The organism is Sedimenticola thiotaurini, assembly GCF_001007875.1.
GTDB classification, from domain to species: Bacteria; Pseudomonadota; Gammaproteobacteria; order Chromatiales; family Chromatiaceae; genus Sedimenticola; species Sedimenticola thiotaurini.
Genome location: NZ_CP011412.1, coordinates 863,828 through 921,498, shown reverse-complemented (window position 1 = coordinate 921,498; position 57,671 = coordinate 863,828). Strand labels below are relative to the sequence as shown.

Annotated in this window: 54 protein-coding genes (2 of these 54 running past the window's edge); 41 read left to right on the top strand and 13 right to left on the bottom strand. The window is 55.2% G+C overall.

Annotated features, from left to right (window positions below):
• The 8 genes from recJ to AAY24_RS18400 all read left to right on the top strand — a co-directional run.
• A protein-coding gene (gene recJ, locus AAY24_RS04090) for a single-stranded-DNA-specific exonuclease RecJ (RefSeq protein ID WP_052761047.1) crosses the window boundary here: on the top strand, positions 1-1,168 show its 3' portion. 569 nt of this gene lie to the left of the window's left edge; the window shows 1,168 of its 1,737 coding nt (coding positions 570-1,737); the start codon falls outside the window, past its left edge; its stop codon occupies positions 1,166-1,168.
• A complete protein-coding gene (gene yjgA, locus AAY24_RS04085; protein ID WP_046858609.1) occupies positions 1,165-1,686 on the top strand; it encodes a ribosome biogenesis factor YjgA in 522 nt (173 codons plus the stop codon). The genes recJ and yjgA overlap by 4 nt, the downstream gene beginning before the upstream one ends.
• 165 nt (positions 1,687-1,851) lie before the next feature.
• Entirely contained in the window at positions 1,852-2,226 is a 375-nt protein-coding gene (gene sdhC / locus AAY24_RS04080) for a succinate dehydrogenase, cytochrome b556 subunit (RefSeq protein WP_046858608.1), read from the top strand.
• The gene (gene sdhD, locus AAY24_RS04075; protein WP_046858607.1) at positions 2,223-2,567 is read left to right on the top strand and encodes a succinate dehydrogenase, hydrophobic membrane anchor protein; all 345 of its coding nucleotides are present in this window, start codon (positions 2,223-2,225) and stop codon (positions 2,565-2,567) included. The genes sdhC and sdhD overlap by 4 nt, the downstream gene beginning before the upstream one ends.
• Positions 2,568-2,593: 26 nt before the next feature.
• A complete protein-coding gene (gene sdhA, locus AAY24_RS04070; RefSeq protein WP_046858606.1) occupies positions 2,594-4,357 on the top strand; it encodes a succinate dehydrogenase flavoprotein subunit in 1,764 nt (587 codons plus the stop codon).
• 10 nt (positions 4,358-4,367) lie between these two features.
• A complete protein-coding gene (locus tag AAY24_RS04065; protein WP_046858605.1) occupies positions 4,368-5,060 on the top strand; it encodes a succinate dehydrogenase iron-sulfur subunit in 693 nt (230 codons plus the stop codon).
• 75 nt (positions 5,061-5,135) lie between these two features.
• Positions 5,136-5,330 carry an FAD assembly factor SdhE gene (locus AAY24_RS04060; protein ID WP_046858604.1) on the top strand — a complete coding sequence of 65 codons (195 nt, stop codon included), beginning with the start codon at positions 5,136-5,138 and terminating at the stop codon, positions 5,328-5,330.
• Positions 5,331-5,482: 152 nt separating this feature from the next.
• Positions 5,483-5,956 carry a protein YgfX gene (locus tag AAY24_RS18400; RefSeq protein ID WP_052761046.1) on the top strand — a complete coding sequence of 158 codons (474 nt, stop codon included), beginning with the start codon at positions 5,483-5,485 and terminating at the stop codon, positions 5,954-5,956.
• Here AAY24_RS18400 and nadB read toward each other — a convergent pair.
• Positions 5,907-7,535: an L-aspartate oxidase gene (gene nadB / locus AAY24_RS04050; RefSeq protein ID WP_046858603.1), complete on the bottom strand. Its 1,629-nt coding sequence runs from the start codon at positions 7,533-7,535 to the stop codon at positions 5,907-5,909. The two genes, AAY24_RS18400 and nadB, sit on opposite strands and share 50 nt — an antisense overlap.
• A 195-nt stretch (positions 7,536-7,730) precedes the next feature.
• Here nadB and rpoE point away from each other — a divergent pair, with 195 nt between their 5' ends.
• The 14 genes from rpoE to AAY24_RS03985 all read left to right on the top strand — a co-directional run bounded on the left by rpoE (position 7,731) and on the right by AAY24_RS03985 (position 20,819).
• Positions 7,731-8,306, top strand: coding sequence for an RNA polymerase sigma factor RpoE (gene rpoE / locus AAY24_RS04045; RefSeq protein ID WP_046858602.1), 576 nt, complete (start codon positions 7,731-7,733; stop codon positions 8,304-8,306).
• A gap of 42 nt (positions 8,307-8,348) precedes the next feature.
• On the top strand, positions 8,349-8,927 hold the full coding sequence (locus tag AAY24_RS04040) for a sigma-E factor negative regulatory protein (protein ID WP_046858601.1): 579 nt from the start codon (positions 8,349-8,351) through the stop codon (positions 8,925-8,927).
• A gap of 14 nt (positions 8,928-8,941) precedes the next feature.
• Positions 8,942-9,901, top strand: a complete 960-nt coding sequence (locus AAY24_RS04035; RefSeq protein ID WP_199930487.1) for a MucB/RseB C-terminal domain-containing protein — start codon at positions 8,942-8,944, stop codon at positions 9,899-9,901.
• A 7-nt stretch (positions 9,902-9,908) separates the two neighbouring features.
• Positions 9,909-10,397, top strand: a complete 489-nt coding sequence (locus AAY24_RS18850; RefSeq protein WP_082117020.1) for a SoxR reducing system RseC family protein — start codon at positions 9,909-9,911, stop codon at positions 10,395-10,397.
• A gap of 20 nt (positions 10,398-10,417) precedes the next feature.
• Entirely contained in the window at positions 10,418-11,869 is a 1,452-nt protein-coding gene (locus tag AAY24_RS04030) for a DegQ family serine endoprotease (RefSeq protein ID WP_046858599.1), read from the top strand.
• Between the two features lie 6 nt (positions 11,870-11,875).
• Positions 11,876-12,130, top strand: a complete 255-nt coding sequence (locus AAY24_RS04025) for a glutaredoxin family protein (RefSeq protein ID WP_052761045.1) — start codon at positions 11,876-11,878, stop codon at positions 12,128-12,130.
• Positions 12,131-12,308: 178 nt separating this feature from the next.
• Positions 12,309-14,114, top strand: coding sequence for a translation elongation factor 4 (lepA, locus tag AAY24_RS04020; protein ID WP_046858597.1), 1,806 nt, complete (start codon positions 12,309-12,311; stop codon positions 14,112-14,114).
• Between the two features lie 73 nt (positions 14,115-14,187).
• Positions 14,188-15,006 (top strand): signal peptidase I, encoded by an 819-nt coding sequence (lepB, locus tag AAY24_RS04015; protein ID WP_046858596.1) that lies wholly within the window; start codon positions 14,188-14,190, stop codon positions 15,004-15,006.
• Between the two features lie 50 nt (positions 15,007-15,056).
• On the top strand, positions 15,057-15,434 hold the full coding sequence (locus AAY24_RS04010) for a DUF4845 domain-containing protein (RefSeq protein WP_046858595.1): 378 nt from the start codon (positions 15,057-15,059) through the stop codon (positions 15,432-15,434).
• A complete protein-coding gene (gene rnc / locus AAY24_RS04005; RefSeq protein WP_046858594.1) occupies positions 15,431-16,108 on the top strand; it encodes a ribonuclease III in 678 nt (225 codons plus the stop codon). The genes AAY24_RS04010 and rnc overlap by 4 nt, the downstream gene beginning before the upstream one ends.
• On the top strand, positions 16,101-17,000 hold the full coding sequence (gene era / locus AAY24_RS04000; RefSeq protein ID WP_046858593.1) for a GTPase Era: 900 nt from the start codon (positions 16,101-16,103) through the stop codon (positions 16,998-17,000). Before rnc ends, era begins: the two co-directional genes overlap by 8 nt.
• A 20-nt stretch (positions 17,001-17,020) precedes the next feature.
• The gene (gene recO, locus AAY24_RS03995; protein ID WP_234422238.1) at positions 17,021-17,713 is read left to right on the top strand and encodes a DNA repair protein RecO; all 693 of its coding nucleotides are present in this window, start codon (positions 17,021-17,023) and stop codon (positions 17,711-17,713) included.
• A 40-nt stretch (positions 17,714-17,753) separates the two neighbouring features.
• Positions 17,754-18,491, top strand: a complete 738-nt coding sequence (pdxJ, locus tag AAY24_RS03990; RefSeq protein WP_046858591.1) for a pyridoxine 5'-phosphate synthase — start codon at positions 17,754-17,756, stop codon at positions 18,489-18,491.
• A 180-nt stretch (positions 18,492-18,671) separates the two neighbouring features.
• Entirely contained in the window at positions 18,672-20,819 is a 2,148-nt protein-coding gene (locus AAY24_RS03985) for an EAL domain-containing protein (RefSeq protein ID WP_052761044.1), read from the top strand.
• A gap of 21 nt (positions 20,820-20,840) precedes the next feature.
• On the opposite strand, the gene AAY24_RS03980 is transcribed toward AAY24_RS03985, so the two are convergent.
• Positions 20,841-22,310, bottom strand: coding sequence for a cobyric acid synthase (locus tag AAY24_RS03980; protein ID WP_046858590.1), 1,470 nt, complete (start codon positions 22,308-22,310; stop codon positions 20,841-20,843).
• Between the two features lie 215 nt (positions 22,311-22,525).
• Here AAY24_RS03980 and AAY24_RS03975 point away from each other — a divergent pair, with 215 nt between their 5' ends.
• The 3 genes from AAY24_RS03975 to dsbB all read left to right on the top strand — a co-directional run bounded on the left by AAY24_RS03975 (position 22,526) and on the right by dsbB (position 25,830).
• A complete protein-coding gene (locus AAY24_RS03975; protein WP_046858589.1) occupies positions 22,526-23,629 on the top strand; it encodes a saccharopine dehydrogenase family protein in 1,104 nt (367 codons plus the stop codon).
• 18 nt (positions 23,630-23,647) lie between these two features.
• Entirely contained in the window at positions 23,648-25,192 is a 1,545-nt protein-coding gene (gene amaB / locus AAY24_RS03970) for an L-piperidine-6-carboxylate dehydrogenase (RefSeq protein ID WP_046858588.1), read from the top strand.
• A gap of 128 nt (positions 25,193-25,320) precedes the next feature.
• Positions 25,321-25,830 carry a disulfide bond formation protein DsbB gene (gene dsbB / locus AAY24_RS03965; RefSeq protein ID WP_046860993.1) on the top strand — a complete coding sequence of 170 codons (510 nt, stop codon included), beginning with the start codon at positions 25,321-25,323 and terminating at the stop codon, positions 25,828-25,830.
• A gap of 39 nt (positions 25,831-25,869) precedes the next feature.
• Here the strand turns inward: dsbB and AAY24_RS03960 are convergent, their stop codons facing one another.
• The 3 genes from AAY24_RS03960 to AAY24_RS03950 all read right to left on the bottom strand — a co-directional run bounded on the left by AAY24_RS03960 (position 25,870) and on the right by AAY24_RS03950 (position 31,684).
• A complete protein-coding gene (locus tag AAY24_RS03960) occupies positions 25,870-28,596 on the bottom strand; it encodes an ATP-binding protein (RefSeq protein ID WP_052761043.1) in 2,727 nt (908 codons plus the stop codon).
• Between the two features lie 68 nt (positions 28,597-28,664).
• Positions 28,665-29,522, bottom strand: coding sequence for an ABC transporter substrate-binding protein (locus tag AAY24_RS03955; protein ID WP_052761042.1), 858 nt, complete (start codon positions 29,520-29,522; stop codon positions 28,665-28,667).
• 230 nt (positions 29,523-29,752) lie between these two features.
• Complete coding sequence (locus AAY24_RS03950) at positions 29,753-31,684, bottom strand: TonB-dependent receptor plug domain-containing protein (protein ID WP_046858587.1); 1,932 nt, start codon at positions 31,682-31,684, stop codon at positions 29,753-29,755.
• 198 nt (positions 31,685-31,882) lie between these two features.
• Between AAY24_RS03950 and cysM the strand changes: the two genes are divergently transcribed.
• From cysM to AAY24_RS03920, 6 genes are all read left to right on the top strand, one after another.
• Complete coding sequence (gene cysM, locus AAY24_RS03945; RefSeq protein ID WP_046858586.1) at positions 31,883-32,776, top strand: cysteine synthase CysM; 894 nt, start codon at positions 31,883-31,885, stop codon at positions 32,774-32,776.
• Positions 32,703-34,853, top strand: a complete 2,151-nt coding sequence (locus AAY24_RS03940) for a translocation/assembly module TamB domain-containing protein (protein WP_199930486.1) — start codon at positions 32,703-32,705, stop codon at positions 34,851-34,853. The genes cysM and AAY24_RS03940 overlap by 74 nt, the downstream gene beginning before the upstream one ends.
• 35 nt (positions 34,854-34,888) lie before the next feature.
• Entirely contained in the window at positions 34,889-35,497 is a 609-nt protein-coding gene (locus tag AAY24_RS03935) for a YdbL family probable chaperone protein (protein ID WP_046858585.1), read from the top strand.
• A gap of 104 nt (positions 35,498-35,601) precedes the next feature.
• On the top strand, positions 35,602-36,933 hold the full coding sequence (rlmD, locus tag AAY24_RS03930) for a 23S rRNA (uracil(1939)-C(5))-methyltransferase RlmD (RefSeq protein WP_046858584.1): 1,332 nt from the start codon (positions 35,602-35,604) through the stop codon (positions 36,931-36,933).
• A gap of 13 nt (positions 36,934-36,946) precedes the next feature.
• Positions 36,947-37,414 carry a CYTH domain-containing protein gene (locus tag AAY24_RS03925; protein ID WP_046858583.1) on the top strand — a complete coding sequence of 156 codons (468 nt, stop codon included), beginning with the start codon at positions 36,947-36,949 and terminating at the stop codon, positions 37,412-37,414.
• The gene (locus tag AAY24_RS03920; protein ID WP_046858582.1) at positions 37,408-37,908 is read left to right on the top strand and encodes a L,D-transpeptidase; all 501 of its coding nucleotides are present in this window, start codon (positions 37,408-37,410) and stop codon (positions 37,906-37,908) included. Before AAY24_RS03925 ends, AAY24_RS03920 begins: the two co-directional genes overlap by 7 nt.
• Positions 37,909-37,920: 12 nt before the next feature.
• On the opposite strand, the gene AAY24_RS03915 is transcribed toward AAY24_RS03920, so the two are convergent.
• Positions 37,921-38,322, bottom strand: coding sequence for a flagellar basal body-associated FliL family protein (locus AAY24_RS03915; protein ID WP_052761040.1), 402 nt, complete (start codon positions 38,320-38,322; stop codon positions 37,921-37,923).
• A gap of 147 nt (positions 38,323-38,469) precedes the next feature.
• Between AAY24_RS03915 and nagZ the strand changes: the two genes are divergently transcribed.
• From nagZ to AAY24_RS03895, 4 genes are all read left to right on the top strand, one after another.
• Positions 38,470-39,516, top strand: coding sequence for a beta-N-acetylhexosaminidase (gene nagZ / locus AAY24_RS03910; protein ID WP_046858581.1), 1,047 nt, complete (start codon positions 38,470-38,472; stop codon positions 39,514-39,516).
• 124 nt (positions 39,517-39,640) lie between these two features.
• Positions 39,641-40,246 carry a peroxiredoxin gene (locus tag AAY24_RS03905; RefSeq protein ID WP_046858580.1) on the top strand — a complete coding sequence of 202 codons (606 nt, stop codon included), beginning with the start codon at positions 39,641-39,643 and terminating at the stop codon, positions 40,244-40,246.
• Positions 40,247-40,402: 156 nt separating this feature from the next.
• The gene (locus tag AAY24_RS03900; protein WP_046858579.1) at positions 40,403-41,149 is read left to right on the top strand and encodes an S-methyl-5'-thioinosine phosphorylase; all 747 of its coding nucleotides are present in this window, start codon (positions 40,403-40,405) and stop codon (positions 41,147-41,149) included.
• Between the two features lie 157 nt (positions 41,150-41,306).
• Complete coding sequence (locus AAY24_RS03895; RefSeq protein ID WP_046858578.1) at positions 41,307-42,929, top strand: hypothetical protein; 1,623 nt, start codon at positions 41,307-41,309, stop codon at positions 42,927-42,929.
• 105 nt (positions 42,930-43,034) lie between these two features.
• On the opposite strand, the gene AAY24_RS03890 is transcribed toward AAY24_RS03895, so the two are convergent.
• Together AAY24_RS03890 and AAY24_RS18395 are read right to left on the bottom strand one after the other, a co-directional pair.
• Positions 43,035-43,907 (bottom strand): c-type cytochrome, encoded by an 873-nt coding sequence (locus AAY24_RS03890; RefSeq protein WP_046858577.1) that lies wholly within the window; start codon positions 43,905-43,907, stop codon positions 43,035-43,037.
• A 3-nt stretch (positions 43,908-43,910) separates the two neighbouring features.
• Positions 43,911-44,369: a c-type cytochrome gene (locus AAY24_RS18395; RefSeq protein WP_199930485.1), complete on the bottom strand. Its 459-nt coding sequence runs from the start codon at positions 44,367-44,369 to the stop codon at positions 43,911-43,913.
• Positions 44,370-44,698: 329 nt separating this feature from the next.
• Between AAY24_RS18395 and imuA the strand changes: the two genes are divergently transcribed.
• The 3 genes from imuA to AAY24_RS03870 are packed head-to-tail and all read left to right on the top strand — an operon-like array spanning position 44,699 to position 49,839.
• Positions 44,699-45,337, top strand: a complete 639-nt coding sequence (gene imuA, locus AAY24_RS03880) for a translesion DNA synthesis-associated protein ImuA (RefSeq protein ID WP_063370442.1) — start codon at positions 44,699-44,701, stop codon at positions 45,335-45,337.
• Position 45,338: 1 nt separating this feature from the next.
• Complete coding sequence (locus tag AAY24_RS03875) at positions 45,339-46,760, top strand: Y-family DNA polymerase (RefSeq protein WP_052761037.1); 1,422 nt, start codon at positions 45,339-45,341, stop codon at positions 46,758-46,760.
• A gap of 1 nt (position 46,761) precedes the next feature.
• Positions 46,762-49,839 (top strand): error-prone DNA polymerase, encoded by a 3,078-nt coding sequence (locus tag AAY24_RS03870; RefSeq protein WP_046858576.1) that lies wholly within the window; start codon positions 46,762-46,764, stop codon positions 49,837-49,839.
• A 1-nt stretch (position 49,840) separates the two neighbouring features.
• Here AAY24_RS03870 and AAY24_RS03865 read toward each other — a convergent pair whose 3' ends face one another.
• Positions 49,841-50,479 (bottom strand): SOS response-associated peptidase, encoded by a 639-nt coding sequence (locus AAY24_RS03865; protein WP_046858575.1) that lies wholly within the window; start codon positions 50,477-50,479, stop codon positions 49,841-49,843.
• 389 nt (positions 50,480-50,868) lie between these two features.
• Between AAY24_RS03865 and AAY24_RS03860 the strand changes: the two genes are divergently transcribed.
• Both AAY24_RS03860 and nfsB read left to right on the top strand, forming a co-directional pair.
• Positions 50,869-51,423, top strand: coding sequence for a DUF3299 domain-containing protein (locus AAY24_RS03860; protein WP_052761036.1), 555 nt, complete (start codon positions 50,869-50,871; stop codon positions 51,421-51,423).
• Positions 51,424-52,185: 762 nt separating this feature from the next.
• Positions 52,186-52,839 carry an oxygen-insensitive NAD(P)H nitroreductase gene (gene nfsB, locus AAY24_RS03855; protein ID WP_046858574.1) on the top strand — a complete coding sequence of 218 codons (654 nt, stop codon included), beginning with the start codon at positions 52,186-52,188 and terminating at the stop codon, positions 52,837-52,839.
• A gap of 160 nt (positions 52,840-52,999) precedes the next feature.
• Here nfsB and AAY24_RS03850 read toward each other — a convergent pair whose 3' ends face one another.
• Genes AAY24_RS03850 through AAY24_RS03840 form a run of 3 tightly spaced genes read right to left on the bottom strand, consistent with a single transcriptional unit; the run spans position 53,000 to position 55,874 of the window.
• Entirely contained in the window at positions 53,000-53,830 is an 831-nt protein-coding gene (locus AAY24_RS03850; protein ID WP_046858573.1) for an SDR family NAD(P)-dependent oxidoreductase, read from the bottom strand.
• Positions 53,831-53,843: 13 nt separating this feature from the next.
• Complete coding sequence (locus AAY24_RS03845) at positions 53,844-54,815, bottom strand: LLM class oxidoreductase (protein ID WP_234422237.1); 972 nt, start codon at positions 54,813-54,815, stop codon at positions 53,844-53,846.
• Between the two features lie 24 nt (positions 54,816-54,839).
• Complete coding sequence (locus AAY24_RS03840) at positions 54,840-55,874, bottom strand: zinc-binding alcohol dehydrogenase family protein (protein ID WP_046858571.1); 1,035 nt, start codon at positions 55,872-55,874, stop codon at positions 54,840-54,842.
• A 183-nt stretch (positions 55,875-56,057) separates the two neighbouring features.
• Between AAY24_RS03840 and AAY24_RS03835 the strand changes: the two genes are divergently transcribed.
• On the top strand, positions 56,058-56,960 hold the full coding sequence (locus tag AAY24_RS03835) for a LysR family transcriptional regulator (RefSeq protein ID WP_335337209.1): 903 nt from the start codon (positions 56,058-56,060) through the stop codon (positions 56,958-56,960).
• A 46-nt stretch (positions 56,961-57,006) separates the two neighbouring features.
• Here the strand turns inward: AAY24_RS03835 and AAY24_RS03830 are convergent, their stop codons facing one another.
• Positions 57,007-57,671, bottom strand: the 3' portion of a protein-coding gene (locus AAY24_RS03830) for a M90 family metallopeptidase (protein ID WP_046858570.1). The gene runs 94 nt beyond the window's last position; the window shows 665 of its 759 coding nt (coding positions 95-759); its start codon lies off the right edge, out of view; the stop codon is at positions 57,007-57,009.

The window sequence follows — 57,671 nt, the reverse complement described above, 5'->3', positions numbered from 1 at the left end:
CCTGGCCGGGGTCGGGGTGGTGTTTTATGTGATGATGGCGTTGCGGGCCCGTCTGCGGGAACAGGGCTGGTTTCCAGCCCGTGGTCTGATGGAGCCTAACCTGGCCGATTATCTGGATCTGGTAGCCCTGGGAACCGTGGCCGATGTGGTTCAACTGGATTACAACAACCGGATACTGGTACAGCAGGGGTTGGCAAGAATACGTGCCGGACGCTGCTGTCCCTTGATCCGGGAGATACTGGTCAGGTCGGGCAGGGCGTTGGCCCGCGTGGCGGCGTCCGATCTCGGTTTTGTGGTCGCGCCGAGGCTTAATGCGGCCGGACGCCTGGATGATATGTCGGTGGGCATCGCGGCACTGCTGAGTGATTCAGACAGCCGAGCGGCTGAGACGGCGGATCTGCTGGATCGTCTCAACAGGGAACGTAAACAGATTGAGCAGGAGATGAAGGAGCAAGCCCTGGAATATCTTGACTCACTGGAACTGGATGAACAGCTCCCCTATGGGCTCTGTGTCTATCAGGAGGGTTGGCATCAGGGAGTAATCGGTATTCTTGCCTCCCGGGTCAAGGATCGCTACCAGCGACCGGTCATTGCATTCGCCGATGCGGACGGAGAGACGCTTAAGGGCTCAGCCCGATCAATCGACGGTTTACATATCCGGGACACACTGGAATCAATCGCGGTGGCCCGGCCGGAATTACTGAGTAAGTTCGGTGGACACGCCATGGCGGCGGGACTGACGCTGGACAAGTCCTGCTACCCGGAATTCTGTCGCTGCTTTAATGAAGCTGTGGAAACAGAGCTGAAGGGGCGGAGCCTGACCGGTAAGCTGTTATCAGATGGCGGGTTGAAAGCGTCGGAACTGAGCCTGGGTATGGCCGAACAGTTGAGCAGGGCTGGCCCCTGGGGACAAGGGTTTAGGGAACCACTGTTCGATGACCGGTTTGAAATCGTGCGGCAACGGGTTGTAGGTGAAAGGCATGCAAAAATGACGCTGCGAAGAGGGGACTTTGCCGACCACCTGGAAGCGATCGCCTTTAACCAGGTCGACGCTTTACCGGAAAAAACCGGGGTGTCGATCCAGGCCGCCTACCGGCTTTCAGTCAATGAGTTTCGCGGCGCACGAACCTTGCAGTTGATGATTGAATATTTTCAGGTGATTGAATGATGACTGACGAATATGAATCCGGAGGGTACGAGGAGACCGAAGAGCAGGTTTCCCGGAGTGAAATCAAGCGCCAGATGCTGGCGCTTCAGGCATTGGGCGAACGATTGGTGAAACTGAAGCCGGCACAGTGGGAGGCGTTTGGCTTCTCAGAGTCGATGATGGATGCCCTGCGGGAGTCACAGCGAATCAAAAGCCACAATGCCATGCGCCGTCATATACGGCGACTTGGCAAGTTGCTCAATCAGGAGGATACGGAACAAGTCGAATCCCTGTTCCAGCGGATGGACGATCAGGCGATGCAGGATAATCGACGCTTTCATCGAATTGAACAGTGGCGGGATCGGTTAATCAATGGCGATGATAAAACACTCTCTGAGCTATTGGATATTTGTCCTAATATAGACATCCAGCATGTCAGGCAATTAATTCGCGCCGCTAAAAAAGAGCGCGAGTTAACCAAGCCACCTACGGCACAACGAAAATTATTTAGATATCTTAAGGACTTAGACTTAAACTGAAAACTAATTAACGGAAATATTATCGCCAAGTAAATTTGATGGCTCTATAAAATATACCCTTTCAAAGCCCGGCCAAATCGCTATAATTGGCTTCTGTCCCGTCAGGTGTTCGCTTTCTGACGAAAATTCCAACGTAAATTAGGCTGAGACAACGAGAGAATCTGTATGACGATAAAAAACCGGCCTGTCTATCTCGACCTCACGCAATTCCGCTTCCCGATTGCCGCCATTATGTCGGTAGGACATCGGGCCAGCGGTGTGCTGATGATTCTGGCCATACCATTCCTGGCATATACCCTTGATCTCTCACTCTCCGGACCGGAAGGTTTTGCAGAGGCGAAGGCGATTATGGATAGTCTGTTTATCAAGCTGGTCCTGTTCGTCGTGCTCTGGGCGATGCTGCATCATTTACTGGCAGGTATTCGTTACCTGCTGCTTGATTTCCATATTGGTGTTGAGAAGGAGATAGAGACCAGGTCGGCGCAGGTCGTCATGGTAGCCGCTCCTGTTCTTGCTGTTTTGATCGGGTTAATACTATGAGTCGCCAAGCATCCGGATTGCGCGCATGGGCGCTGCAACGTATCAGTGCAGTTTATCTCGGACTGTACCTAATCTATATGCTCGGTCATCTGAGCTTCAATGCACCTGAATCCTATGAAGCGTGGCGCGCCTACGTGGCCGACCCCGGGGTCAGTATAGGCATGCTGCTGTTTGTCACTGCGCTGCTGATACACGCCTGGGTCGGTATCCGTGACGTGCTGATCGACTATGTGCAGCCGATAATGGCCCGAGTAAGCCTGCTCAGCCTGTTTGCACTTGGCTTCATTGGCTGCGGCCTCTGGTTTGCAAAGGTTGTATTCCTCGCCAGTGTGTCTGCCTGAACACCACATATTAATAAAGGTATATCATGACGCTAGCCAGAAGACGTTTTGATGCGCTGATCATCGGTGCCGGTGGTGCCGGCCTGAATGCAGCGCTACAGCTTGCCAACGCCAACCTGCGAGTTGCTGTTGTCTCAAAAGTATTTCCGACCCGTTCCCATACTGTTGCTGCCCAGGGTGGTGTGAATGCCGCTCTGGCCAATGTCTTTGAAGATAATTGGCACTGGCACATGTTTGACACGGTCAAGGGCTCGGATTATCTGGGTGACCAGGATGCGATCGAGTTCATGTGTCGTGAGGCGATCCCCACCGTTTACGAGCTGGAACACAACGGTGTGCCGTTCTCACGGCTCGATGACGGCAAGATCTACCAGCGTGCATTCGGTGGCCAGAGCCAGAATTTCGGTGGTGCCCAGGCGGCACGCACCTGCGCCGCTGCCGACCGTACCGGTCACGCTATCCTGCACACCCTTTATCAGCAGAACATTCGCGCCCGCACCCATTTTTTTGATGAGTACTTCGGTATCGATCTGATACGGGATGAAGAGGGGGCTATCCTCGGTGCGCTGACCCTGGAAATCGAGACCGGTGAGCCGTTGCTGATCGAGGCCAAAACCACGCTGCTGGCGACAGGCGGCGGTGGTCAGGTGTTCAGAACCACCTCGAATGCCCATATCAATACCGGTGATGGGATGGCTATGGCACTGCGCGCCGGCGTGCCATTGATGGACATGGAGTTTTTCCAGTTCCATCCGACCGGTATCGCCGGTCGTGGCATGCTGATTACCGAAGGCGTGCGTGGTGAGGGTGGTTACCTGATCAACAAGGATGGTGAGCGCTTCATGGAGCGTTATGCACCCAACGCAAAAGATCTGGCCAGCCGGGACGTGGTCTCCCGGGCTATCGTGACCGAGGTGAAAGAGGGACGTGGTTGTGGACCCAATGCCGACCATGTACTGCTGAAAGTGGACCACCTGGGTGAAGATATCATTGCCAAGCGTCTGCCCGGTATCCGCGAGAGCTCCAAGATCTTCGCCGGTGTGGATCCGGCAGTAGAACCGATCCCGGTATTCCCAACCGCTCACTACATGATGGGTGGTATTCCCACCGACCGTCTAGGCCACGTGGTGATACCTTCTTCGGATGGTTCTGAAGAGATTGTGCCCGGACTGTTCGCCGCCGGTGAGTGTGCTTGTGTCTCGGTGCATGGTGCCAATCGTCTGGGCGGAAACTCACTGCTGGATATCCTGGTGTTTGGCCGGGCTGCCGGTCAGCAGATTATCAATCACTTGAAAGAGAATCCCGAACACAGGGCGATGGATGAGTCGTCGGTCGAACAGGCGATGTCCAGACTCAGCCGCTGGGAGGAAACGGGTGAGGGCATACCAGTGCGCGAACTGCGTGACGAGTTCCGCAAGGTGATGGAAGATCATGCCGGCGTATTCCGTACTGACGAAATCATGTCGGAGGGTGTGGAGAAGGTGAAGGAGGTCCGGGAGAAACTGAAGGATGTCCGCCTGGGTGATCAGAGCAAGATCTTTAATACGGCAAGGATCGAAGCACTGGAGCTGGAAAACCTGATCGATATCGGCATGGCTATTGTGCTTTCTGCACTGGAGCGTAAAGAGAGTCGTGGTGCTCATTCCCGGCCTGACTACACCGAACGGGATGATGAGAACTGGATGAAACATTCGGTCTATTTCAAAGAAGGTGACCGTCTGGATTACAAGCCGGTTCAAACCAAACCGCTTACTGTCGAAACCTTCCCGCCGAAGCCACGTGTCTACTGAGGGTTGATAGATGAAATTTATTGTTTACCGTTATAACCCTGATGTCGACACTGCTCCACATATGCAGGAGTACGATGTCGAAGTTACCCGGGGCATGATGCTTCGTGATGCGCTGATGGAAATCAAGCGTCAGGATGAGAGTTTCGCCTTCCGTCACTCCTGTGGCGAAGGTGTATGCGGTTCCGATGCTGTGAACGCGAATGGCAGTAATCTGCTCGGGTGTACCACCCCGGTCAGTGATCTGAAGGAGCCGGTCAATGTGCGGCCATTGCCGGGTCGTCCGGTGATCCGGGATCTGGTTGTGGATATGTCCCAGTTCTACCAGCAATATCGTGCGGTTCAGCCCTACCTGATCCATAAGGACCCACTGCCTGAGAAGGAGATGCTGCAATCCCCTGAAGATCGGGACAAATTGGATGGTCTGTACGAGTGCATCATGTGCGGTTGCTGCTCAACCGCCTGTCCTTCATTCTGGTGGAATCCGGAGAAATTCTACGGCCCGCAGGCACTACTGCAGGCCTGGCGGTTCCTGGCGGATAGCCGGGATCAGGCCACTGAAGAGCGACTGGATGCGTTGGAAGGTCCCTACAAACTGTTCCGTTGCCATTCGATCATGAACTGCGTGGAGTATTGTCCGAAGTCGCTCAATCCCACCAAGGCAATTGGCAAGATCAAGGAACTGATGCTCAAGCACTCTATCTGAGCCAGCGTGAAAACACCGGTCCCTGAAACCGATCTCCCGTCCCTCGGGCAGCTACGCTGGCAATGCCGGCGTGGCATGCTCGAGTTGGACTACGTGTTAATCGATTTTCTTGATCAACACTTCACTACTCTCTCCTTGGAAGACCAGCGCTTGTTCGTCCGTCTGCTCGACTTTGAAGATCAGTTGCTGTTGGACTGGGTAATGGGCAATGTAGTCCCGTCTGATCCCGATATCCGGCGCTTGATCTCTTTGATGCGGACCAGCTCCTAGTCAGAACCTGCCTGTCGACGGTAAAATCGGTGCAACTCGGTGCGCCTGCTGCATCGTGCTGCTGAAACCGGGCCGCTCAAAAGGGTGAGGAGAGGTAGTTCTGAGCCCCTATTCTGGTATGCGCACTGTTTGGATTAAGCACAGGGAGTGTGATGAACAGGGAGCAATCACCACTACGTATTCAGCTTTGGCAATCAGAAACGCTGATTCGTTTTCAACACCTACTGCATGCGGTTGTGATCAGCTACTGCCTGGCCGCCGCCGTCTCCTACCCCCTGGAGATGCTGCTGCCGATTGGCTGGGTCACTCTCTCCTGGCTTCGATTTTGGCGTCAGGCCCGAACCCTGGAAAACACCCATACACGCCTTCTTTGGCGGCCGGATGGCAGTTGGCTGGTGGAACAGACGGGCAGGGCACCGCAGCAATATGGGGCGCTGTCCAGTTGCTTCACCAGCCACTGGCTGATAATCCTGGGATTCCGCACCGGACTGCTGTCCCGGCAATACTTTTTACTGTTATCGGATAACTGTGATGCCGGACAGCACCGTCGTCTACGGATTCGCCTCCGGGAACCGGCTACTGGACCGGGTCTGAAGGCTGATAAGTATCCGGTATCAAGACCGTAGGCGCCTTCTGGAAACGGTCGTCACGATGGGGAAAATCGATGTTGAAATGGAGTCCGCGGCTCTCTTTCCGGTGTTGTGCGGAGTGGATGATCAGGTAAGCCACCTCTACCAGATTACGCAGTTCCAGCAGATCGTTGGTTACCCGGAAATTGCTGTAGTACTCCTTGATCTCGTGGCGTAACAGGTTGATGCGTCGTTTGGCCCGTTCCAGCCGTTTGTTGCTGCGGACGATACCGACATAGTCCCACATGAAATGGCGCAGTTCATTCCAGTTGTGGGATACCACCACCTCTTCATCCGAGTCTGTGACCCGGCTTTCGTCCCACGGCATCACTTCTGGCAACGCGGCGGCAGAGGGTAGCCGCTCCTCGATATCGAAGGCGGCCTGTTGGGCGTACACCAGGCACTCCAGCAGTGAGTTACTGGCCATCCGGTTCGCGCCGTGCAGGCCGGTATAGGAGGTTTCGCCGATGGCAAACAGATTCGGTACATCTGTTCGGGCCTTCAGGTCGGTAATGACGCCTCCGCAGGTGTAGTGAGCCGCCGGTACCACCGGAATCGGGTCGGTTGTGATATCAATACCAAACTCAAGGCACTTGGCGTGTATGTTTGGAAAATGTTCACGGATAAAATCGGCCGGTTTGTGGCTGATGTCCAGGAAGAGACAATCGGCACCAATTCGTTTCATCTCATGATCGATGGCGCGCGCCACAATATCGCGCGGTGCCAGTTCGGCACGCTCGTCAAACTGCGGCATGAACCGGGTGCCATCCGGCAACAGCAGTTTGCCCCCTTCGCCACGTAGGGCTTCGGTGATCAGGAATGACTTGGCATGGGGGTGATAGAGGCAGGTTGGGTGGAACTGGATAAACTCCATGTTGGCCACACGACAACCGGCCCGCCAGGCCATGGCGATACCGTCTCCGGTGGAGACATCCGGATTGCTGGTATAGAGATAGACCTTACTGGCTCCACCTGTTGCCAGGACGGTGAATTTGGCGACGAAGGTCTCAACCTGGTTGTTGTTTTTGTTCAGGATATAAGCGCCAAGGCAGGGGTTATCCGGAATGCCCTGTTTCCCCCCCATGATCAGGTCAATGGCGTTATGTTGTTCGAACAGGCTGATATTCGGGCGTGATTTGACCTGGCTCTCCAGACGACTCTCCACCTCCTGCCCGGTAGCGTCGGCTGCGTGAATAATCCGGCGGTGCGAATGGCCACCTTCCCGGGTCAGGTGATAGCCGCCCTCTGACGGGGTATTTCGGGTAAAATCCACACCTTCGTCCAGCAACCACTGAATATTTTCCGGGCCTTTTTCGACAACCAGGCGAACTGTCTGCTCATCGCACAGTCCGGCACCGGCAACCAGGGTGTCATTGACATGGGAATCTACAGAATCTTCAACATCCAGCACTGCGGAGATTCCGCCCTGGGCGTAATAAGTGTTACCCTCGGTCAGTTCGCGTTTGGCGATAACTGCTACCTGGACAGATTCGGGCAACCGCAGGGCCAGGCTCAATCCGGCGGCTCCGCTGCCGATAATCAGAACATCAAATTGCTTGGGGGCGTTTTTAGTCATGGGGTTTACCCGAATCCTGCCTTAGGGTCATAATTCAGCTCCATATGGCGGTATCTGCACATTACGGATACTGTTGGGGAATCCTATCCTAAATCTCCGATTTCGAGAACCGGATATTGAGAACTTATCACACAGCATGTTGTCAACCACATTGAGTATGGAGCATCGCTTGCCACTATCAGAGGTCATGCCCTGATGGGGGAACGGCAGATAGACCAGGAGTTGGTCGAACGTGTTCAGCGTGGAGACAAGAAAGCCTTTGATCTGCTGGTGCTCAAGTACCAGCAAAAAGTGGCAAATCTGGTCTCCCGCTATGTAAGAGACCCCAGTGAGACGCTTGATGTGACTCAGGAAGCTTTTATCAAGGCATACAAAGCTTTACCAAACTTTCGTCAGGAGAGCGCATTTTATACCTGGCTCTACCGTATTGCCATTAATACCGCAAAGAACTACCTGGTCGCACAGAAACGCCGCCCCCCCAGTTCGGATATTGATGCCGAGACCGCCGAGCAGCTGGATGTTGGTGTCCGGCTAAAAGAGCATGCCACGCCGGAACACCATCTGCTGGAGAAGGAGATCGCAGAGACAGTCAATCGGGCGATTGATGAGCTTCCGGAAGATTTGCGCATCGCCATTACCCTCAGGGAACTGGAAGGTCTCAGTTACGAGGAGATTGCGAAGGCAATGGATTGCCCGGTAGGAACCGTAAGATCGAGAATATTTCGTGCCCGTGCAGCGATAGATGCGAAATTACAACCGCTTCTGAGCTGATACTTTGAACAGCAGTATCATATCGACCGGTCGGATAAGACAATGACAGACGATATCAATAAGCAGATTTCCTCCCTTCTGGATAGTGAACTGGAGCAGGATGAGATCCGTCAGACCCTGGATCTGCTCCAGGAGAACGAGTCGCTTCGTAATCGATGGGATCGCTATAACCTGATTGGTGATGCCATGCGTGGCGAGGCTATCCGTTTTTCCAACCCGTCCATTGCGGATCGGGTGCAGGCCAGGCTGGAACAGGAACCTATGGACTTTTCCAATGTCCGGGACTTTCCTTCTGTCCGTCCAAAACGGTTTCCGCCACGCTGGTACAAAGCGGCCGGTGGGGCGGCACTGGCAGCTTCCGTGGCGGTTGTAACAGTACTGTCGTTTCCGCAGTTCACCGGCTTCTCTCCGGAAGGTGGTGGTCCACTGGTAGCGGAGCAATCCACGCCGAATCCCGCTTCATACCTGGTGCAGTCCAGCACGCGCTGGAAGAATCTCTCAGAACCCAAAGTAGAATCAAAACTGAATAACTTTCTGATCGAGCACAATGAGTTTGCAGCACCCGGTGGTATTGGTGTCGTACCCTATGCCAATTTTGTCAGCTACGACAGTAATCGCTGAACCGCATGAAATTTATGCATATTTTAACGACATTGTTGCTGGTCGGGGTATCGCTGGGTGCCGCGGCCGATAGCGGTGAAGATGATGTAAATTTCTGGTTGCAGCGAATGGTCAATGCCGTACATTCGCTGAATTACGATGGCACTTTCATCTTTCTGCATAATACCCAGTTGGAGAGCATGCAGATCATCCATACAGTGGATGACAATGAAGAGCGAGAGCGCCTTATCTCCCTGAATGGCGTGGCACGGGAGGTATTCCGGGATGGTGCATCGGTCACCTGTATCGCCCCGGACAGAAAATCCGTATCAGTGGGAAACCGGCTCAGCGGCCAGGGCTTTCGGGCAATTTTCTCGGTCGATGTGGGGCAGCTTTCCGACTACTACGATTTTCATCTGCTTGGAGAAGAGCGGGTCGCCGGCCGGCAGACCCGGGTGGTGGCCATCATTCCGCAGGATGCCTACCGTTACGGTTATCGTCTCTATCTGGATAAGGAACATGCATTCCCGTTAAAGACCGATATGTTGAATTTGTCCGGTGTACCCATATCCCAGCTGATGTTTACCCAACTGGATGTGCACAACAGTTCGCACGAGATTGACGAGATCTCATTGGAAGGTAAAGAGGATTATCGCTGGATCCAACAGAAGCCGATGCGCACCATATCCGATAAACAATTCTCCGGATGGTCTTTCGAAGCACTACCGGAAGGTTTCGACGTAACACTGCACTCGAAACGGCGGGTAGGCAAATCGGGAGATGAAATTGATCATTTCGTCCTTTCCGATGGTCTGGCGTCACTCTCTGTCTACATTGAAGTTGATGACAATGTGGGGCTGAGGGGAGGTTCCACCATGGGAACCATTAATGCGTACGGTACGACCATTTCGGGTCATCAGATAACGGCAGTGGGCGAGGTTCCGGATAAGACCGTTGAACGGATTGCCAATTCACTGCGTTTTTCACAAGAGTGACCGGGTTGTGATAGAAGAGAGCGCCATAGTAACAGCCACAGAAGGGGAGTTTGCCCGGGTCGAAACCCAACGGGCGAGCAGTTGTGGCGGCTGTGAAGCAAAAAGCAGTTGCGGTACATCTGCGCTGGCCAAGGTTTTTGGAAATCGCAGAACTGTCGTTAAAGTATTGAATCCGATCGGAGCTGAATCCGGTGACAGGGTGATAGTGGGGCTGGATGAGTCGGTTCTGACTCGCGCTTCATTTCTGTTTTATATCGTGCCACTGCTATCGCTGCTTGCCGGTAGTATTCTGGGGCAGTCATTCGCTGAACTGTTTAATTTGTCATCCACGGAACCACTATCTATCGTCAGTGGTCTACTGGGACTGTTGATTGGACTCGCCTGGATACGAAGGTTTGCAACCCGGAGTAGTAAAAGTAACGCCTATCAGGCAGTGATTCTCCGCCGGGCCGGTTCTGTTCACGTCATAGACGGAATAAGCAAGAACACTCTGTAATAAATTACGGGAGCACATTTATGAAAGCGGCGTGGTTGAAAAATCGCTTTACCCCCATCTCATTGATCCTGCTGCTCTGGCTGGCGGCTTCCACCATCCAGGCTCAGACTTTACCTGATTTTACGTCGCTGGTTGAGAGCAACAGCCCATCCGTGGTCAACATCAGCACCAAACAGCACAAGTCAATTTCGAATCGAATAAACCGTCAGTTCCAGATCCCAGAACTGCCGGAAGGGAGTCCTCTGAACGAGTTTTTCCGTCACTTCTTCGGCGAAGGCGGGCCGGGGCTGCCGGGGGAGTCGGAACCACGGCAGTATGACTCCCGTTCACTGGGTTCCGGATTCATTATCTCGGATGACGGCTACATCATGACCAATTTCCATGTAGTCAATGGTGCAGATGAAATCCTGGTCAGACTGAGTGATCGGCGGGAGTATCTGGCGGAAGTGATCGGCATGGACAAAACCAGCGATGTGGCTCTGTTGAAAATCGATGCCACCGGATTACCCAAAGTTAAGATCGGCACTACCCGCAAGCTGAAAGTTGGCGAATGGGTGCTGGCTATCGGTTCCCCATTTGGATTCGATCACTCGGTTACAGCGGGTATTGTGAGCGCGAAAGGCCGTAGTCTGCCAAATGAGAATTATGTCCCCTTTATCCAGACGGACGTGGCCATTAATCCGGGTAACTCCGGTGGACCGCTGTTTAATCTGGATGGCGAGGTGGTGGGTATCAACTCCCAGATATACAGCAGGACGGGTGGTTTCATGGGGCTTTCATTTGCCATCCCGATTGAGCTGGCCATGAATGTGGTGGATCAGTTGCGCACCAGCGGTGAAGTGAAGCGCGGCTGGCTGGGTGTGATGATCCAGGATGTTACCCGTGAACTGGCCGAGTCATTCGACATGGAGTACCCCTACGGTGCCCTGATCGCCAGGGTGGTGGAGGGCAGCCCGTCAGACAAGGCTGGTCTGGAAGTGGGTGATGTGATTCTGAAATACAACGGCACCAAGCTGGAGAGCTCTTCCATGCTGCAGCATCTGGTAGGGGCCAGCGCCATCAACAAACCGGCCGAACTTGAAATTCTCCGTAATGGCAAGCGCAAAACCATTCAGGTCACGATCGGCGAATTGAAGTCCGATATGGCACAGCTTGACGGGGCGACCCAGGAGAGTGTCTCCAAGCTCGGTATGAGTGTGATAGATCTGGATGATCTGGATAGTGATATCCGGAATCAGTACAAGCTTAACAATATCAAGGGCGTGTTTGTGCAGTCAGTTACCGATGGGGCCGCAAAACAGGCCGGCATCGAACCGGGAGATGTCATCCAGATGATCAACCGGGTCAGGGTGTCGACGGTGGAAGAGTTTGATGAAGTGGTGAAGAAACTGCCCAGGGGGGCGACCGTGGCGGTGCTGGTCCACCGTCGGAATGGTGCACGCTTCATCCCTCTGATGGTGCCGAAAGAGTAACCGGGAGTGAGCCGGCAACTCTCTTTTTACTATCGCGATGGCTGCCACCTCTGTGACGACATGTGGCAGCATCTTCAATCCCTACGAGAGACACTGGCGTTTGAATTGGCGTCGATCAATGTGGACAGCGATCCCGATCTGCAGCGCCGCTATGGAACCCTGATCCCGGTGCTGGCTTCGGAGGAGGAGATAATCTGTCACTACTATCTTGATCCCGTTGGCCTGGAACGGTTTCTCGGGGCTGGATCAGGCACTGAATGAGGCTATTTGAGTACTGTACAATCTGGGGTATCATGTAACATTCGCGGGGAAAGTTATTCCATCCGAAGTGCGACGGAACTTTTTAATAAAGTTCCGTTTTTTTCAATTGGTTACATGATTTTGTTAATCTGTAATCTTTGGCTGTACCACCCAGGGTTCATTACGCAGTAGACCATTCATGACAGATCTCCAGCATATCCGCAATTTTTCAATCATAGCCCACATCGATCATGGCAAATCGACCATCGCTGATCGATTTATCCAGATTTGTGGTGGTCTCACCGAGCGGGAGATGGAAGCGCAGGTACTGGATTCCATGGATCTTGAGCGGGAGCGCGGCATTACGATCAAGGCCCAGAGTGTCACCCTGAATTACACCGCACCGGATGGCGAGACTTACCGACTCAATTTCATCGACACTCCCGGGCATGTCGACTTTTCCTATGAAGTATCCCGTTCCCTGGCTGCCTGTGAAGGGGCGTTACTGGTGGTGGATGCAGCTCAGGGCGTGGAAGCTCAGAGCGTGGCCAACTGTTACACCGCCATTGAACAGGGTCTGGAGGTGTTGCCGGTCCTTAACAAGATCGATCTGCCGGCGGCTGAGCCGGAGCGGGTGATTACGGAAATCGAAGAGATTATCGGCATTGAGGCGCATAACGCAATCCGCGTCAGCGCCAAGACCGGAGTCGGTATTCCTGATCTGCTGGCTCAACTGGTGGAGTTTGTGCCACCACCCCAGGGCGATATCGAAGCCCCTTTGCAGGCACTGATTATTGACTCCTGGTTTGACTCCTATGTCGGCGTGATCTCGCTGATCCGGGTATTTAACGGACGGATAAAACCCAAGGACAAGATGCTGATCATGTCGACCGGTCGGGTGTTCCAGGTGGAGAAGGTCGGTGTATTTACCCCAAAGCGGGAGAATCGCCCCGAGCTCGGCCCGGGAGAAGTGGGCTACGTAATCGCCGGGATCAAGGATATCAATGGCGCTCCGGTTGGGGATACCCTGACCCTGGCGGATAACAAGGCAGCCTCCGCGCTGCCGGGATTCGCCGAGATGCGCCCCCGGGTCTTCTCCGGGCTCTATCCGGTCAGCTCGGACGACTATGAGAATTTCCGGGACGCCCTGCAGAAACTGAAACTGAATGATGCGGCGCTGCATTATGAGCCGGAGACCTCGCAGGCGCTCGGGTTCGGATTCCGTTGTGGTTTCCTCGGCATGCTGCACATGGAGATCGTGCAGGAGCGCCTGGAACGGGAATACGACCTGGATCTGATCACTACCGCGCCCACGGTTATCTATGAAGTGGAAAAGACCGACGGTACTGTTGTGATGGTGGATAATCCGGCCAACCTGCCGGCACCCAATCAGATTGCGGAGATTCGTGAGCCCATCATCGAGGCGCATATTCTGGTGCCCCAGGCCCACCTCGGCAGTGTCATCACACTCTGTATCGAAAAGCGTGGTCAGCAGAAAAATCTGCAATACCTCGGGGGCCAGGTTCAGGTCACCTATGAACTGCCGATGAATGAGGTGGTGCTGGACTTTTTTGACCGACTCAAGTCGGTCAGTCGTGGTTATGCTTCATTTGAATATGAGTTCAAGCGCTTCCAGGCCGCCAGCCTGGTGAAGCTGGATATTCTGATCAATGGTGAGCAGGTTGATGCGCTCTCCCTGATTGTGCACAAAGACAACTGCGAAGCCAGAGGACGTGAGATCACCTCCCAGATGAAGGAGCTGATACCCAGGCAGATGTTCGAAGTGGCCATTCAGGCGGCCATTGGTAGCAAGATCATCGCCAGAACCAACGTCAAGGCGTTGCGCAAGAATGTGACGGCTAAATGTTATGGCGGCGACATCACCCGTAAACGCAAACTGCTTGAGAAGCAGAAAGCGGGCAAAAAACGGATGAAACAGGTCGGTCGCGTAGAGATACCACAAGAGGCCTTCCTCGCTGTTTTGCGAGTCGGAAAGGACAACTGATTGTCCGGCATGGGTGCTGGGCAGTGATTTTAAAGACTACACAATGTAGTTCGAGACCGGGTTGGAACCGCTTATGAATTTAGATTTTCCCCTGTTTCTGGTCATAGCAACTTTTTTGACCGGCTTTATCTGGCTGATTGACGCGCTGTTCTTCGCCCGTAAACGCAAACAGCGGGCCAGTGGGGATGAAAATCCCAAAGAACCGCTGTTGGTGGAGTACTCCCGCTCTTTCTTCCCGGTCATCCTCGCCGTGCTGGTATTGCGCTCTTTTGTGGTGGAACCATTCCGGATTCCGTCCGGTTCCATGATGCCCACGCTTCTGGTGGGGGATTTTATCCTGGTCAACAAATTCTCCTACGGCATCCGGCTTCCGGTACTGAATAAGAAAGTGATTGATGTGGATGAACCCAAACGGGGTGATGTGGTGGTGTTCAAATATCCGCAGAATCCGCGCGTGGATTATATTAAAAGGGTGGTGGGTGTACCTGGGGACACCATCAGTTACAGCAATAAGACACTCTACATCAATGGGGAAGCCCAGCCGCAACGCCATGTTGAGATCTACACCGGCGTCGGCAGCGGGGCACGTGAGACCGGTGCACTGAAGAATATCGAACAACTGGGTGATGTCGAGCATGAGATTCTCATCAACCCGCGAGCTCCCGATTTCGGTTATGGTTGTCAGGTTCTGATGCGCGGCACCTTCACTGTACCGGAAGGACACTATTTCGCCATGGGTGACAACCGGGACAACAGTAACGACAGTCGGTGCTGGGGCCTGGTACCGGAACATCTGCTGGTGGGCAAGGCGTTCGCTATCTGGATGAACTGGGATTCGAATATGCCCGGTTTCCCGGTCACCTGGAACCGAATCGGAAATGGCATCAACTAGATTGGCTGCGATACCAAGTTTGAACTGATAGAAGATCAGGGGAGAGCGAAATGGAAAGTGGATTGAAGAAACAGAAGGGGATGACCCTGACGGGCTGGATGACAGTCATTGCATTGATTCTGTTTTTTGCCATGTTGGGTATGAAAATCGGTCCGATTTACCTTCAGAATCTGACCGTCAAGGATGTGGTCGAATCGCTGAAGGATGAACCGCTGATTACCAAGCGTTCCTCCAGCCAGGTGAAAAGCATGATCATGAAGCGCCTGGATATTAACAGTGTCTATGATCTGAAGAGTGATAACGTAACGGTCAAAAAGAGCCCGGGCATCATGAAGGTGTCGATCGACTATCAGGTTCAGAAAAAGCTGGTGGGCAATATGGATATCCTGGTGACCTTTTCTGACGAGATAGAGCTGATTTCAAATTGAGAGAACCGGTTGAACGCTTATGTCGCTCTATAGGCTATCAATTCAATAACCTGGGGCTGGCAGAGACGGCACTGACTCACCGCAGTGCCGGTAGTACCAATAATGAACGCCTGGAGTTTCTCGGGGATGCCATACTTGGCTTCGTGATAGCGGACTATCTCTATGCCAACTATCCTGCTGCCGATGAAGGCCAACTCAGTCGGCTACGGGCAGGTCTGGTCAAGGGCGACTCACTGGCCCAGATTGCCAGGAATCTTGAACTGGGTAAGTTCCTCAATCTTGGTACGGGGGAACTCCGCAGCGGCGGACACTCGCGTGGTTCCATTCTGGCAGATGCGGTAGAAGCGCTGATCGCGGCGGTCTATCTGGATGGGGGCTACTTGGAAGCGCGTCGGGTAATTCTTCAATTGTTCGAAGAGAAGCTGTCGACTCTGAGTAAAAAGTCACAACAGAAAGATCCCAAGACCCGGTTACAGGAGTTGTTGCAGTCGCAGAAGAAGCCGCTGCCAAGTTACACCATTATCAGCGTTACCGGCGAGCAGCACGAACAGTGCTTCACCGTCAGTTGTCGGGTCGATGAACTGGACCTCAGAACTGAAGGAACGGGTAGTAGTCGCAGAAAAGCTGAGCAGGATGCTGCCAGTAAATTCCTGAGGAAAATAGATAATGTCTGATCCGCAGAAAAGTCGTTGCGGTTTTTGTGCCATTGTGGGTCGTCCCAACGTTGGCAAATCGACACTGCTGAACCGCATGATCGGTCAGAAACTGGCGATTACCTCCCATAAGCCCCAGACAACCCGGCACAGTATTCTTGGCGTTAAAACCACCGATACCGCACAGATCATTTACGTGGATACACCGGGCATCCATAAACGGGGCGATCATGCCATGAATCGCTATCTGAACCGGACCGCCCGATCCGCTCTGGCGGATGTGGACCTGGTGCTGTTTGTGGTGGAAGCATTGCGCTGGACGGAAGAGGATCAGTCGGTGCTGGATGCCATTAGCCGTCTTAAGATGCCGGTCTTGCTACTGGTCAACAAGATTGACATGGTAAAAAACAAGGACGAACTGCTGCCCTATCTGCAGGAGATCTCTGGAAAATTTGATTTTACAACCGTGATACCCCTGTCAGCCCGCAAGGGCGACAATCTGGAACCCCTGGAGAGACAGGTGATTGCCGCCTTGCCGGAAGGTGAGCAGATCTTTCCGGAGGATCAACTGACTGATCGCTCGGAACGTTTTTTTGCCGCCGAATTGATACGCGAACAGTTGACCCGGCGCTATGCTAAAGAGATTCCCTATGCACTGACAGTGGAGATCGAAAAATTCGAGGAAGAGGGGAATCTTTATCGCATTCACGGGCTGATCTGGGTGGAGCGTGAAGGGCAGAAGAACATCATCATCGGCGCCAAGGGGGAAGCCTTGAAAGAGGTCGGTACCCAGGCTCGCAAGGAGATGGAGAAATTCTTTGACAAAAAGGTCTTTCTGCAGCTCTGGGTCAAAGTCAAAAAGAGCTGGTCGAGTGATGAAGGTGCCCTGTCCCGCCTGGGATATGGTGATTGAGTAATAGCGGGACGCCGGCTTTGTCTGCCGCATTCCTGTTGCATCGGCGCGACTACTCCAACAGCAGCCTGCTGTTGGAGTGTTTTACCGAGCAGTTGGGCCGATTCCCGGCGGTCGCCAAAGGGGTTACCGGTCGGGGGAAATCGGCTTCCGGTCTGCTGCAGCCTTTTGTGCCGTTGCAGATCGAGTGGCGGGGCCGGGGCGAGGTGAAAAGTCTGGTCAGCTATGAACCGGATGGTCGTATGTTCCGGCTGGAGGGAACCGCGCTTTTCTGCGGATTTTATATCAACGAACTCCTGATGCGACTGTTGCAACGCAACGACCCCCATGAAAAGCTGTTTCGTAACTATCGGGAACTGCTCAAACAGCTGGATGCATCCGGTATCAATGAGGCGTCTCTGCGCTATTTTGAACTGGATATGTTGGTTGAGTTGGGTTACGGCATCGAATTAACCGTCAATATGGAAGATGGCTGTCCGGTGGAAGCCGACAGGTGGTACCGGTTTGTACAGGAGAGCGGCGTCATTGAGTGCCCCCCTGAAACTGAGCATGCCATCAGTGGCCAGACGTTGCTATCATTGGCCTCCCGTTCCCTGGAAGCGTCCTGGCAACTGAAAGAAGCACGTAACCTGCTGCGTACCGTGCTGGGTTTTTATCTGGGTGATAAACCATTGAAGAGCAGGGAACTATTTCGTCACGCCCATCGCTCCTGACGAATCCGGTTGAAGCAAAACAGCTATTTAAATAAACATCATGAATATGTCATATCCGAAACTTCTTGGCGTCAATATCGACCACGTGGCCACACTGCGGCAACAGCGTGGAACACGGTATCCCGAACCGCTGCAGGCCGCCCTGGTGGCTGAACAGGCGGGGGCCGACCTGATCACCGTTCATCTGCGGGAGGATCGGCGGCATATTCAGGATCGTGATGTGGAGATGCTGGCCGATGTGCTGCAGACACGCATGAACCTGGAAATGGCGGCAACTTCCGAAATGTCCTTGATCGCCCGCCGGATCGGACCGTCGGATTGCTGTATTGTTCCGGAACGGCGCCAGGAATTGACCACGGAAGGGGGGCTTGATGTTGCAGCCAACCGGGCATATCTGGCCGACTATTGTGCCGAACTGGATGAGGCTGGTATTAAAGTTTCCCTGTTTATAGATGCGGACGAAAAACAACTGGAAGCGGCCTGTGAGATCGGCGCTTCCGCAGTGGAGATCCATACCGGGCATTTTGCTGATGCCAAGAACCGGGCTGAAAAAGAGATACAGCTATTGAAAATTCAGCATGCGGTGGCAATGGGTGTCAAAATTGGTCTGCAAGTGAATGCCGGGCACGGGCTGGATTATCACAATATCACCCCGATCGCCGCCATCCCCGGAATTCGGGAATTCAATATCGGTCATTCGATCATCTCCAGAGCGCTGTTTTCCGGCCTGGCCAGTGCGGTAAAGGAGATGAAAATACTCATCCAGGATCCTGTCTGAATGACGCCGGTTGAAAAGCCTCCTGCCCACGAGCCGCTAAAGTCGGCTGCCCACTGGTCGCTAACCGTAGTATAGAGGCCGACGCGTTCCCCCGTGAGAGAATCCGCCGGACCTGTAACCTGAATCCGCCGGATCTGGTGAATACAGATCCAGGGTGACAGCACTCTTCCGGTCTGAGCTTTGAAATCAATCGATCAACAGATAAGCCTGTTCGCCAAGCTGCCAATTGTTAGGCTGGTGATCCTGGCGGTGCTTGTCTGGAGCGGATTGGTTGGTTATTCACTGGAATGGAATATCAGCAATCTGAAGGATGAACAGGCAAACCTGGCCATCTATGCGGCGAGATCCAACTGGAACAAGGACCAGGCCTTTCGTCAGTGGGCAACCACGCATGGTGGTGTATATGTGCCCCCGACAGAACGCACACCGCCCAATCCCTATCTGTCCCATATCGGACGGCGTGATGTGGTGACCACAGATGGCATGAAACTTACCCTGATGAACCCCGCCTACATGCTTCGGCAGATGACAGAAGAGTTCGAGGATACCTATGGCGTAAAGGGGAAAATTACCGGAAAAATTACCATCAACCCCAACAATAACCCGGATGCGTGGGAGTTAGCGGCCCTGGAACGGTTTGAAAAAGAGAAGATTCCGGAGGTAATAGAGCAATCGGTAATCGATGGTGCCCCCTACATGCGGTTTATGAAACCGATGTATATGAACAAGGGGTGCGAAGTATGTCATGCAGCAATGGGCTTTAAGGATGGTGATCTGCGGGGTGGTGTCAGTATCGCCATACCCATGACGCCATACCTGGATGCCATGCGCGACACATCCCGTTCCATGATAGTGATCCACCTGGTAGTCTGGTTGGTCGGCGTGGGTGGATTTGTCGCATTTGCCCTCTATGCCTGGCATCGGCACGTGGAGCGCAGTGCCCTGTTAAGCAAGCTGGAACACGGCGCACTCTACGATTCACTGACCGGTCTGCCAAACCGCTTTCTGTTCAGTGACCGCCTGAATCTCTCCATGGCCAAGTTTCACCGGGATACATCCCACCGTTTTGCGGTCTGTTTTGTCGATCTTGACCGATTTAAAAATCTTAATGACAGCTTTGGTCACGCGATGGGTGATGAGCTGTTGAAAGCGGTATCCGAACGTTTCAGTCAGGTACTGCGACCCTCCGATACCGTGGCCCGCATGGGTGGGGATGAGTTCACCTTCCTGCTGGACGATCTTAATCAGCCCCAGGATGCCTATCAGATTACCGAGCGTATTCTCCATGCCGTTGAAACGCCGTTTCAAATCAATGGACAATCGGTCAATGTGGGCGCCAGCATCGGTATCTGTCTGGCAGATAGTAAATACAAGAGTGCGGAAGAGATGTTGCGGGATGCCGATACCGCCATGTATCGCGCCAAGGCTCTGGGCAAAGGCCGGATCGATATATTCGAACCGGCCATGCATGCCGAGGTGGCCAGGAGCACGCGGATCGAGCATGATCTGCATACGGTTCTTGAAAGGGACGAGCTGTCCATTCACTACCAGCCCATCGTAAACCTGGAAACCGAACAGGTTGATGGTTTCGAGGCCCTGCTTCGCTGGCATCACCCGTTTCTGGGTAATATTTCACCCGATCAGTTCATACCCATTGCTGAAAACACCGACGTCATTGAGCATATAGGCCAGTGGGTTATGGAAAACGCCTGCCAGCAGTTGAACGACTGGAACAGGCGTTACGCCAGTGGACGCCGTTTTTTTATATCGGTGAATCTCTCTGCCAGACAGGTAAGCCGCCCGGGCTTTGTCGATGTACTGCAGGAGACCCTTAAGCGGCTCGAGTTTGACCCCGCCTGCCTCCATTGTGAAGTGACCGAGACCCTGCTGATTACTGATCAGGTGACGACACTGGAAAATATGTCCCGGCTTCGGCAACTGGGGGTCCACCTGAGTGCCGACGATTTCGGCAAAGGCTACAGTTCCCTTACCTATCTGCAGAATTACAACTTTAATGTACTGAAGATAGACAAACAGTTTGTGCAGGATATGGGCACCCGGAAAAAGGACAGTCGGCTAGTGGGATCACTGCTTCGGTTGGCCCGGGATTTTGACCTCTCCGTGGTGGCCGAGGGTGTGGAAACCCGGGAACAGATGGAGAAACTACAGGAACTGGATTGTCGCTGGGCACAGGGGTTCTACCTCTGTCGACCATCAACACCGGAAGTTATCGAGCAGCTGCTTCGGAGTGATGCCCAACTGCATGTGGATACCTTGCTGGCGGCGCTGAACGAAGCGGAGATGCATCACATCTCCAAGGTCGGCTAGGCGAGTTTTTGTGACGCGCCCCTATAGGCCTTTTGCAATCCGGATGATTTTTTCAATATCCAGATGCTCCTCGGCGGCATTGGCCAAGCGCTCGATACCCGCTTCACGCAGCTGGTGATAATCGGGGGTCTCTACCTGTTCCAGTCCAGCCCAGGCGAGGAGTGTTGAGCAGGCTTCCCGGGTTTCAAACAGTCCGTGCAGATAGGTTCCGGCTACCTGGTTATCCTCAGATAGTGCGCCATCCTGCCCCTTTTCCAGTACCACCAGCGGTCGGGATAGTCCTGTTCCGTAACTGATGCCCATGTGTATCTCATAGCCGCTGACCGGTGCCCCTTGCCCCATGGCCAGTTCACCCTTCACCAGGCGCAGCTGTTTCTCCCTCTCCAGGGTGGTCTCTATATTCAGCAAACCCAACCCCTTGCTGCTGCCGGGCACTCCCTCAATACCCTCCGGGTCATGTATGGCGGTACCCAGCATCTGGAATCCACCACATATCCCCAGTACCTTGCCACCGTAACGAAGGTGTTTTCTGATCGCCTGATCCCATCCACTCTCAAGCAGGTAATCCAGGTCCGAACGGACACTCTTGGAGCCCGGCAGGATGATCAGGTCTGCCCCAGGGATATCCTCTCCGGGACCGATCCAGCGTACATCCACCTGGGGATGCAGGGCGAGGGGGTCCAGGTCGGTATGGTTGCTGGTTCGCTGCAACCAGGGAATCACCACCCGCAGCGGTTTATCCACACTGGCTTCGACAGCCGAATGGGTCAGGCTGTCTTCCGCCTCCAGATGCAGCCCTGCCAGATAGGGTAGGACGCCGAGTACCGGTTTACCCGTCTTCTGCTCCAGCCAATCAAGCCCCGGTTGCAGAATAGTGACATCGCCACGGAACCGGTTGATCACAAACCCCTTGATACGGGCCTGTTCGCTTTCCGATAGCAGTGCCAGGGTGCCGACCAGGTGGGCAAAAACACCGCCTTTATCAATATCCGCCACCAGCAGGACCGGGCAGTCGACCGCTTCTGCAAAGCCCATGTTGGCCACATCGTTCTGGCGCAGGTTGATTTCAGCCGGGCTGCCGGCACCTTCTACCAGGATGTAGTCATAGTCAGCCTGCAAACGGCCATGGGATTCAAGAATGGCCGGCATGACCCTGGGTTTATAGGCATGGTAGCCCCACGCCTCCATGTTGTCCTCCGCCGGCTGGCCCTGAACAATCACCTGGCACCCGGTATCGGTATTGGGTTTGAGCAGTACCGGGTTCATATCGATGTGTGGCTCCAGGCCGGCTGCCTGGGCCTGTACCGCCTGGGCCCGGCCGATCTCTCCACCATCCGGTGTTACCGCACTGTTCAATGCCATGTTCTGTGGTTTGAACGGCGCCACTGACAGGCCTTTCCGTTTGAATACGCGACAGAGGGCGGCCACCAAGGTGCTTTTGCCCGCATCGGAGGTGGTGCCTTGGATCATCAGGGTTTTATTGTCTGACATGGGAGTAGGCGAGTGGTCGAGTTGATTTTTAAGCCGGATCGGACTGCGGGTCGTCGGTTGTATGGGATAGGGCGGTAATTCCCCAGGAGGGTGCTAAGCTCTCCTGTATCAAGCACAGGATTTTACCATACTCGATTGCATGCGTACGGCGGTCTGCAATAACCGCTGCCCGGTGCACCCTGAAGCGCAGATAGCCACCCAGGCGGGGAGGTTGTATGTATAAGCTGGTCATCATCGGCGCCGGAAGGATCGGGGCTTCGATTGCCCGGCTACTGGATGAGAGTGGCGATTATGAACTTCTGCTGGCTGATCAAAACAGTCACGCACTGGATGCCCTCAAGTTCACTGATCGGGTCGCAAAACAGCTGCTGAAGATCAGCGATTCTCAAAGTCTGGTCAGTACGTTACAGGGTTGTGAGGCGGTGGTCTCGGCCTGTGGGTATGATGTTAATCCGGTTATCGCTGAGGCGGCAGCCAAGGCCGGTGTCAGCTACTTCGACCTGACCGAGGATAATGCCACCACCCAGGTTATAAAACGGATCGCGGAAGGGGCGGGGACAGGGCAGACCTTTGTTCCCCAGTGCGGTCTGGCCCCCGGTTTTATCGGCATACTCGGTTTCCACATGGCACAGCAGTTTGAGCAGTTGGATAACCTGAAACTGCGTGTCGGTGCACTGCCGGAATTTCCCAACAACAACCTGATGTACAACCTGACCTGGTCTACCGAGGGCTTGATCAATGAGTACTGTAACCCCTGTTACGCCATCCGAGCCGGGCAGCCTGTGGAACTGACGCCACTGGAGGGGCTGGAGACTTTCTCCCTGGATGGGACCTCCTACGAGGCGTTCAACACCTCCGGTGGATTGGGCACCCTCTATGAAACCCTGCGGGGCCAGGTATCTGACCTCACCTACAAGACAATCCGTTACAAGGGACACCAGTACCTGATGAATTTCCTGATCAATGACCTGAAACTCGGGGAGCAGCGTGAGTTGCTTAAACAGCTTTTTGAGAAAGCACTGGCAGTGACCCGGCAGGATGTGGTGCTGATCATGGTTACCGCAACCGGCACTATTAACGGGAAATTCATGCAAATCACCGACAGCCGGAAGGTCTATCATGGGGATGTGGGTGATGAGCACTGGGGTGCCATCCAGATCACCACTGCCGCCAGCCTCTGTACGGTGCTGGATCTTTTCTTCACCAAGCGACTGCCACAGCAGGGTTATGTGCGCCAGGAGCAGATCGATTTCAATGACTTTATACAGAACCGTTTCGCCGCCTGTTATCGGATAGCCGGTAGACCACGTGGCAGATAATAACCTGGGGACGGTGTAATGAAACGTAACCTGATAGAAGATCTGGGGCTGACCATCGATCAGAGTAAAGGAGTGTTTCCCGCCATCCTGGGTGCTGATCTGCAACTGGCGGGGCAGGGGGGGGCAACCCCACTGTTTACGCCTGTTGATGGCGCTGCCCTTGGATCGCTGCGGATGGCATCTGTTGAACAGGTTGAACAGGCCATTGCCCGGGCAGAGGCGGCATTTCTGCAACTTCGAACCATACCCGCTCCACAGCGGGGTGAATTCGTGCGCCTACTTGGCAACCTGTTCCGTGAGCATAAGCAGGTGTTGGCAGAGTTGATCACCCTGGAGTGTGGAAAGATTCTGCAGGAGTCGCTGGGCGAGGTGCAAGAGGTGATCGATATCTGCGATTTCGCTGTTGGCATATCCCGCCAACTGCACGGACTCACCATCGCCAGTGAACGGCCGGATCACCGCATGATGGAACAGTGGCACCCGTTAGGGCCGGTAGCGACCATCACCGCATTCAATTTTCCCATGGCGGTATGGGCCTGGAATGCCATGCTCTCTTTTGTCTGTGGTGATCCGATTATCTGGAAACCTTCGGAGAAAACCCCGCTCTGTGCCTTGGCCTGCCAGAAACTGATCAACCAGGTGCTGCGGATGATCCCGCAGTTCCCCAGCGGAATTGCTCAGGTTGTGATCGGTGATGCACAGGTCGGGCAACAGTTGGCTGCCAGTCGGCGCATCGCCCTGGTCTCTGCCACCGGTTCTGTGTCCATGGGTAAGCAGGTGGCAACCACGGTGGCGGGACGCCTGGGCAGATCCTTGCTGGAGTTGGGTGGCAATAACGCCATGATCGTCGCTGAATCGGCCGACCTGGATATGGCATTGCGGGCTATCGTGTTCTCTGCCGTGGGTACCTGTGGTCAGCGCTGCACCTCACTCAGGCGACTGATTGTACAGGAGTCGATTGCTGAACAACTGCTGCAGCGGCTCCGTCCATCTTACGCTTCCCTGAGTATAGGTGATCCGTTTTCTGACTCAGTGCTGGTCGGCCCGCTAATCGATCTGCAAGCCTTCGAAAAGATGCAGAGTGCTATTCAGATCGCCCTGGAAGAGGGGGGGGAGTTAATCTGTGGTGGCGAGCGGGTCATGGTTCCGGGTAAGGAAGGGGGGATCTACGTAAAACCGGCGATCATCCGAACGCCACATACAGCCAGTGTGATTAAACAGGAGACCTTCGCGCCTATCCTGTACGTGATGACTTTTTCCACTGTTGCCGAGGCGATCGAGATTCAGAACAGTGTACCCCAGGGGCTATCATCGGCCATTTTTACCCGGGACCTGGGGGAAGCCGAGCTGTTCCTCTCTCCACGGGGTTCAGACTGCGGTCTGGCGAATGTGAACATCGGTACGTCCGGCGCCGAGATTGGGGGGGCATTCGGTGGTGAAAAGGAGACCGGTGGCGGTCGGGAGTCCGGTAGTGATGCCTGGAAGAACTATATGCGCCGCGCTACCAATACAATCAACTATGGTTCTGATATCCCATTGGCACAGGGCATCCAGTTCGGCTAAAACTTGTTGTGGATACCGTTCAGTCATTGATGTGACCGTTGGTCGCGGGTATCCTTTGCTATCGAATTAGCGCGGCAGGAGTGGAGTATTGATTGCCTGCCTTTTCCCGGGACTTGTTCGGCCTGCCCATGCTCAAAATTTTCAATCAGTTATCACACCATCGTCCGGCCTGGATTTTATTGGCATTGACAGCGTTGTTTCTGGAACTGTCCGCACTGTTTTTTCAATATCAGTTGAAACTGGCTCCCTGCGTGCTCTGTGTTTATGAAAGAACCGCCGTTATGGGGATCATGGTCGCCGGGATTGTGGGCTCTCTGGCGCCGGGACTACTATTGGTAAGGGCTATGGCAATACTGATCTGGGGCAGCAGCGCTGCCTGGGGTCTGCAACTTGCGCTGAAACACACCGGCATACAGCTCTCTCCCTCCCCTTTGAATACCTGTGATTTTGCCGCCAACTATCCCGATTGGGCCAAACTCGATGAGTGGTTCCCCTGGCTGTTTCAACCCACCGGGTTTTGTGAAGATATTCAGTGGCAATTTCTTGGCTTCACCATGCCCCAAACCATGATAGGAATATACGTCATCTATCTGGTGGTTCTGCTGGTGGTGGTTTTGTCCCAGTTTGCCCGGAAGTAGCTTAGCCAATCGGTGATTTAGCTGCTGTTTCCGGGCATCCTATGTAGGTGTTGCATCGCCATGTGTTTTATTAACAAACTCATGGAGTTTCCGGTAGATCTCTTTGACCCGCTGCATCTGGATGGCCATCCCTTCCATATCGCCCTGCTGGGCCGTTAATTCCAGTTGGTATACGGCGGCTTTCATGGCGGGGACGCCACAGACTGAACATCCGCCGTGCAGACGATGGGCCACTTCCCCCAGTGCTTGCCAGTCATGTTGTTCAAAGTGCATCTCCAACTGCACGATCTGCCTGGGGATATCTTCCATCAGTTTACCCAGCATTTCATCGGCCAGTTCCTGGCTGCCGCCGGTAACCCGCAGTGCCTCTTCCTTGTCATGGAGTGCCAGCTCCCTGCCATTGTCTTGCCTGCTTTTTTCTATTGCACCGGATAGGTCATTAATGGTGTCAGAAACCTGTCCCTGATTAACCAGGCCGTTGATGGCCTGCCAAAGTTTGTTGTCATCCAGCGGTTTGGTCAGATAGACATCAACGCCTTCAGAGAGCAGGGCATCTCTGTGTTGCGGAATAATGTCGGCCGACAGGGCAATGATGGGGGTATGTACAGTATCCTGTTCCATTGCCCGAATTCGCCGTGTCGCTTCCTTCCCATCCATCACCGGCATGTGAACATCCAGAATGATCAGATCGGGACGCTGCTCTTCATAGGCCTGAATAACCTCCTCTCCATTGACCGCTTCCACAATATCGGCTTCCGATACGGCCAGAATATTCAACATCAGTTGCAGATTGATCGGGTTATCATCGGCGACAATGAAGCGTTTCCCTTTGAAGCAAGGGGAGTCAGCTGTTATGGATTCGCGGATTGCCGGTATCTTGGAGGGGTTGGTAAATATCTGTTCCAGTGTGCGGTTGAGGACTGACAGGGAAACCGGCTTTTGTATGCAGGGTGCATTTGACAACTCCTGCATGGTTTTATGCAGCGTGGCGTCGGAACTGCTGAGTAAAATCAGCAGATTACTGACACTGAGGTTATCACGCAGGTAGGTGATTCGTTCCGCTGCCACACCGGAAGCGATCTCTGTCGCCGAAAAGCCGATGACTAACAGGTCCAGTTCCTGTGGCGGGTTGTCTTCCAGCGATCGCCAGCCAATTCTCTTTACCGACATTCCCAGACTCTCCAGGGTATGTGAAATGGCCAGTTGGGATATGGCGTGCTGATCGATAACAGCACATTTTTTCGATTCCAGGTTGGGATTTATCAGCGAACTGGATAGCTCCGGACATTTTGGCAACCTGAGGGTCACCTCGAAGCAGGATCCTTCCCCCTCCACGCTATCGAGGGTGATCTCGCCCTTCATCGACTCAGCCAGTTTTTTACTGATGCTGAGGCCCAGTCCGGTGCCCCCATAGGTTTTGGTGGTGTCCCGCGGTCCCTGTTTGAAAGAGATGAACAGATCCTTCTGGCAGGACTCATTAATGCCGATTCCGGTGTCGGTGACCGAGAACAGCAGTTCGCAGTTGTCTTCAGTCTCCTCTCCAACCATCACCCGAACAATAATCTCCCCTTCGTGGGTGAATTTGATCGCGTTACCGATCAGGTTGACCAGGATCTGCCGAATTCGGGTTTCATCACCAATCAGATAGTCGGGGACATCGGAATAGACCAACAGCACCAGCTCGAGCTGTTTCTCGTGAGCGGTTGGCGCCAGTAGGGTAATGGGACCTTCAAAGCAGGCACGCAGCTCGACGGGAGCATACTCAGGCTCCTGTTTGCCATATTCCAGTTTTGAAAAGTCCAGAATAGTGTTAATGATGCTCAGCAGTCCCGTCGCCGATTTCTGGATAGTTGCCGCCAGCTCCCGCTGCTCTGCTGTCAGGTTGGTTTTCATCAACAGGGTGGAAAAGCCGATTACACCATTCATGGGCGTTCTGATTTCATGGCTCATGTTAGCCAGGAATTCCGATTTAGCCTGGCTGGCTTTTAAAGCACGTTTTCTTGCCAGATCCAGCTCCACATTCTGAATTTCCAGGGCCTCCATGGTCTGGGTCAGGTCTGATGTGGCCCGGTCCACCTGTTGCTGCAGGATCTCCTGGTTGTACTGCAAAGTCTTGGCCATGGCGTTAAAGCCCTCTTCCAGACTACGCAGTTCACCGGTAGAAATTTCCGGCACTGTCGCTGAAAAATCGCCGTGTTTCATCCGTATTACCGCCTGGGAGAGCTTGGATAGCGGGCGGGTTATTTTTTGACTCAGGAACGCGGCGATAAGGGCTGTTACCACCAGGCCGGCAATACTGATTATCAGGCTGGTAATGATGGAGTCACGCTGCTTTTCCAACAACCTGGTCTTATCGAACTCGACGACAATGGATCCGATGATGGTCGGGAGGCTTTCCGCCTCCACCTGTTCCAGCTGATCCGGGTAGTCGGTCAGTTTGCCAACCTGGAATCCCGATTGGACGGTGGTGAAAAAGAAGGATGAATCGGATAGATCATGCGTGCTGCGATCTTTATCTTTCAGTTTTGCTCCATCAATACTGGCCAGCAATTTCCCCTGTGCATCATTCACCGTGATGGAGAGAATATCCCGTCTTTTGGCTATCGACTGCAGGTTAAGTGTTAAAGACTCCACATCGCCACTGAATATGCCATAGAAACTGGCCGCCGCCACCTCCTGCGCCGTCGCCTTGCCCTTCTCTTTGAACGCCAATTGAAGATTCTCCAACTGGGCGGTAATCAGGTAGGCGGTGAGTGTGAGTGCCATAATTGCCGCCGGGACAATACCCAGGAGTAGGGCTCTGGCTTTGATTCGTGAATAGCGACGTCGCCTTATCATGGTCTGCTCTGTTCCATCATTCTCTTAACAATGACAGTCTCATCAGGAAGTGAAATGCCGAGCGACCGCGCTACACTTTGGTTGACTGATACACTGAAATACTTGGGATATATCGGACCCGGCAGGATTTCGGTTTCTGAATGCAGATAACTGGCGGTGTACTCCGCCAGGTGTCGGGCTATATCGTTGGGGGTTGAATAGGCCGCAATCAATGCGCCTGCCTTCACGTAGGCAGATGAGAAACCGATAACCGGTATTCGCTTGTGGTAGCTGGATAACAGGATATTAAAAATGGTTGTACTGTTGAATATATTCGGGTCAGGCAGGGCGAGAAGGACGTTGCTCTCCTCCAGAACCTCTTTCAGCAGCGGACCGACCGTGTCGCTGGACGCCACGTCACGATAGGTCACCGGAATGCCCTGCTGTTGGGAGTCGGCGATCAACTCGCTCTTCAGCGATTCTGTTAAGGGACTCATCAGCAGACCGATGTGGGGATCGGGGCGTATAATACCGGCCAGCAGGAACAGTCTGCTGATTGGTTGATCAAGAAAAATGGCGGAGCTGGGAGAATCTTTAACCAGCTTCTGATAGGCGGTTTGTGGTATCAGGGCGTGCAGAACCGGTGTGTCGGTACGCAAATCGCCAATAATTTCACCAGCACGCTGTCCCAGGGTGATAATTAACCTGGTGTCCGGTGGAATTACCGGTGCGTCATCACCGGGTGAGGCAGTAATGATTTGTGTGTGCAGAGACGGACAGGAGTCACTGATTTTTGCACACTCTTCGTTCAGATAGCTCTTCAGTTTTCCCGCCACCTGGCTATATACAGGTGCAGTACCCACACTGAAAATCACGACCACATCCTGCCCTGAGGCAGCCTGTAGCGGCGTCAACAGGAGTAACAGAGCATATAGCAATACTCTGGAAAAACCCCTGTGATTTCGCCCAGGTATCCTCATCAGGACATCAGGACTAAGGTATACGGGCAGACACATGATGATATCAGGCCTGCGGATGCCTCAGTTTACGGCTCACTAAGAAACCTCCATGTACAAATCAAGTTACCTCTGTATGTCCATAGGCGTTAATGCCAGTTTAAACTGGCTTGCATAAAGATCCGATCTGTCCAGATATTCTCATTTCGATAATCTTTGAAATTGTTATCGGGTCCGATGTTCTGGAAAATCAGGGAGACTTCGCCATCTGCCCGATCCAATTCAAAATGCTTTGAAATTTTGATATCCCAGCGTCTGTTAGTGCCGACTTGATCACCGTCGCCGGACCAGGTAAAGCCTTCCATGTAGTAGTATGCGGTACTGAGTTTGATGCCATTGGTGAACTCATGGCTGGCCAGCAGGCTCATGGTCAGATCTGGCGCCCAACCCACCAACTGTCGATATTCGGTTGGGTTGATCTTGTTCAGGCGCATGCCATAAGTATTCAGCGAACTGTAACTGATATGCAGCAGACTGCCTGGTGTGGGATCCCATCGCAAACCCACCTCAAATCCATGAACATTAAAACTGCCGTTGTTGGTATAGAACACTGTATTGTTAGGAGTGCCAGTATCCGCGACACCGGCAATCATGTCCTTGACCTCTTCATGGAACACTTTCATGTCAAGCGTCAATCCCAGATGGTGAAAATTGCCCAGATAACCCAGTTCGTGGGATTCGATCTGTTCGGGGCGTAGATTCTCGGTCGATTTGTAGAACAGGGCTATCGGCGTCATCGTGGTTGATTCAAAGACTGACAGGTCAGAGTAGTCTTCCCAGAGCGTGGGCATCCGGTAAGCACTGGTAGCGCGCAGGCGCAGTGTATTCATCTCATCCAGTTTGAAGTTGATTGCTGCCATCGGTGAGAAGAAACCACTCTTTTGCTCAAATTTCTCATACATGCCACCGAGGTTGAGTGACAGTTTGTCGTTCTTGCGCCATTCAAAGTTACCAAATGCACGATATTGGTCCCGGGTAATCCAATCGTATCGACCGAATGTCCATATACTTTTGGCTTTGTCCTGACGCATACCCAATCCCCAGACCAGCCGCTGGGTGGGATTCAGGTCGAAGGTATGCTGGAACTCCAGATCCTGACGTTGTGATTTGAACCCATAACCCCCGGCGGCAGTAAATGGGAAGAACAGGTCGGAGTTGGTGAAGTTGTCGTCCATCTCCTGGTAGTTGTTATAAAACTGCAGATAAAACTCGTTACCGGGGGAGAGACTGCGAATCCAGCGCAGTTGCTGAAATTCGTGCTTATCGTCTGTAGTACGCAGCGGTTGCACTGCATCTCCAGGATACCCATCCTGTCGGGGACCGCCGCTCTTGCCCAGTTCGAACAGCAGTGCATCCCGGCTGTTGATCTGATAGTCACCCCGGATACTAACCCAGCGTGTGTTGGAACTGTCATGACGGTTGTCAAAACCATCGTTTTCGTCATATTTGAGAGCAATACGATAGGAGAGGTCGCCCTCGGTGCCCGCATACCGGTTGTAGATCTGTCGTCTGCCACCACCACCCACCAGGCTTTTTACCCGTATAGCGGGCTGTTCCGCAGGATGCTGGGTAATAATGTTGATAACGCCGGCGAATGAGTTGGAACCATGGGTGCTGGCATTGGGACCGCGAATGACTTCAATTCGCTGTATGTCATCAATATCCAGTTGCTGGTCGCTCCAGGTGATGCCACCGAAACCGGGGTCATAGATGGATCTGCCATCAATCAATACCTGCATGTCACGGGCAAAACGATCCACATTACCGTGGGATGTGGCGGTAAACCGGGATCCGGTGTCATAACCCACCTGGAAGCCGGGCACCAGGCGCAACAGATCCACCAACTCGACAACTCCGGATGCCTCAATCATTTTCCGATCAATGACCGTGACAGAAGCTGGGGAATCCGGTAGCGCCTGCTTCAATCGTGTTGCCGATAACACCACGGGTACTTCGGTGAAAAACAGCTCTTCAATAAAAGGGGTATCGGCATCCGTTGCCTGAACAGAAAAGGAGATCATCGTCCCCAGACTCAATGCCCAATACCGTTTTGGGCGGTTATCAACAGGATGCGTATACCTCATGATGTTTCTGTTTTGTTCTCTCGTTGTTATTGATAGACTAATAATACTGCTTGATGAATACACCGCTCTCAGAGTACAGCAGTTCTATACTATATATTGGCCCCTTTTCATAGGACACTACGGTAGCCCACCTCCATGAAATACCCAACGATTGAGCAATTTATCGGTCACACACCGCTTGTGCGGCTACAGCGATTACCTGGGGAGAGCTCCAATAATGTGCTGGTCAAGCTAGAAGGGAACAACCCGGCCGGTTCGGTGAAGGATCGTCCGGCGTTGAGCATGATTCAGCATGCGGAAGCGCGGGGCGATATACAACCGGGAGATTCGCTGATAGAGGCGACCAGCGGTAATACCGGTATTGCGTTAGCCATGGCGGCGGCGATCAAGGGGTATCGGATGATCCTGATCATGCCGGATAATCTCAGCATTGAACGTCGTGCCGCCATGCGGGCCTATGGTGCCAAACTGATTCTGGTCACGGAAGAGGAGGGCATGGAGGGCGCCCGGGATCTGGCACAAAGCATGGAACAGCGGGGTGAAGGTAAAGTATTGGATCAGTTCTCCAACGCAGATAACCCCTTGGCCCATGTAGAGGGAACCGGTCCCGAGATCTGGGATCAGACCCATGGAGAGATTACCCATTTTGTCAGCGCCATGGGGACCACCGGCACCATAATGGGTGTTTCACAATATCTGAAAGGGGTGAATCCGGCGATTCAGATTGTCGGGGTCCAGCCGGCGGAAGGCGCGAAAATACCGGGTATTCGTCGTTGGCCGGAGGCCTATATCCCGAGGATTTTTGATCGGCACCGGGTGGATCGGGTGCTGGATGTGAGCCAGGAAGAGGCCGAAGAGGTAACCCGTCGTCTGGCCACAGAAGAGGGCATATTTGCCGGCATCTCTTCTGGTGGGGCAGTAGCGGCTGCCCTGCGACTGTCACAGGAAGTGGCGCATGCGACCATTGTGGCGATTATTTGTGATCGGGGTGACCGCTATCTTTCCACGGGTGTCTTTCCTGCTGAATAACCTCAGGTTGTTATTCCCGGTAGCCCTGCTCTGGGCACTGCTTTTTGTCCCCTCCAGACTGACCGCTTCGGAATATCTGTCCATCTCCCTGGGGGATCTGGGTGATGAGCAGTGGCAGGCCAGGGGTGTGTTACTGCAACTCGATCTGCTGGCAGATCATGACCAGTATCTGCTTTCCGCTGATGAGATCAGGCATCCCGCATTACCGACTCCGGCCCGAAAGTTCAAGTTCCTGTGCAAAACCGGCAAGATCAGTGGTGATGCCATCAGCTGCCAGAAAGGCCTGCTCGATGTGGAGCTGAATGGTCAGCTGCAACGGCAGATAAATTCCAGAATTGACTGGAAGATAAGATCACAAGCTATTGATATTCATCTTGATAATATCTCGGTTGCCAGTGGTAAAGTCACGGCGGACCTGAAGCTGGACAAGGATCGCTGGCACCTGTTGCTGGATGGCCAGCAGATCGATATCCAACAGTTGAAAAAACTGCACGCCGCGTTGGAGGATCCGATCAATCGCCTCTCGCTGAATGGACGGGCCGACCTGTCGGTGGATCTGAGCGGTCGGGGTACTCAAGTCGTCCAGGGCAGTGGGCGAATCGATTACACCGGGGTCAGCTTTGCCACCGAGCCCGGGGATTATATCGGCCAGGGACTGGCCGGCGAATGGCAGGGGCGGGCTGTCCTGAAAAATGGCCAGTGGCAGGGAAACCAGCAGCTACAGCTATCCGCGGGGGAGGTGCTGACCCCCATGCTCTATCTCTCCCCGTCCAGCCATCCTCTTACCCTGGCAACCCGTTATGCCTATCGGACAGAGAGTGGTTTGTTGACCCTCGATGAGCTGTATCTGAAGCAGCCGGGCAGGCTGGAGATTACCGGTACGACCGAGATCTCCGTGACAGAGCAGGCTCACCTGAACAAACTGCAACTGGTATCAACACCGGCCGATATCGGCGCGCTGTTTCAGGACAATGTGTTGCCGGTATTGGGCAATCCTCAGCTGGAAGATATGGAGTTGGCCGGGCAGCTTTCCCTGGATCTCGATTACCAGGCAGGCCAGACCCGGATAGGTATCCTGCTCAGGGATGCCCACATTGAACAGGGCGTACAGACCCAGGGTGACGGCAAGGGGCAATTGGCCCTCTACGGCCTGACGGGGAAAATCAACTGGTCAGACGGGGTGACGGAAGAGAGCCACCTCAGTTGGCAGGGCGGTCACCTGTTCGGAGATATTCTGCTGGGGGCTTCGTCAGTGGACCTGAATCTGTCAGACGGGGGCATCTCGCTGCTTAAACAGGCCAGCATACCCATCCTGGATGGCAAGCTACAGGTGGAGCAGTTTTCCCTGCGGCGGGGCGAAGCGGGCCCCAAGGTGGAGTTTCAGGGCTATCTCACCCCGATCAGCATGGCGGCAATCAGCGCGGCGCTCAATTGGCCACCCCTGTCAGGACAGCTTTCCGGCATGATTCCCGGGCTCGCCTATGAAAATGGCGTGGTTGCGGTTAATGGCTTGGCCCTGGTCAAACTGTTTGACGGGGATATTGTAATTCGTGACCTGAAACTGGACGACCTGTTCGGCGCCCTGCCCGGCTTGAGTGCCGACCTGGAGATAAAGGATATCGATCTGGAAACTCTGACCAGCGCCTTCTCATTTGGTAAGATTACCGGGAAGCTGGCGGGTCGTGTGGACGATCTCCGTCTTGAAGAGTGGACACCTGTCTCTTTTGATGCGGCATTTTACACCCCGGAAGACGACGATAGTCGCCACCGCATCAGCCAGAAGGCGGTGGACAATATCTCCAACCTGGGGGGATCCGGGGTTTCCGGCGCCATATCCCGGAGCTTTCTGAGGATGTTTGAAGAGTTCGGTTATGACCGGCTCGGGATTCGTTGCCGTCTTGAACGTGGGGTTTGCCACATGGGGGGGATTGAACCGGCGGAACGCGGTTACTATCTGGTCAAAGGGGGTGGCTTACCCCGCATACACATAATGGGTTACAACGAAAAAACCGACTGGCAGGTGCTGGTAAGCAAGTTGAAACAGATCGCCGAAGGCGGTGACCCCGTCATTAAATAGCGAGTAGTTGAATTGGCATTTATGGAGCTAACCTGATGAAAATTTTAAAAATAGGCAGTATGTTGGCAATCCTGTTTGTGCTTGCCGCCTGTGTCACTATCAATATCTATTTTCCGGCTGCGCAGGCCGAAGAGGCGGCCGGACGGATCGTGGATGACATCCTGGGTAAACAGAAACCGCAGGAAGAGCAGATTCTGGAGGAGAAAAAGAGTTCGTCCCTGGATAGGCCACTCTATCAGACCATCGCGGCTAGAACCCTGGAGTTCCTGGTCCCGTCTGCGCAGGCGGCCCAACCCGACTTTAATGCCAGTTCCCCTGCTATTCGGAAACTGCAAGCCAGCATGCGCAGCCGGAACAGCGCGCTCACTCCCTACTACAACAGCGGTGCCGTGGGCTTTACCCGGGACGCCATGATTGCCGTGCGTGATGCGGCCAAAATCCCGTTAAAGGACCGTAACAAGGTGCAGGGGCTGGTCAGCAGCGAGAACAGTGATCGCAACGCCCTCTATCGGGCGATAGCCGATGCCAATGGACACCCCGAGTGGGAACCTGAGATTCGCTCCACCTTTGCCCGCACCTGGGTGGAGAAGGCGGCCGGAGGCTGGTGGTACCAGAATGCCAACGGTGGTTGGGTGCAGAAATAACCGGCGGAGCATCGCTTCCCTTCATCAACAGCAACGGCAGCCAATCCGGCTGCCGTTGATATTTTACCCAGTAATTCTGCCTGACAGAGGAATGCACAAGTTTCATGGGACGTTCAAGAAGACGTAAGTTACCCCAGGATCCGGTAACGGTTACCATCGACGCCTTGAGCCACGATGGTCGCGGGGTGGCCCATATTGACGGTAAAGCGGTGTTTGTACATGGCGCACTGCCGGACGAGACAGTCAGTTTCCGTTATACCCGGGTGCAGAAAAAGTTCGATGAAGGGGAGGTGATTGATGTGCTCTCCCCATCACCTGACCGGGTGACGCCCCCCTGTGCCCATTTCGGCCTCTGTGGTGGCTGTTCCCTGCAACACCAGTCAAGTGATGCGCAGATCCTCTCCAAGCAGACCGCGCTACTGGACGCCTTTGAGCGCATTGGCAAAGTAAAGCCGGCAACGGTTCTGGAACCGTTGACCAACAGCGATACCTTCGGTTATCGGCGAAAGGCCCGGCTCGGGGTCAAGTATGTGGCCAAAAAGGGCCGGGTTCTGGTCGGCTTCCGGGAGCGTGGCTCCCCCTATGTGGCTGATCTGTCGGAGTGTGTTGTTCTCCATCCCCGGGTCGGCAAACTGCTTCTGCCCCTGAGCGAACTGATCGGATCGCTCAGTATCAGGGAGCGTGTGCCCCAGATAGAAGTCGCCATGGGCGACGAGCAGTGTGTGCTGGTGTTTCGTATCCTCGATCCGTTATCAGCGGAGGATGAGCGGCTGCTGTTGGCGTTTGGCCGGCAACAGGGTATCGCCATGTATACACAGTCGGGTGGCCCGGACAGTGTGGCACCCCTGCAGGGTGAACCGGTTGATCTGCAATATGCGCTGCCGGCGCATGATCTGACTATCCATTTTCTGCCCAACGACTTTACCCAGGTCAACAGCGGCCTTAATCGCCGCATGATTGATCGCGCCCTGGATCTGCTGGCCCTCGAGCCGGATGAACGGGTGCTGGATCTGTTCTGCGGATTGGGCAACTTCACCCTGCCGATCGCCCGACGCGTGGCGGAAGTAGTGGGGGTCGAAGGGGATGCTGGGCTGGTTGCCCGGGCCCGGGAGAATGCCCGCCGCAACGGCATTGAAAACAGCCGTTACTATACCGCCAATCTTTACGAATCCCTGGAGAAGGAGCCCTGGCTGCGGGAGTCGTTCGACAAGGCTTTGCTGGATCCACCCCGTTCCGGCGCCATTGAGGTGCTTGAACATCTCCCCAGGCTCGGCATTAAACGCATCGTCTATGTTTCCTGTTATCCGGGCACCCTGGCGCGGGATGCGGGGGAGTTGGTCAACCGGCATGGTTACCGGTTGGTCTCTGCGGGGGTTATGGATATGTTCCCCCACACCGCCCATGTTGAATCGATCGCACTTTTCGAAAAACCCTGAACGGAAGTGATAAATGGCTTTGGAAATAGAACGTAAATATCTGGTTATTAATGATAAATGGAAAGAAAATATCGTCTCTGAATCGGTATTGAAACAGGGTTATATCGCCAACCAGCCCAATGCCACGGTGCGGGTTCGCATCGCCAAAGGTGCTGCTTATCTGAATATCAAAAGCGCTACCAAGGGCATTTCCAGGGCAGAGTTTGAGTACCAGATACCGCTGGAGGATGCTGAACAGATCCTGGAACAGGTGGCCGAACAACCCTTTATCGACAAGACGCGCTATAAGGTGCGGTGGGGCAATCACATCTGGGATCTGGACCTGTTTGCGGGGGAGAACCAGGGGCTGGTGATGGCGGAAGTTGAACTGGACAGCGAGGATGAATCCTTTGAACTGCCACCCTGGGCCGGTGAGGAGGTGTCGGGCGATCCCCGTTACTACAATGCCAGCCTGGTCAAACACCCCTATTCAAAGTGGTAACGGAACAGGATCTCCATATACAGGTTGACCTGCAGCGGCAGCAGTTGCGGCTGCTGTCCGGTAACCGTTGTATCGAAAACTACCTGGTCTCAACGGCCCGCAACGGGGCCGGGGAGTGCCAGGGCAGTGGATGTACGCCGCGAGGGGTGCACCGCATCCGTCTGAAGATCGGTGCGGGTCAACCGCTCAACAGCGTGTTTGTTGGTCGTCGTCCGACCGGAGAGATCTATACCCCCGAGCTGGCCGCCGCCAACCCGGGGCGGGACTGGATTCTGACCCGAATACTTTGGCTGACCGGCCTGGAACCGGGGCGAAACCGGGGTGGTTCGGTCGATAGCCTGCGACGTTTTATCTATATACACGGCACACCGGATAGCGAACCGATGGGGCAGGCGGCATCCCACGGTTGTATCAGAATGCGCAACAGCGAATTGATCCGGTTATTTGACCAGGTATCCGTGGGAACACGGGTGGATATTCGCGAACAGTTTTAAGAGTTGCACAAACTACTGGACCAGGTAGGTGGTAAAGAAGAGATCGTCTATCATCTCATCACCGGCCAGTTCCTTCATAACACGTCGCAACGCCTTGAGCGCCTGCTTGCGCAGCTTTTCCTTGCCCTTCGTGGTGCGAATCTTCGGTCCATCCTGATCGCTCAAAAGCAGGAGCAGTTCATGGCGCAGGGCCGGGGCGTGCAGACTGATAGCGGGCAGGTTGCTCCCATCCTGGGTCATCAGTTGCACATCACAACGGATATATTTTGCCCGGCCTTTGACGTTCACCACGATGGAAGGCGTTAACTCGTAATAGGCCAGGCCGGCAGATTCCTCATTGTCGCTGTCTGCCGCAAACAGTTGGAGTGTGGTGAAGATCAGGAGGGTGCTCAATAACAAAGTCAAAAAACGCATCTTTACTTCCGATTCGGTTTAATCTGTAATGCTCGGTCCGGGTGCCTGCCAGCCTGGGCTGTTTTCGAGCGGGATAAGCCGCCAACTCTCCGGACAGGCCGAACAGTATAGCCGAATGGCACCGATGATGATCGAGGAATTCACGCCATGAGCCATGGCCCACTGATGTTGGACCTGGAGGGAACAACGCTCACGGAACATGAGCGGGAGTTGTTGCTGCACCCGGCTACCGGCGGGGTGATCCTGTTCAGCCGCAATTACCAATCACCCGAGCAGGTCACCGCACTGATTGATGAAATCCATGGGTTGCGCACACCACCGCTTCTGGTTGCTGTTGACCAGGAAGGGGGCCGGGTTCAGCGCTTCAGGGATGGCTTCACCCACCTGCCGCCGGCCGCCTGGTTCGGCGAACTGAATCGACTCAATAGCAAAAAGGCCCGCGCCGTCACACAACGGATTGGCTGGCTGATGGCTGCAGAACTGCGCGCCGTCGGCATTGATTTCAGCTTTGCGCCGGTGCTGGATCTGGGGCTTGGCTTGAGCAGCGTGATCGGTGATCGCGCCTTTGACAGTAAACCCATTGGTGTGGCGGAACTGGCCCACGCCTGGATGATGGGGGTACATGAGGCGGGCATGGCCGCGGTTGGCAAACATTTTCCCGGGCATGGCTGGGTGAGCGAGGACTCTCACTGTGAATTGCCGGTTGATTGTCGCCCCATGGGTGAACTGCTGATGGAAGATATGGTTCCGTTTCAGCGCATGATCGACTACGGCCTGGATGCGATCATGCCCGCCCACGTTATCTATGAGCAGGTGGATCGGGAACTGGCCGGTTTCTCCCGAATCTGGTTGAAGGATGTGTTGCGTGATCAACTCGGTTTCCACGGTGTGATATTCAGCGACGATCTCACCATGGCTGCTGCGGAGCAGGCGGGGAGTTACGCCGACCGGGCCCGATCCGCCCTGGCAGCCGGTTGTGACATGGTGCTGGTCTGTAATAATCCGACCGGTGCCGCCGAGGTCCTGGATGCGTTGGTTGAATACAGCAACCCGGCGGCCCAGATGCGACTGGTGCGGATGCATGGCAGAAAGCGATTCTCCCGGGACACCCTGCATCTCAACCAGAAATGGAAGAATGCATTGCAACTGATTAGCCAATATGAAGAAAATCCATCACTTGATCTGGATTTATGATCTTTGGTTTTGCCACAAAAAAACCCATTAATTAAATCGGTTTCTTGTGGCATAATCCGGGCGATTATTAGAAAGACTCTAATAATTGCTGTAACTAAAATTCATTGATTTAGAGGAATTCAAAGTGGGCGTACTTGTAGGACGTGAAGCACCTGATTTTACCGCACCGGCTGTACTGGGAAGTGGGGAGATTGTCGAGAATTACAATCTGAAAGAGGCCACCGCCGGAAAGTACAAGGTACTGTTTTTCTATCCGCTGGACTTTACCTTTGTCTGTCCGTCTGAGCTGATCGCTTTTGATCACAGACTGGAAGAGTTCACCAAGCGTAATGTCGAAGTGGTTGGTATCTCCATCGACTCCCATTTCACCCATAACGCCTGGCGCAATACCCCGGTTAACCAGGGTGGTATCGGTCCGGTCGGGTACACCATGGTTGCTGACCTGACCCATGGGATCTGCAAGGCCTATGACGTGGAGACCCCCGATGGAGCGGTCGCGTTCCGCGGCTCCTTCCTGATCGACAAAGATGGCATCGTCCGCCACCAGGTGGTCAACGATCTGCCGCTGGGTCGTAACATCGATGAGATGCTGCGCATGATCGATGCTCTGCAGTTCACCGAAGAGCATGGCGAGGTCTGCCCGGCTGGTTGGAAGCAGGGCGAGAAAGGCATGTCAGCCTCTCCGGACGGCGTCGCCACCTATCTGGCTGAGAACGCTGAATCGCTCTGATCGATCTGCTCAGCCTGATCAAAGCCGGTTGCCGTTGTGGTAACCGGCTTTTTTATTTATGCACCCGGCACGGGACGAGCCGGAGTCGATTCATATAAACTATGCAGGGTCCGACAACTCCTCTTTTCAGATAACCATTTAGACAGGATGGCCTGAGTGACTGATTTGGCAATAATTGGCGGTTCGGGACTCACCCGATTGCAAGGGCTTCAAATTACCCGGCGGCAGGTGGTGCATACGCCCTATGGCGAACCTTCGGCACCGGTAATCCACGGCATACTGAACCAGCGGGAGATCGCCTTTCTGCCGCGCCATGGTGCGGGGCACACCATTCCACCCCACAAGGTTAACTACCGTGCAAACATCTGGGCGCTGGAGCATATCGGGGCCAGGAAAATACTGGCCATTGCGGCGGTGGGCGGTATTGGGCCGGCCATGGCACCCGGCGTGATCGCCATACCGGATCAGATTATCGACTATACATATGGCAGGGATCATACCTATTTCGAACATGAGCTGAGCAAGGTTACTCATATCGATTTCACCTATCCCTACAGTGAAAAAATGCGCCAAAGCATCATGCGGGCGGCAAAAAGCGCTGGCGTTCCCGTCATCCCCAACGGAGTATACGGGGCTACCCAGGGCCCCCGACTGGAAACCGCCATGGAGATTAACCGGATGGAACGGGATGGCTGTACCCTGGTCGGCATGACCGGGATGCCGGAAACCGCCCTGGCTCGGGAACTGGATCTGGATTACGCCTGCTGTGCCGTGGTGGCCAACTGGGCGGCCGGAAGAGGGGATGGTCCTATTTCCATGAAACAGATAGAACAGTATATAGGGCAGGGAATGGCTCAGATCATCTCATTGATCGAGGCGCTGGTTGATTCACTGGAATCGTGATACGCGCCAGCCACCATTCATTCCCCTATAGCCACATAAGGACATCCTATGAACGGGATTCCGGCAAGAACTGCTAGGATTGATCCAACACATAGAATCTATAGCCTATCAGCGATAGGCTGTCGGGATGACTTAGAACAACTCAGGAGTAGAGAACATGGCCGAGGACGATCTGAATGAGTCAGCCGGGGACGTTACCGGAGAGACGACAACAGCTAAGGAAGAGACCCCTCCTGTCAAGAAAAAAGCCGTAAGGAAAAAGGTCCCTCAAGCCAAAAAGAAGGTAGCCAAGAAAAAAGTCAGTGTAAAGAAAAAGGCGGCGCCCAAGAAAAAAGCGGCAAGAAAGAGCGGTGTCGCGGCCAGTGCAGAGAAAAAGAGCATCAAACCAGCCGCAACAGAACCACAGACTCCGCCACCCACAGCCGGGATACCGGAACAGTCGGCAGATTCCGGGGATACAGCATCCATGGCGGATGCCGGGCCGGACGCCATCAATATGGCGCCCGCTGCAGCCATTGCAGCGACTCAATTGACTGACCAGCCGAGCAAGGCAACCGCCGCAGTATCGGCTGAGGAGCCCCCCAAGGCGGCCCCGAAAGGAAACGAGAAAGTTCAGAAACGACTAGAGGAGATGGGACTCATGCCTCCTGAATCAACTGAAACCCAGTCACCACCACCCGCCAGCAAGTCCTCAAACGGTCTCAGTTTTTGGCAAAAGTCATTTATCTGGACCATCGTCATCATTGCGGGATTGATATACATACGCATGCTGACCAACCCTGAGACAGGTCCAGGGAATGAAGTCCTGACGGGCGATACCAGCACCAGTGAAGCAGCACCGGTGGCGGCTTCCGAGGCCGCATCAAGTGACACAGCCCTGGTTGGGCAACCGGCGACAACGGCTGTCCCCACCAGTAGTCAGACCGATCAGAAACCGGCAGAGACCGCTGCGGATGTTTCGGCTGGAGATCAGGCCGACTCCACCGCGATTGCGGGTTCAGCCGTAATGACCAGTAGCGAGGAGCCGCTTCCGGACGGAGGAGAGGGAACCACCGCTTCAGTGATGGATTCAGCTACAACACAAGCCAACCAATCGTCTGCCACGGTCAGTGATTCCTCAGCGGCGCCGGATTCACAGAGCACGGACAGCCAGACAGTGCAGATGTCGGCAGGTGAGAGTAGTGAGCAGCCGGCTGTAACTCAGGCTGACTCAACTGTTGATGGGGGTGCGGTACCGACAGCAGACAGCCCGGTTGATGCGGAAACCGGCAGTGCTGTTGTGTCAACCGCAACCGAGAGTGCAGCCGGTTCCTCTGCCGCAAGTCCTGATGCCATGGAGGAGGGCGATACACCCACCGAGCCTGCCGCCATGGATAATCAAACGGCACCGATACCCATGGCCGCCGGCATGATGACAAAACAGGCCCAGCAGTTTTCAGAGATGGCGTCACGCTACGGTGCAGGCATGGCCCCGATAGGGGCCAATACCCCGCCTTCCATGCCTGCCGCCCCGGGTACAACGCCGGCACCTGACGGCACCGCTGCGGCACCGGCTGCAGATCAGAAACTGACAGGTAAACCGGCCGGAAATGCTCAGCAACCGCCAGCAGTCAGAGGGCAAGGGCAGCCGTTACCCTATCCGCGTGGTTTCGTGCCACCAGGTTATCCAAGGGGCTTCAATAATCCTCCCGTTGCGCCTTACTACTGGCCCTATCCGCCACGACCACCCGTGTATGGACCGCCGGTGAGATACCCATACTATCCACCGCCAGTAAGATAACCCTGGGTTAATGACCGGTTGCACCACCCGTCCCCGGACGGAGTGGTGCAACACTGTTTATCTGTTCAGGTAGAACGGTCTGGGGGAGAGCAGGGGAGGGGCAAGTTACTTCGACTCCCCGGTGTCGCGGAGATAATGGGTAATGGCCTTCAGGTCCTCTTCTGACAATTTCCCCGTTGTGTCTTCGATAACCTGCCCCATGGATCCACCAAGGAAATCACCATCCGGCGTCATACCGATCTTCAGCGAAAACAGTATATCTTCATCACTCCATTGACTGATCCGGTTGTCCGCTGTCATGGTCAACCCGGGCACTGATTCTCCTTCCGGCCCTAGCGGGTTGCCCTTCAATCGTGCATCTGTGCTGATACCACCCGTGAAATTACGTGGTGAATGGCACTCATTGCAACGGCCCGGCCCATTGACAATATAGGCGCCGCGATTCCACGCTTGTGATTTATCCGGGTCGGGCTGGAACGGCGCGCCATCAAAATTGACCAGCCTCCACAGGGCTATCAGTGGCCGAAAGTTATATGGAAAAGAAGGCTGGTGGGGTCTGTTTTTTAAAACAATCGGCGTTCGCGTATCCAGATATCGTTTCAAGTCCAGCAGATCATCACGGGACATTTTACTGTAGGCGTTGTATGGAAAGATGGGGTAGTAATAGCTGCCATCAGGTGCCTTTCCCTGGCTCATCGCCGCAATGAAATCGGCCTCGCTCCAGTGGCCGATACCGGTGCTTTTATCCGGCGTGATATTGGGTGTATAGAAAACGCCAAATGCCGTCTCCATAGCCAGGCCACCGGCCAGGGGATAATCCTCCCGGGCCGTATGACAGGAGGCACACCCGCCCATATTGAACAGGTACTCTCCGCGTGCGACCGGATCATCGGGATCAGGATTACCTGCCTGGATAACCGGAGCTACAGTAAGAGCAGTCAATAAGGTGAATAGCGAAAAGGCCGGTCCAGCCATCATGCTTCACTTGTGTTTTTTCTTTTTCCGGTAGTCGGTATGGCAACCTGAGCAGACCTTACCCAGCCTGGCAAATTGCTGGGTTATCGCCTGCCTGTCTCCACTTCGGGCGGTCTCCTGGAGTTGTTTGGCCTCCTCACCCAACTTGACTGAAAGCGCGGAGAACTTATCCCACTCCTGCCAGATTGTCGGAAGGGCCTCGCTAGGTTCATGTAAACTATGGGTTGGAAACATGTCGGGAATCTTTGTCGCAGCAGCCATGACTGTGCCGGCATTTCGGGCAATCAGGGTGCTGTCGAAAGCGGTTTTTCCCTTGATCATGTCACTTACCTGTTTCATGTTGTCACCCACATGTTTCATCATATCCATGCGCTCCTTGACGATGCCCGTGGCACCACCGTGAGCGATTACGGTGCCGGCCAGCAGCATGCCGGCACATACCAACAACAGGCGTGTTCCATTCAAATCACCAGCCCTGTTCACTGTACTGTGCATAATCACGTTCTCCATTCTGAATCCATTGCCGGGTCTAACCTGTCTGCTGTCTCTGGGAATTGAAGCGATCACAGAAGGTCGCGGTTCCCCTTGCCAGCGGAGGCGGGGACCAGCCTGGGCGCTATCCATGGCTGTGCAAGCAATGGCCATACCAGACTGACGTAAAACGAAATCATCCGGTCCGGAAGGATCTTTTTCTTAAGGCACAAATCGGTGAAGTCTATTGAAAGTTCTCTATATGTTCTCTATGCTTTAAGGCACAAATTCGGCGCTGATCAATCCTCAGTCATAAGGATTGAATGGCTGTTGCCTCCTGGTTAGAGAACATGATTCTGGAAGAACTTCTCTCAAGCGCCCCTGTCTGGCGCGGTGATAAACTGATCCTCGGTCATCAGCCGAAGACGCTCGCCACCGGCTATCCGGAGCTGGACCGGTTGCTCACCGGTGGCGGATGGCCGGGAGCGGCCCTTACCGAACTGTTGCTCGATCATCACGGTATCGGTGAACTGGGCCTGCTGCGCCCACTACTGGGCCAGCTGGGACAATCCGGACAGCCGGTGGTCTGGATCTCGCCGCCCTATATTCCCTATGCGCCGGCGCTACGCCAGGCGCAGGTAGCCCCGGAGAACATGCGCTGGCTCAGCCCCGATAATCCGGGCGATGCGGCCTGGGTAGCGGAGCAGTGCCTGCGCTCGGGCAGCTGCGGTGCAGTGCTGTTCTGGCCCAAGGCGGTCAACACCCGGATACTGCGCCGGCTGCAGCTGGCGGCGGAGCAGGGGGAGTGCCCCGGTTTTCTGTTCCGCCCCCGGGCGGCGGCCTCGCAAAGTTCACCGGCCGCCCTGCGCCTGCTGCTGAATGCCAGCTCCCAGGGGCTGGGTGTGGAACTGCTCAAGTGTCGCGGGCGCCGTCCCGGTGTCGGCGCCTGTCTGGCGGTGTGAGATGCTCTGGCTCGCCCTGCGTTTTTCCCACCTTGCATTGGAGCTGATTTCAGCCATCCAGACGACCGCCTTCCCCCTGGTGATCCGCCAGCAACAGGCCAGTCGTCAACAGGTGTTCGATGTCAATCCGGCCGCACGGCGACTCGGGGTGCGACGTGGCATGAGTATGAAGCAGGCCCAGCTGTTGGTGCCGGATATAGCCATTGTCGATCGGGACAGGGTGGGGGAGAGCGAGGGCCTGGAGCGCCTGGCCCACTGGGCCATGCAGTTCACCTCCCAGGTGGTGCTCCAGCCCCCACGGGGGCTGTTACTGGAGATCGGTGCCAGCCGACGCCTGTTTGGTGGAGTGGATGCGTTGCACCAGCGGGTCATCGCCAGCTGTGCCCGACTCGGCCACGCCCCCCGCAGCGCTATTGCCCCCAATCCCCAGGCGGCCTGGTGGTTGAGCGCCTTGCCCCGGACAACGTTGATCACCCGGGACAGGGATCTGCGCGCCGCACTGACCGCTCTCCCGTTGAGCTGTCTGGAGTTGCCGGATAAACAGCGCCAGGCGCTGCGCCGTATGGGACTGCAACGACTGGGGGCGTGTCTGCGTCTGCCCAGAGCAGGCTTGCGCCGGCGCTTTGGTGCCGAGTGGATGGATCGGCTTGATCGCGCCCTGGGTCAGCAGCCCGACCCCCGTCCGGTTTTCCAGCCACCCCGACGGTTCGAGGCGCGACTGGAGCTGCCGGCCGAGGTGGACAACTGCACCGGGCTGCTGTTTGGTCTGCGGCGCCTGTTACAGGAGCTGGGCGGGGCACTGCTGGGAGCGGACGCCACCATCGATTGCCTGACACTGACCCTGGAGTACGTGGATAGGCCGGCTGCCCCGATCTCCCTGCAACTGCTTCAGCCCCAGCGTGACCCGGACTACCTGCTGGAACTCTGGCGTGAACGCCTGGAGCGGGAGAGCCTGGCGGCACCGGTAATGGGACTGCGGCTGGCCAGTGTGGATTTTCGACTGGCCGAACATACCAGCCAGGGGCTCTTTGAGCAGAAGTCCGGGCAACTGGCCGGGCAGGCCCTGTGGGAGCGTCTGCAGGCCCGCCTGGGTCGGGAGGCGGTTCGGCGACCGGGCGTGCTGGCTGACCATCGTCCCGAGTCGGCCTGGAGCCTGGCCCATTCGACCGAGGGAGCCCCCTTGGGGGAACGACCGCTCTGGCTGCTGGACCCCCCTGAGCGGTTACGGCAGGGACCGGAGGGCCCCTGGCGTGATGGACCGCTGCGTCTGGAACAGGGGCCGGAACGGATTGAGAGCGGTTGGTGGCAGGGGCGCTGGGTACGGCGGGACTATTTTATCGCCACCGATAGTCACGGTGCCCGGTTGTGGCTGTTCCGACCGGCCGACGAGCGGAACTGGTATCTGCACGGTCGCTTCGGCTGAGATGCCCATGTCGCCTGTCGACTATGCGGAGCTGCACTGTCTCTCCAACTTCAGCTTTCTGCGTGGTGCATCCCACCCCGAGGAGCTGGTGATACAGGCGGCTGAATTGGGCTATCGGGCGCTGGCCCTGACCGACGAGTGTTCCCTGGCCGGCGTGGTGCGGGCCCATGAGGAGGCCAGGGCGCAGGAGCTGCCGCTGATTATCGGCAGTGAATTCCGCCTGGAGGAGGGCGACCGGCTGGTCCTGCTGGCCACCGACCGGCAGGCTTACGGCCAGCTCAGTGCGCTGATCACCCGAGCCCGCCGGGCCGCCGGGAAAGGGCAATACCGGCTCGCCATGGATGGAGTTGATGAAATTCCAGGTTGCCTGCTGTTGCTGCATCCGGAAGACCCGGGTGACCGGGAACGCCTGGCCCGCTATGTGGAGCAGTTTGCCGGTCGTCTGTGGCTGGAGGCGAACCGGCTGTTAACCGGTGACGAGCAACACTACCTGCGCGCCCTGCGGGCCAGTGCCGACCATTTCGGCCTACCCATCGTGGCCGCCGGTGATGTGCACATGCACCAGCGTGAACGACAGCGGCTGCAGGATCTGCTGACCGCCATCCGTCATCACACCACGCTGGAGCGGGCCGGCTGGGCCTTGTTCCCCAATGGCGAACGCCACCTGCGGCCTCTGGCTACACTGGCGCGTATCTATCCCCCGGATTGGTTGCAACAGAGCATTGCCATAGCCGAGCGTTGCCGTTTCAGCCTCGACGAGCTGCGTTACGAATACCCGGATGAACTGGTGCCGAAAGGGACCAGTCCGGCAGTCCATCTGCGCACCCTGACCGAGGCCGGTATGCGGGTGCGCTGGCCGGACGGGGTGATCCCCAAGGTGCGGGATCAGATCGAACATGAGTTGCAGCTGATCAGTGAACTCCACTACGAACCCTACTTTCTGACGGTGCACGACATTGTGCGTTTCGCCCGGGAGCGGAACATTCTCTGCCAGGGGCGGGGGTCGGCCGCCAATTCGGCGGTCTGCTACGCCCTGGGTATTACCGAAGTGGATCCGGCACGCCTGTCCACACTGTTTGAACGCTTCATCTCCAAGGAGCGTCATGAGCCGCCCGATATCGACGTGGATTTTGAACACCAGCGCCGCGAGGAGGTGATCCAGTACATCTATGAAAAGTACGGGCGTCAGCGGGCCGCCCTGGCCGCCACGGTGATCACCTACCGCACCCGCAGTGCTTTGCGCGAGGCCGGTAAGGCGCTGGGGTTTGACCAGGAGACCCTGGAGCGCCTGGCCAGCAGCCACAGCTGGTGGGATGGCCGCCAGTTGAACATGGAGCGCATCCGTGAGCTGGGCTTTGATCCTGGACAGCCACAGATACAGCAGTTGCTGACACTGACTGCCCAGCTGATCGGCTTTCCGCGTCATCTCTCCCAGCACGTTGGGGGCTTTGTAATTGCCCGGAAACGGCTCGACTGGCTGGTACCGATTGAAAATGCCACCATGCCGGAGCGCACGGTGATCCAGTGGGACAAGGATGATCTGCAGGCTTTGGGGCTGTTGAAGATCGACATCCTGGCCCTGGGCATGCTCAGCGCTATCCGCCGCAGCCTGGCCCTGATCAGTGACTACCGGGGAACCCCGTTACGTCTGCAGGATATCCCGCCGGAGGATCCGGCCACCTACGCCATGATCAGTCAGGCCGATACGGTGGGTGTATTCCAGATCGAGTCCCGGGCCCAGATGACCATGCTGCCGCGACTGCGTCCGGCCTGTTTTTATGATCTGGTGATCGAGGTGGCCATCGTGCGCCCGGGGCCGATCCAGGGGGATATGGTGCACCCCTATCTGCGCCGCCGTCAGGGCCTGGAGCCGGTGGCCTATCCCAGTCCGGCGGTGCAGGGGGTGCTGGAACGTACCCTGGGGGTACCTCTGTTTCAGGAGCAGGCGATTGAACTGGCCATGGTGGCGGCCGGATTTACCGCCGGCGAGGCGGATTCCCTGCGGCGCGCCATGGCGGCCTGGCGCAGGCGTGGCGGCATCGAGGTGTTCCAGCGCAAGCTGTTCGACGGCATGCGCCAGCGTGGCTACAGTGAGGCGTTTGCCAGACGTATCTTCGATCAGATCAAGGGCTTCAGCGAGTACGGTTTTCCCGAGTCCCATGCCGCCAGCTTCGCCTTACTCGCCTATGCTTCCGCCTGGCTCAAGTGTCACCATCCGGCCGCTTTCTACTGCGGTCTGCTGAACAGCCAGCCGATGGGTTTCTATGCCCCCGCGCAACTGATCCAGGATGCCCGGCGCCATGGCGTGCGGGTCCATCCGGTGGATGTCTGTTACAGCGACTGGGACAGCTCCCTGGAGCGGGGCCGGGATGGCAAGGCGGAGTTGCGGCTGGGTCTCCGGTTGGTCAATGAGCTGTCCCGTAACGGTGCGACGCGGCTGGTGGAGGCTCGCCGGCTCCAGGCGTTTACCGATATTGCTGATCTGGTCCGGCGCGCCCGGCTCAACGAGCGGGATATCCAGGCCCTGGCCGCGGCCGATGCCCTGGCCGGATTGGGCGGGCACCGTTACCAGGCCCAGTGGCAGGTGCTCGGTATCGAGGAATCGACGCCGTTATTTAACGAACCGGCAGAAGAGCCGCGGGTTGCGCTGCCGGAGCCTGAGCTGGAGGAGGCGGTGTGTGCCGACTACGACGCCTTGGGGCTGTCGCTCAAGCGCCATCCGCTCCAGCTGTTACGCACCCGGCTACGGCGTGTCGGGGTGCGTACGGCGGCCGAGGTGCAGGCGGCACGGGATCGCACCTTCCTGCGTTCCGCCGGCCTGGTGATCTGCCGCCAGCGCCCCCACACCGCCAGTGGCGTGATGTTTGCCACCCTGGAAGATGAGAGCGGCCAGATCAACCTGGTCATCTGGCCCAAGATGCTGGAGCATTTTCGCCAGGTGGTGCTGAATGCCCGGCTGTTGCTGGTCAAGGGACAGGTGCAGCGTGAAGGGCAGGTGGTGCATCTGATTGCTCACCAACTGGAGGACCGCAGTGACTGGCTGGGTGAGTTGAATATCCCGTCACGGGATTTCCGCTGAATCACTTCCGGATCGGCTGGATCAGTACTTCCCCCTGGTTATGTGTATTACCCACGGCCCGACCCACTGCGTGATACTGCAGATCCTGGTGTATAGAGGATTCCCAGAGACGATCAGCGGCTCGGCACCCCTCTGTCAGCCAGCTGCGGGCATCGTCCGGTGCCAGCATCACCGGCATCCGGCTATGGAGTTGGGCCAGATCTCCGGCAGATTCCCGTGTCAATATGGTGCAGGAGTAGGCTCCCTCGCGCAGTTCCCACAGACCGGCAAACACCAATAACCCCATCTGTGCCGGCGCCTGGACGAAGTAGGGCTGTTTTACACCCTGTTCGGTACGCCATTCGTAATAACCCAGGGCCGGAATCAGGCAGGTCTGGGCGTGGTGCCAGGCATTGCGAAACGTCGGCTTTTCACTTGCCGATTCCAGCCGTGCATTGAAGGTGGCGTACCTGGGGGAGGCCTCTTTTGACCAGGCCGGAACCAGGCCCCAACGCATAGGGAAAGTCCCATCTTCCCGGATGGCGGGAATGGTCTGGGTCGGTGCAATATTGAACCCGGTGGAGATGCCGGCCGGCCAATCCTTCAGGATATCCAGCCACTCAGAAGTGACATCGACATGGTTGGCATAGCGTCCACACATGCTACATAGCTCCTCAAAGGGACAAGCCGGTAATTTGGTGAGTCATAATCGGGCAGTTTAAAGCGGAAATCATTTCGTGCGAGTATAGTGGCTTGATATTCCATCGGCATAACCAGTTTCTGCAACTGCTGCTGAACAACTCATTTGAGCAGGAGAACCGCCTGGTATCTGTCAATCACGGTTCGGTTCACGACCCGGCATTTGACCGTAGTATACATCTGGTCAAGGTCAACAGGCTCTGTGAAGAGAAAAAGAGGGTGCTATGGGATTGCTATAGCGATAGATATCTAAGGGAATGGGGTCGCTACAATTATATCGCTGCCGGACCGCTGGTGGATTTGGTTTCGGCCTACGGCGTTAATCAAGCCTTGTTAGAAAGAGATTAAATAATGTTCCATAAGATACTAATAAAACGTTTAATTTTTATTTTTATCACCGCCCTTGTCGCGGCAGGTAACCTCGGTGCAGCGGAGAACGGGGTAGAGGAACTGGAATGGGCTGAACTGGTTCCCGAGGGCTACAGCCCAGATGCGCTCCTGGAGCAGTACCAGGAAAAATACAACATTGATGAGCTTTCAGACGATGATCCCCTGATCACCGAACTCCAGGCAAAACTCAAGGAGCTATGGAATAGTGCGCCGATAAACACCGCGCTGAATGGCAAAACGGTCAAACTCCCCGGATTTGTCGTGCCGCTGGAGGGCGACGGGCAGCGGACCTCGGAATTCCTGCTGGTCCCTTATTACGGTGCCTGCATCCATGTACCACCACCTCCTGCAAACCAGACCGTTTATGTCACCGTACAGGAGAAGCAGGGTGTAGAGATCCGCAAGCTGTTCGATACAGTGTGGGTGACCGGTGTGATAAATGCGGAAAAGCTGAGTACCGATATCGCGGATGCGGGTTATACGCTACATGCAAGCAAGGTCGAGCCATACGAATGAAGATGCTCTGGCGGATATATTGCCTGGCGACACTACTGGTTTGCTGGTCAATTTCGGCGCCGGGGGTCGGATTACCAAGTTGCCATCTTCATCCGCCAACAACAGCGAATTTAGCCAACAGGTTCAAGAGGCTGATCTCCTTCGATACATATGAGGCCTGCGAAGAGGAAAACCGGATGCGCTTTTCCGGTCTGGGTCGTTGTCATTGCGGTTTCTTCAGTGAATTCGGGACAGGGCGTGCAATACCACAGGAGCGTGCAATTCGAGCCCCCGATAACATTCAGGACGGGCCAATCCCTTAAATATCCTGTATACCTGCCGATCGGTGGGAGACAACACCATACGTTAACGATTTCCTATCCGGCTGTTCTATCCGAATTGATAATTTAACATAATATACATTATGCGCATTTATATATCAGTCCGAAACCACCCGTAATTCTTCTGTTATGGGGTTTTAACCGGGAAAACCATTGGAACTGGCATAATGACCCCTTTTCTAAATTAACCTGGACTTGCTGCCTAAGTAATTTGAGAGATTTGGTCGTTGTGGTAAGTTTCCTGCCCCGTCGTCGGTCTCTCCGTCGGGCATGCAGAGATGTAAGGCATACTCAATCCCTGGATTTGAGCGCTTCATTTTCAAATTAATTTTGAAACTTATTCTCCACCATGGCGGTTTTTCCACCTATCCATGGTGATTAGGATTGCCCACTAAGATGAACAACCACGGAATCCCAACCCAGGAACAGAGACAAGACAACCATGAATATCGCCCATTTTGCCCAGACCCGGCATGCTACCAAGGCATTTGATAAGAACCTGAAAATCAATGATAAAACCTTCGACCAGCTGCGGACTCTGCTGCGATTCAGCCCATCGTCGGTCAACTCCCAGCCATGGCACTATGTGATTGCCAGCACCGACGAAGGTAAACAAAAGGTGGCCAGCGCCACCGCTGCCGATTATCCCTACAATGAACCGAAAATCCTTAACGCATCACATGTGGTGGTTTTCTGTGCCCGCACGTCGATGGATCAGGAGTATCTGACGCAGGTACTGGAACAGGAAGATCGGGATGGACGCTTTGCCAATGCGGAGGCTAAACAGGGTCAGCATACTGGACGCAGTTTCTACGCCAACCTGCATCAATTTGACCTCAAGGATACCCAGCACTGGATGGAGAAACAGGTCTATCTCTCCCTCGGGACCCTGCTGCTGGGCGCCGCCACGCTGGAAGTGGACGCCTGCCCGATTGAGGGATTTGATCACCGGATCATGGATGAGGTCCTGGGGCTGCGGGAGAAAAGCCTCACCAGCATCGTTGTGGTTGCATTGGGTTACCGCAGCGAAGACGATTTTAACGCCTCACTGCCCAAGTCCCGTCTGCCGGCCGAGAAAATTTTCACCGATATTTAACGCCGGTTCTGGATATCAGATAACCGACTGCGGCCGGCGACCCGGGTCGCCGGCATCTTGTGTTTACGGCGAGGCACCCAACCAGTGCTGTATCGCTATCCGGGAGGATCTGGTTATCCCCTGCTCTCACTGGCGGTGAATTGTTCAAGTCCAGTGTCATTCAGTCAGAACTTCCCCACTGGTCGGTCATACCGGCCACCACTTTGTCGATCGCCTGCACAACAATCGCGGTTTTATCGGGATCGAGCGCATCGGCATGGGGCGAAGCGAACGCCCTGGTATCATTGTCAAAATAGCGGCCGGATGCGTGCTGAAACCCATCATCCAGCGCCGTACGGGTCAATATATCCGCGCCAATACGGATATCTTTACCCGCGGTACCAAAACCCTCTTTCACCATCTTGGTGCCGAGCAAGGAGCCGGGGTTGACCGCGATTATGGCCGGCCCCGCTTCCTTCAGGGACAGGGCCAGGCTGCGGGACCACATAGTCAATGCCAGTTTGCTTTGTGCATAGGCACTGAAGTCGTCGTCCAGTCTGACCTCTCCTGCCAATGCCTTCACGTTGACCGGGGACTGAGCGGCGGATGAGAGGTTGATTACCCGCCCGGTCGTTCCCAGCAGTGGCAACAGGCGTTGGGTCAGCATATAGGGTGCGATGCTATTGACTGCAAAGCGCACATCGAGTCCATTCTCCGTAATGGGATTGGCGCTTTTGAATACCCCCGCATTGTTGATCAAAACATCCAGTGTTGCGTGCCGCTCCGTGATCGCCCGGGCCAATTTATCCACTACAGCCAGTTGGGACAGATCGGCCACGTAGCTCTTAACCGCGCCATCACCCGGTATCCCGGAGAGGGAGCGTTCCACCTCTTCCAATTTGGCGGGATTACGGCCATGCAGCAGCACGCGATGGCCCCGAGCAACCAGCGTCCGGGCGGTCTCCAACCCGATACCGTCTGTGGAACCGGTAACAAGAATGGTTTTTTGCATAATCTCTCTTTCCTTATTCAATAGGATCCGGCCCGGGAAAATCCGCCAACAGCTCATCGGCCAGCTGTTTCAGGGTTGTTTCGATATCCGCCCGGTTGAAGCGCAGGTTCAGGGCAACATGGTTGATGCCGATCTCCTGCAGGGATTGCAGATAGCGTCGAAGATGGTTTATGCCCAGGCGGAAACCCAGGTGAATCGGTTCTGGAACCGCTTCCGGGTCTTCGGTCAGGTCGATATAGAGCGATTGTACGGCGGGCTTGGCGGGCTCATCTGCCGCTTTCACCCGTTCCCGCCAATCACTGATGATACGGGCCTGTGCTGCCACACCGCGCGGATAGGTTATCCAGCCCTCGCCGTTCCGGGCGATCCAGTCCGGATCCTGCTGGCTGCCACCGGTGATTAGCAGCGGCACCCTTCCGGAGAACGGTTTCGGCAACATATCCAGGTCGCCCTGAAGCGAGCCAAACGGATTATCGAATGCTGGCCGCTCTTCCCACATCCGCCTGATATAGTCAAAGCTGGTACGGAAACGGGCACCCCGCTCGGCAAACGGCAGATTGAGCGCCGGATACTCCTCGGGCCGGTCGCCCGATGCCACGCCCAGGATGAGTCTGCCCCCGGACAACAGGTCCACGCTGGCCGCCGCCTTGGCCACATGCGCCGGGTGGCGCAGCGGCAGCACGATACTGGCGACGCCAAGGGCGATCCGCTCTGTCCGGGCAGCCAGCAGGCCGAGATAGACAAACGGATCGAAAGTCTGTCCCGCATCGCCAAAGGACGGGACATTAAACGGTACATCCCGCAACCAGACGGCGGCAAAGCCCAGCTGTTCCACCAGTTGAACACGCTCCAGGTGACGCGTAATGGTTGGCACCGGACCGGTTGCATAGTGCTCAAGCGGTACCACCAGGCCAAGGCTCAGACGGTTGGGCTGGAAGGTGCTGTTGTACCCTCTGTTAATGGTCTGAAATTTCCGCGTATCCATGGGCTCGGTCTCTGTTGACTCCATTCAGGACAGCTGAAAACCTTCCAGGACGATCTTGCCGATTGAGCGACCGGTTTCCAACGCCTGGTGCGCTGTCCGGAGGTTTTCAGCATTGATGACCCCGAGGTTTTTGCCGATGGTTGTCTTAATATAGCCCTGATCCACCAGATCCGAGACACGATTGAGCAGCCGGCCCTGCTCCGCCATATCGGGCGCCTGAAACATGGAGCGGGCGAACATGAACTCCCAGTGTAGTGACAGGCTTCTGGGTTTCAGCTTGGTCACATCCAGGGATTCCGGGTCATCGATCATGGCAATCCTGCCAAAGGGTGCCAGAAGCTCGGTATAACTCTCGAAGTAGGAGTCGGTGCTGTTCAGGCTGGCCACATGGGTAACCTGACCAATACCCAGTGCCTCGATCTGCGGCTGCATGGGTTTGGTGTGATCAATCACATGATGCGCGCCCAGTTTTTTCACCCAGGCCTGGGAGCTTTCACGGGAAGCGGTGGCGATAATGGTTGCCCCGGTGATCGTGCTGGCCAGCTGAACCAGAATCGAACCCACACCACCGGCCGCGCCGACCACCAGAATGATATCTGCAGATTTTTCCACGGTGTCCGGGTGCTGCTGTTGTAGACCCAGATGCTCAAATAAAATTTCCCAGGCGGTGATGGCGGTCAGGGGCAAGGCAGCGGCTTCGGCGTCTGACAGGCTTTTCGGCTTGTGGCCAACAATACGTTCATCCACCAGTTGATATTCGGCGTTGCAGCCCGGGCGGGTGATGTCGCCCGCATAATAGACCCTATCCCCCGGTTTGAAGCGGCTGACTGACTCCCCTGCTGCAATCACCTCACCGACGGCGTCCCAGCCAATCACCTTGGTTTCGCCCGCTGCCGGTGCCATATTCTGGCGCACCTTGTAATCAGCAGGATTCACCGCTATTGCCTCGACTTTTATCAGCAGATCCCGTCCGGTCGCTACCGGCTGGGGCAATTCAATATCGGTTAAGGCGTCCACGTTGTCGATCGGCAGGCATTTGGTATATCCAACAGCTTTCATAAAATTTCTCCAGTTGATCATCCCCGGATGGGGAGTAGAGCGAAGTTGCAGGAGGCAACCCCGACTATTCACTGGGGTAGATGGTAGGGATTGATTGTTATCCTATAAACAGGATAATGCACGAAACATTATCAAATAATATTGGATAATATGTTACTGGAAGATCTTCAAGTTGTCCTGAAAGTGGCTGAATTTCGTAGTATTACGGCGGCAGCTACCAACCTGGATATGCGTACAGCCACCGCCAGTGCGGCGATTAAACGGGTGGAAAATGCCCTGGGTATGGAGCTGTTTATCCGCACTACGCGACAGCTGCGGCTCTCCAGTGCGGGAGAGCGTTATATCCCCCAGTGCGAACAGGCGCTGAACCTGTTGGAACAAGCCAGGCAGAACATGCGGGATAGTCTGGATATTGTGGATGGTGAACTGCGTATCGCCCTGTCATCGGACCTGGGTCGAAACCTGGTGACACCCTGGCTTGATGAGTTTCTGGACATCTACCCCGGCGTCAGCCTGAAAATCAACATCAGCGACAGCAATATCGACTTTTATCGTGATTCCGTAGACCTGGCGCTACGCTACGGCTCCCCTACTGACGCTAATCTGTACGGTTTCAAGATCTGCAATGTCCCCGGCATTCTCTGCGCCACCCAGGGGTACCTGGATAAGCACGGAACCCCGGAACACCCCCATGACCTGGCCGCACACAACGGGTTGTTCTATCAGCTCTACGATGTCATCCACGATCTCTGGGTGTTCTCCCATAACGGGACAGAGTACAAGGTCAAGATGCGCGGGGATCGCGCCTCCAATGACGGCGATCTGGTGAGACGCTGGTGTGTGGCCGGAAAAGGGGTGGCGATAAAATCGTGTCTGGACATGTCCGCCGATCTGCTGTCAGGAAGAGTGGTCAATCTCCTGCCCGAGTTCAAGCCCAGAGCTACCGAACTCTGGCTTGTCTGTCCGAGTCGGCAATCCATCACACCAGCGGTACGGCTACTCAGGGACCGTTTTCAGGAGAAGAGCAGAGAGATACTCAATCAGTTGGTAGAAAAAGGATTTCTGGAGCGCAGCGTTCTCGACTAGAGCCCACGGAGCCAAGCCAACCGGATGGCCGCTGTTCAGACCGAAATCAGTCGCTTTCAGGTAACGGAGACTGGCGGTAAAAAAGGCTCAACTGGCCATAAACCTGGGGATAAATTCGCGCCAGAAGCTCAGGGGACTGGAAAAAATATTCACTGCACACGGCGAAGAATTCAGCCGGATTTTCCGCCGCGTAGGGGTTGATCCCGCTCTCCTCCCCCCTATTACAGCGATGTAACAGATCATCATAGGCCGCTGTAAATTTGGCGCTCCACTCCTGTCGGATCATCTGCTTATGGATGGGTGGGTAACCGTTGGCCCGCCCGTCCAGCATATCCAGCTTGTGAGCTATTTCGTGGATAACCAGGTTCTGGCCCGGTTCTGAGGCTTCGATATCACGCCAGGAGAGTACCAGGGGACCCCGCAGCCAGGCTTCGCCACCCAGGATATTGCGGTGTGTATGCACCACACCAGCCCCATCCACCGCTTCCCTTCGGGTGATAAATGCATCCGGATAGACAATGATTTCCACCCAGCCGTCGAGCCAGTCCAGGTTCAGGTTCAGAATCGGCAGACAGGCCTGCACAGCGATCAGCAAGCGCTGTTCCTGACCCAGTTCCAAGCCCTGAACCGGTTCAATCGCCTTGGCATGTAAAAACAGCAACGATAGTTCGCGTAGACGTCCCCACTCTTCCAGATTCAGACGATGCAACA

Excerpts from the sequence above, each read along its gene's own strand:
- yjgA (WP_046858609.1), top strand. The coding sequence starts at position 1,165 with ATGATGACTGACGAATATGAATCCGGAGGGTACGAGGAGACCGAAGAG.
- sdhC (WP_046858608.1), top strand. The coding sequence starts at position 1,852 with ATGACGATAAAAAACCGGCCTGTCTATCTCGACCTCACGCAATTCCGC.
- sdhD (WP_046858607.1), top strand. The coding sequence starts at position 2,223 with ATGAGTCGCCAAGCATCCGGATTGCGCGCATGGGCGCTGCAACGTATC.
- sdhA (WP_046858606.1), top strand. The coding sequence starts at position 2,594 with ATGACGCTAGCCAGAAGACGTTTTGATGCGCTGATCATCGGTGCCGGT.
- AAY24_RS04065 (WP_046858605.1), top strand. The coding sequence starts at position 4,368 with ATGAAATTTATTGTTTACCGTTATAACCCTGATGTCGACACTGCTCCA.
- AAY24_RS04060 (WP_046858604.1), top strand. The coding sequence starts at position 5,136 with ATGCTCGAGTTGGACTACGTGTTAATCGATTTTCTTGATCAACACTTC.
- AAY24_RS18400 (WP_052761046.1), top strand. The coding sequence starts at position 5,483 with ATGAACAGGGAGCAATCACCACTACGTATTCAGCTTTGGCAATCAGAA.
- nadB (WP_046858603.1), bottom strand. The coding sequence starts at position 7,535 with ATGACTAAAAACGCCCCCAAGCAATTTGATGTTCTGATTATCGGCAGC.
- rpoE (WP_046858602.1), top strand. The coding sequence starts at position 7,731 with ATGGGGGAACGGCAGATAGACCAGGAGTTGGTCGAACGTGTTCAGCGT.
- AAY24_RS04040 (WP_046858601.1), top strand. The coding sequence starts at position 8,349 with ATGACAGACGATATCAATAAGCAGATTTCCTCCCTTCTGGATAGTGAA.
- AAY24_RS04035 (WP_199930487.1), top strand. The coding sequence starts at position 8,942 with ATGCATATTTTAACGACATTGTTGCTGGTCGGGGTATCGCTGGGTGCC.
- AAY24_RS04030 (WP_046858599.1), top strand. The coding sequence starts at position 10,418 with ATGAAAGCGGCGTGGTTGAAAAATCGCTTTACCCCCATCTCATTGATC.
- lepA (WP_046858597.1), top strand. The coding sequence starts at position 12,309 with ATGACAGATCTCCAGCATATCCGCAATTTTTCAATCATAGCCCACATC.
- lepB (WP_046858596.1), top strand. The coding sequence starts at position 14,188 with ATGAATTTAGATTTTCCCCTGTTTCTGGTCATAGCAACTTTTTTGACC.
- AAY24_RS04010 (WP_046858595.1), top strand. The coding sequence starts at position 15,057 with ATGGAAAGTGGATTGAAGAAACAGAAGGGGATGACCCTGACGGGCTGG.
- era (WP_046858593.1), top strand. The coding sequence starts at position 16,101 with ATGTCTGATCCGCAGAAAAGTCGTTGCGGTTTTTGTGCCATTGTGGGT.
- pdxJ (WP_046858591.1), top strand. The coding sequence starts at position 17,754 with ATGAATATGTCATATCCGAAACTTCTTGGCGTCAATATCGACCACGTG.
- AAY24_RS03980 (WP_046858590.1), bottom strand. The coding sequence starts at position 22,310 with ATGTCAGACAATAAAACCCTGATGATCCAAGGCACCACCTCCGATGCG.
- AAY24_RS03975 (WP_046858589.1), top strand. The coding sequence starts at position 22,526 with ATGTATAAGCTGGTCATCATCGGCGCCGGAAGGATCGGGGCTTCGATT.
- amaB (WP_046858588.1), top strand. The coding sequence starts at position 23,648 with ATGAAACGTAACCTGATAGAAGATCTGGGGCTGACCATCGATCAGAGT.
- dsbB (WP_046860993.1), top strand. The coding sequence starts at position 25,321 with ATGCTCAAAATTTTCAATCAGTTATCACACCATCGTCCGGCCTGGATT.
- AAY24_RS03960 (WP_052761043.1), bottom strand. The coding sequence starts at position 28,596 with ATGGCACTCACACTCACCGCCTACCTGATTACCGCCCAGTTGGAGAAT.
- AAY24_RS03950 (WP_046858587.1), bottom strand. The coding sequence starts at position 31,684 with ATGATCTCCTTTTCTGTTCAGGCAACGGATGCCGATACCCCTTTTATT.
- cysM (WP_046858586.1), top strand. The coding sequence starts at position 31,883 with ATGAAATACCCAACGATTGAGCAATTTATCGGTCACACACCGCTTGTG.
- AAY24_RS03940 (WP_199930486.1), top strand. The coding sequence starts at position 32,703 with ATGCGACCATTGTGGCGATTATTTGTGATCGGGGTGACCGCTATCTTT.
- AAY24_RS03935 (WP_046858585.1), top strand. The coding sequence starts at position 34,889 with ATGAAAATTTTAAAAATAGGCAGTATGTTGGCAATCCTGTTTGTGCTT.
- rlmD (WP_046858584.1), top strand. The coding sequence starts at position 35,602 with ATGGGACGTTCAAGAAGACGTAAGTTACCCCAGGATCCGGTAACGGTT.
- AAY24_RS03925 (WP_046858583.1), top strand. The coding sequence starts at position 36,947 with ATGGCTTTGGAAATAGAACGTAAATATCTGGTTATTAATGATAAATGG.
- AAY24_RS03915 (WP_052761040.1), bottom strand. The coding sequence starts at position 38,322 with ATGCGTTTTTTGACTTTGTTATTGAGCACCCTCCTGATCTTCACCACA.
- nagZ (WP_046858581.1), top strand. The coding sequence starts at position 38,470 with ATGAGCCATGGCCCACTGATGTTGGACCTGGAGGGAACAACGCTCACG.
- AAY24_RS03895 (WP_046858578.1), top strand. The coding sequence starts at position 41,307 with ATGGCCGAGGACGATCTGAATGAGTCAGCCGGGGACGTTACCGGAGAG.
- AAY24_RS03890 (WP_046858577.1), bottom strand. The coding sequence starts at position 43,907 with ATGATGGCTGGACCGGCCTTTTCGCTATTCACCTTATTGACTGCTCTT.
- imuA (WP_063370442.1), top strand. The coding sequence starts at position 44,699 with ATGGCTGTTGCCTCCTGGTTAGAGAACATGATTCTGGAAGAACTTCTC.
- AAY24_RS03875 (WP_052761037.1), top strand. The coding sequence starts at position 45,339 with ATGCTCTGGCTCGCCCTGCGTTTTTCCCACCTTGCATTGGAGCTGATT.
- AAY24_RS03870 (WP_046858576.1), top strand. The coding sequence starts at position 46,762 with ATGCCCATGTCGCCTGTCGACTATGCGGAGCTGCACTGTCTCTCCAAC.
- AAY24_RS03865 (WP_046858575.1), bottom strand. The coding sequence starts at position 50,479 with ATGTGTGGACGCTATGCCAACCATGTCGATGTCACTTCTGAGTGGCTG.
- AAY24_RS03860 (WP_052761036.1), top strand. The coding sequence starts at position 50,869 with ATGTTCCATAAGATACTAATAAAACGTTTAATTTTTATTTTTATCACC.
- nfsB (WP_046858574.1), top strand. The coding sequence starts at position 52,186 with ATGAATATCGCCCATTTTGCCCAGACCCGGCATGCTACCAAGGCATTT.
- AAY24_RS03850 (WP_046858573.1), bottom strand. The coding sequence starts at position 53,830 with ATGCAAAAAACCATTCTTGTTACCGGTTCCACAGACGGTATCGGGTTG.
- AAY24_RS03845 (WP_234422237.1), bottom strand. The coding sequence starts at position 54,815 with ATGGATACGCGGAAATTTCAGACCATTAACAGAGGGTACAACAGCACC.
- AAY24_RS03840 (WP_046858571.1), bottom strand. The coding sequence starts at position 55,874 with ATGAAAGCTGTTGGATATACCAAATGCCTGCCGATCGACAACGTGGAC.